The organism is Actimicrobium antarcticum, assembly GCF_039536745.1.
GTDB lineage: Bacteria > Pseudomonadota > Gammaproteobacteria > Burkholderiales > Burkholderiaceae_D > Actimicrobium > Actimicrobium antarcticum.
In genome coordinates, this window is record NZ_BAAAZE010000014.1 from 1 (window position 1) to 56,150 (window position 56,150).

Sequence of the window (56,150 nt, forward strand, 5' to 3'; positions counted from 1 at the left end):
GCTTCGCGCTAAATCTCGTATTCGTTAAAAGTAGCACTGGTCAAGACGTTGCTCGTGAGGCGCTTACGATTGCAACGGCATCCGAAGATGGAGTGTTGAGCATGGAAGCAGCCCCACGCATGGTCATCATCATCGCCGGCCCGAACGGTGCCGAAAAGACCACGTTCGCACGCGAATTTCTCCCGAGAGAAGCTGCATGTCCGGTGTTCGTCAATGCCGACCTGATCGCAGCAGGACTGGCGCCATTTGCACCGGAGACGGCCGCATTGCAAGCCGGGCGTCTGATGCTTCAGGAACTTGCGCGCCACTTCACCGCTCACACCAGTTTTGCATTTGAAACGACGCTTTCAGGTCGGGGCTATCTGCGCCAGATTAGAAAATGGCAAAAAAACTGGCTATCGCGTTAAACTTATTTCTCTGCAATTAGCCAGTGCAGAAGAAGCCATCGCTTGCGTGGCGCAAAGGGTCAAGCAAGGCGGCCATCACATCCCCGAAGACGTGATTCGTCGCCGCTTTGTCGCTGGAAAAAACAATTTTGAGCAACTCTATGCACCTGTCGTAGACGCTTGGGCTTTATATGACAATGCCGGCTCCGTACCGGCGCTCATCGACTGGAGCGAACGACCATGAACAAACAGCCCATTGAGCAAGCTCGGGATCGCGATTTGCGCCTCTCACAAGTCGCCCTGCAACGCGCAGCGCATCGTGCACATGACCTGGCAAAAACGACTGGCACAACGATCGTCGTCAGCCATGACGGCGTCATCGAACACCTCAATCCCGAGCCCAGGGAAGATACGACTCAAAAATAAACACGATGATTGAATATCCTTGTGTCGGCGGTTCGATTCCGCCCCGGGCCACGAATAAAATCAAGGGCTTAGCTTCTGCCAGGTCCTTTTTTCCTTACTACAATTCTCCTTTATTTCTACAGATAGCCGCACGCCCACAGCGTTTGGATCGTCCACATGCCAACGCGGCATGTAACGGGTATCTGGCAAAACACTACGCTTTTTAAGCATTGGAGCGTAGCCATGCGCTGCACCCCAAGGACGCCTTGACTACGAATTACTACGCCGCAGGCACCTCTGGTCATCGCATAACGACCATTACGCGCAACCGTAAGTTCATCGCGTACACAAATCACAAATTCAACGCGAGGACACCATGTCTAAGCAAACGCTGAATAAAGCCGATTCCAAGAATGAAAATGGCTGATTACCCCTCCAGCAAATCTTATTCTCGAAAAAGTGGATGCAAAGCCGAAGAAACTGGGAACTGGACGACATGGTGTTTTTGAACCCTGAGCGAAAGCAGGTTGGATGACGGCTGAGGCGACAACTACCTTGCTGACACAAACCGTGAAATTAGTCATCTTCATTCTTGGATTCGACTTTATTCAGTGGTTCCTTAACAAATTTTCTCGATATTTATTTGCTCATCAATCTGCCATAAAGAAGCGTGGCAAAGTCTCTGTTTGTGGCAACAAACATATGCACAAAAATTTCCTCCCCTTTTATCTGATAAATGACTGTAGTTTTCCCTACCAGACGTTGGCGGTAATGAACAAGACCAATCGCTTCAATTTCTTCAGGAACGAATCCAGCCAGAGGCATATCGGCTATTTGCTTGAACATCGTCTTGAAGTCTGCTTCAACGGCCTTCCAGACCTGATCGCCGAATGTTCTTTTCTCATAACCGCGTATTTCACGATAGTCATCCTTGGCATAAGCGAGGACCTGGAGTTTGTAGCTCATTACTGATTTTCCTTGTCCATCTCAGCAAAGAAAGAATCGGCATCCTGGAACTTACCTTCTTCAATTTGTTTATTACCCAGCGCGAGGATTTTTAGTAATGCCATCGTTTCCTGCTGCTTCTGGTAGCTGTCGATGCCCATGACAACCATCTTTGCTTCCCCATTCTGCGTAATGATCAACGGGTCGCGGTGATTCTCGCTGAAATCCCTGGCAATCTCAGCCGCGTTTGCTTTCAGGAATGAGATGGGTTTGATTTGTTCGGAAAGCTTCATGATCGATCCTGATCGGTGATTGGAACCAGGTCCAACTATAGTCAGAATATGGTTCTGTCGCGAGGCGCCGCGGCTGTCCAAGCCAAATTTTCGGCGGTGGAATAATCACCTGTTCTGTGGCGCCATTTTTCCACCACCAAATTGATCCGATGAACAGCACATAACGCCAGCCATCACCAGGTGGCATTTTTGTTTCTGAAACTTGAATGCAATCTCTTTGCGGTCTCGACACACTGCCAGGGTGGTTATTACATTTCTTAAACTGCGAGTCGGCGTGCCCGCCTGGTCCAGACCGAAGCCCGACAACAAGTCCCCGGCGTGCAGGAACGGAAGTGCCAATCCATCACCGCGAATCTGCACCCAGCACCGAACAGCGTTACAACCAGACCCATTTTCAGGGACGCTCCCCTGCCGCCAGACGACGTTCAATATCCGTCAGAACCGGAGCCAGGTCCGCCACGCTATCGATCACGTAATGCGCACCTGCAGCGTCAAATGCCGGTGTCACCTTGCTGCGGATGGCAGCCAACTGCGCTGGCGTGGCGGCCTGGTATTGCGCCAGCGTCAAGCCAGCCGGGCTACCCGAGAGCGCCAAACCCACCGTCCACATACCGGCGCTCACGCCTTCGGAAATGCCCGGCAGCGTGTCATCGACCTTGACGCAATGGGCGACGTCGCCGACCTTGAGTTCGAGCACGCATTGCAGCGCCATCCAGGGACCGGGGCGCGCGCCGGCGGCCAGGTCGTCGGCGCACACGGTGCAATCCGGGCGGTAGCCTTTGGCTGCAGCTTCCACCATTAGCCGGTCCATGACCTGGCGCGGATAGCCGGTGGTCGAGCCGATTTTCAGACCCTGCTGGCGTAGTGCTGCCACGGTGTCCTGCGCGCCCGGAATGAGGTCGCTGTGCGCGCCCACGCGCGCCACTTGCAGGGGCAAAAAAGTGCGGTAAATGTGGTCGATATCGTCGTGGCCCATGGGCTTGCCAAACTGGGCTTGCCAGCGCGCGCCGATCACCGGGTCGTTGCCCAGGGCTTCAATGTGCTGCCACTTGCCAAGACCCATGGGGCCACGTGCGTCGTCGAGCGTCAACGTGAAATCGAAGGCAGCAGCGAAGGCATCGACAAAAATCTGCGTGGGAGCGAACGAACCAAAATCGACGATGGTGCCGGCCCAGTCAAAAATTACGGCTTCGAGCATGTGTTTCATGTGAGTGTGTTCCATGTAGTGGTTCAAATTAACCGGTGGATTTGGTGGCACGCGCATGGGCGCAGGCCTGGAGAAAAGCGGGATCAAAAGGGTCGATCTGCAAAGCGCGCGCCGGATCGAGGCGGCGGGCATCCACAAACGGCGTGTCGCCGCAAATCAGCTCGGCGATCAGTCGCCCGACCCCGGCGGAATAGGTGATGCCCGATCCGTTGCAACCGCTCGCCACCAGCAAACCGCTGATGCTGTCGCTGGCGCCCACAATGGGTTGCCCGTCCGGCGTGTAATTGCTCGGACCGGTGATGTAGTGCGCAATGCCCAGCCGTTCCAGCGCAGGAAAGTAGCGGCAAAGGGGCGCGAACGCCTGCGCCAGATTGTCCCAGCCGTCCGGGTCGGCCATGTCATAGACAAAGCCTTGCAGGTTCTCGGGCAAGTCTTGCGGAGACACCACGACGGGCGCGCTTTCACGCACGCCGAACAGCAGTGCACCCACTTCCGGTCGGGCATAGGCACGGATGTCGCTCATGAACACGATGGGGCCGCCGGGGTTCAGTTCTGGCGCGCGCCCGGTGATCCAGTACTGGCTGCGCACGGGAGCCATGGGCAACGGCAAGCTGAGCGGGACGCTGAGCAAATTACTCCAGGCGCCGGCAGCGTTCACCACCGTGCGCGCAGGCAGCACGGTACCGTCTTCAAGCGCGACACCGGTCACTGCACCTGACAGGTGCCGGATGTGCGCCACACGGGTATCGACTCGCAGCCGGACGCCCATCTGCTGAGCACCGCGCAAGTAGGCGCTGGACAGCAAGTAGGGGTCCACGACGCACTCATCCGGAAAGTATGTCGCCACATCAAACGCCGCGGGAGCCAGCCAGGGCGACCGGGCCAGCACCTGTGCCTGGTCCAGCCACTGCCCCCGGATGCCTGCCGCCGTGCACGTAGCCAGCATCTGCGCCAGCGCCGGTTGCTGAGCCAGCGGTCCGATATGCAGCGCACCGACGCGGTGGCAGCCGACGTCTTCACTAAAACCGGTCTTGAGCAGCTTGATGGCGGCCAGTGTTTCACCCGCCAGCGCTTGCAGGACCGGGTCGGCGCGCACCTGCGTGACCAGGCCCGCCGCCCGACTGGTGGCGCCACTGGCCGGAGGCTGTCGATCCACAATCAGCACCCGCCGCCCCAGGCCCCGGCGCCCCAGAGACCAGGCAATGGCCGCGCCAAAAATCCCGCAGCCAATGATCAGAATATCGCGATGCATGGTGTACTCCTGCTGGCTCAGACGACCGCCATTGCGTCCGTTGCACCCCTTGCACCCATGACGCCCATCGCGGCCAGCGTCGCTGCGATGGCGTCCACCACATGCACCAGATCCTGCGGCGTGAGGGCACCGATGCAACCGACCCGGAAGGTCTCGATCCGGGTGAGTTTGCCGGGGTAGAGGATGAAGCCGCGTTCGCGTACGCCCTGATAAAAAGTCTGAAAGTCGTAGGCCGCGTGCTGTGGCGCATGGAACGTGACGATGATGGGCGCCTGGAACTGAGCGGCCACATACGGGAGCAAACCCAGCCGCGCCATGCCTTGTGTCAGGGCCGCGCAATTGGCACGGTAACGCGCACCGCGCACGGCCTGACCGCCCTCTTCCTGGTATTGGGCCAGCGCTTCGTGCAGCGCCACCACCACATGCGTGGGCGGAGTAAAGCGCCACTGCGTGGTCTTCTGCATGTAGATCCACTGGTCATGCAAGTCCATCGCCAGCGAATGGCTGTTGCCGGCACTGGCGGCCAGCTTGTCGCGCGCCGCAATCACAAAGCCGATGCCCGGCACGCCTTCGAGGCACTTGCCGGAGGCGGCAATCAGGGCGTCAAACGGCATGGTGCGCACGTCGATCTCAATCGCTGCGAACGAACTCATGGCGTCGATGATCAGGCCACGCTGCTGGCGCGCGACGGCAGCGGCGATCTCCGGTAGCGGATTCAGGATGCCGGTGCCGGTTTCGCAATGAACCAGCGCCACGTGGCTGATGTCCGGGTCGGCCATCAGTGCGGACTCGATTGCCAGCGGATCAAACGGGCAGTTCTCGGCGGTAGGCAACTCCACGGCCTCGCGCCCGAGAATTTTTAGAATTTTCAGGATGCGCGCGCAGTACGCGCCATTGTTGGGCACCAGTACCTTGGCACCACGTGGCACCAGCGTGCCCAGCGCCGCTTCGACCGAGAACGTGCCCGAGCCTTGCAAAGGGACACAGACATGCGTCTCAGCGCCGTGGACGATGTCTACCAGTTGCCGGCACACCTCGGCGGTGATGTGATTGAAGGCGGCGTCCCATGAACCCCAGTCATGCAGCATGGCCTGCTTGGTGCGCAGACTGGTGGTCAGCGGGCCGGGGGTCAGCAAGAGCGGGTCGCGGTCTATGGCATGCATGGTGTGATTCCTTGAAAGTTAACGGGTGAGCTGGCGCCAGGCCTGGTGGCGGCGCAGCAGAAAGTGGGTGGCGACGGAATACAGGACGCTCACCGAAATGGTGGTCAGCACGATCAGCGTGGCCATCGCGGCGGCAGGTCCCAGGTCGCCGGATTCATCCAGATGCAGGATGGAGACTGATGCCGGCATGTTCCCCGGCGCGTACAGGAACACCAGCGCCGACACCGTGGTCATGGCGTTGATGAACAGGTAGCGCGCAATCTCCAGCACGGTGGGCAGACAGATCGGCAACGTCACACGCCAAAAAGTCGTCGCCTGCGACACCCGCAGCGAGGCCGATACCGATTCGAATTCACGGTCGATGCTTTTCAGGGCGGTCAGTGCGCTCAGGTGGCAGGACGTGTAGTAATGCACGACATTGGCCAGCACCATGATGGCCAGCGTCTGGTACAGGCCGTTGAGCGGATTGCCGGGAGCATTGAAAAACAGGATGTAGCCGATGCCCAGCACCAGCCCCGGCACGCCCATCGGCAAGGTGGCAAGGATGCGAATCAGCGGTCGCAGCCAGCCCGGTCCGGTGTGGGTTTTTTCGACCAGGTACGCGGTCACAAAAATGAAGGGGGTTCCGACCAGCGCCGTCAGTGCGCCGATGGTCAAACTGTTGAGGTAGGCGTCGAGTACCCCGGCCTCGGCCAGACCGTACAGGTAATGGTTCAGCGTCAGTTCCAGGTTGTAGGGCCAAAAGCGCACCACGGAGGTATAAGCCGCCATGCCCAGCATGGCCAGCATGACGGTGCCGATCACGCCGCAATACACCAGCAAGGCCAGATCGCGGCGCAGATCAGGCCGTGGCACATACGGTACGGCGCGCGCACTGAGACTGGCGTGCTGCTTGCGCTGTATGGTCCAGTCGGCGGCAAACGCCAGCAACACCGGCGCCAGTAGCAGCAAGGCCACCACAGCGCCACGCCCGAAGTTGTGCATGCCCACCACCTGAATGTAGATTTCCACCGCCAGAACAGGGAAGTTACCCCCGATCACTTTGGGTATGCCAAATTCGCTCACCGAATACGAGAACACGACCAGCGCTGCGCTGATCAATCCGTACTTTGCACCGGGCAAGGTGATGGTCCTGAACTTGCGCCAGCGTGATGCCCCCAGCGCGTCGGCGGCCTCATACAGACGGCCATCGGTAGTGGCCAGCGCCACCACCAGCAACATCAGGGCATGCGGAAAACTGGCGTACACCGTGGCCATGGTGATGCCTATCGGGCCATATACCGAGTGCTCGCCCAGCCAGCTTTTCAGGACGCCCTGCGTGCCAAACCATTGAATGAAGGCAATCGCACCCACCAGCGACGGCCCGGCCAGCGCCGACAAACCGACAATGCGCCACGCGCCGGTCAACGGCAGACACGCGCGTTGCAGGGCGTAGGCATAGACAAACGCCAGCGGCACCGTGATCAGTGTCACCAGCGTCGCCACCCACAGGGTGTTCCAGGTTGCCGTGGCGACACCCGGCGTATTGGCAAAGTCGACAAACCGCAACAAACTCCAATGCCCCTGGTCGTCCAGCACGCTACCGATCAGTAACGTGCACAGCGGCGCCAGCATGAAAACGCACAATGCCAGCGCACTCAGGAGCAGCAATCCGGCAGGCCAGCTGACTACCCCGTTGCGCGGGGAACTCGCCATATTCATGTGGATGACGTCATCGGGCGCAGACGTTCGGCAGGAATACTGACGCGCAGCAGCGCACCCGGATGGATGGAACTCCCCTCCAGATAGTTACTGGAAAATTGTGCCACCAGCGGTTTGCGCTGATCCATGTCGGTATCGAGCGTGACGAGGTAACTTGAGCCCATGAATTCAGACTTGCTCACCGTGGCAGTGAAGCTGTTTTCGGGTGTGTCGGTGATGGCGTGCAGGCCGATGTCTTCCGGGCGGACATAAAAGCGCGGGGCAGCAACGTCCACGGCGGCACTGGCACAGCGCAAGCGCACCTTGCCGAACAAAAAGTTACCCTGCGCCTGCGACGTGGCCTCCAGCAGATTGCCCCGGCCGATGAAGTCCGCCACAAAATCATTGCAGGGCGCGCGGTAAATCTCCTGCGGGGTTCCGATCTGCTGAATGCGGCCACTGTTCATGACGACAATGCGATCGGCCATCGACAGCGCTTCTTCCTGGTCGTGCGTCACCATCAGCGTGGTGATGCCGAGTCTGGATTGCAGTTGCCTGATTTCAGAACGCAGACGCACACGCTCGATGGCGTCCAGCGCCGACAACGGTTCATCAAGCAGCAACAGGTGCGGTGATGTGGCCAGTGCGCGCGCCAGGGCCACACGCTGCTGTTGCCCCCCGGACAACTGGGTGGGATATTTTTGCTCGCACCCGGGCAAACCGACCAGGTCCAGCATGTCGGCCACGCGCTGTAGCGCCCCCACCGCTCCCGCCACGCCGATCTTGCGACGACTGTTGAGGCCGTAGGCGATGTTGTCAGCCACGCTCAGGTTGGGAAACAGAGCGTAGGACTGAAACACGATCCCGTAATCCCGCTGCGCCGGCGACGCATGCGAGATGTCGTGACCCGCATGCATGATCTCGCCACTGTCCTGGCGCTCCAGCCCGGCAATGGTGCGCAATAACGTGGTTTTGCCGCAGCCGGACGGCCCCAGCAACACCACGAACTCGCCCTGCGCGACGCTCAGATCGATACGATCGAGTGCGGTGAAGCTCCCAAAACGCTTACTTAGTTGCTTAATTTCAAGATGCGCCATGGCAGATCATCCTTTCCAATGCTTCGCAGGACAAAAAGTGCCGTTACTTCTTCGGCTCGGACTTGGTCGAATAGCGCTTTTGCCATTCAGCCAGCACCGTCGCGCGCTGTTTGCCAATTTTTTCGAAATCGTTTTTGACCAGGCGCTGCTCGTAATCGGCGGGCACATATTTCAACCGGGTGGTGATGCCAGGCCATGCCACCACGGCAAAGTTCTTGGCATATAACGCATTGGCTTCGCGGCTGGAGGCCCAGTCCGCCAGCTGCTTGGCAGCATCGAGTTGTGGTGTGCCCTTGACGATGGCGAACGACTCGATATCCCAGCCCAGCCCCTCTTTCGGAAAGATGATGTCGATCGGTGCGCCCTTGGCGCGTATCGTGTTGGCGCGATATTCAAACGAAATACCGACCGGAAACTCGCCATTGCCCGCCATCACACAGGGCTTGGAGCCCGAATGCGTGTAGACCGCCACGTTCTCATGCAGCTTGTCCATGTAAGCCCAACCGCCTTTTTCACCAAACATTTGCAACCAGGCGGTCACGTCCAGAAAACCGGTGCCCGATGAGTTCGGGTTGGGCATGACGATCTTGCCCTTGAACTCGGGGCGCAACAGGTCATTCCAGCTGTCAATACGCGGTAGGCCTTGTTTTTGGAGTTCCACCAGGTTGTAGCAAATGGCGGCGCCCCACACATTCATGCCGACCCAGGCGGGTGGATTGGATACCGCACGAAAGCGCGGATTGAGCGACTTCAGGTGCGCTGGCGCATAGGGTTGCAACATGCCTTCTTGCTCGAACACCACCATGCTGGTGGCCGCAACACCCATGACCATGTCGGCCACGGGCTTGCTTTTTTCTGCCAGCAACTTGGCGGTGATGATGCCGGTGGAGTCGCGCGTCCACTTGATCTCGATATCGGGATGGGTCTTGTTGAAAGACTCCTGATACGCCTTCAATTGATCGGTCTCCAATGCGGTGTACACATTGAGTACCGTCTTCTGGGCCAGCGCCGGCATGGCGGTGGCGAGGGCCAGACTGGCAGCAGCAAGACTGCGAACAAGACGATTGAATTGCATTGTGGTTCTCCGGAAAATGGATGGTTGGAACGGTGCAGGCTCGTCGTTTCTATGAAGTCGACGCGTCAGCTTCATAGAATTTTGGCAAGCTTAACGAGGTAATGTGACAAGTTGTTGACAATATACAAAATGGATTCTTGCCCTATACTGCAGCCACTGCCAACAAGGAAAAGCCCATGCAAAGCGCACTATCTCCCCCACTTTCAGGCAGCGTGCTGTCCCTGGTGCAAAGCACGTCGCTCACCCGTCTGGTAGCCGATTCCGTTGAGGAACTCATTCTCTCGGGCGAACTGGCAGCGGGTGCCAAACTCAACGAAGTGGCGCTGGCGGAACGCTTTGGCGTCTCGCGCGGTCCTTTGCGTGAAGCGTTCCGACTGCTCGAAGAAGCCGGGCTGATCGACCAGAAAAAAAACCGCGGTGCCTTTGTGCGCGTTATCGAGTTGCGTGAGGCCGCCGAGCTGTACGAAGTGCGCGCCGGGCTGGATGCCACCGCCGGGCGTTTGCTGGCCGAGCGTATCGACGACACGCAATTGCGTACCCTGCGCCAACTTACCGATCAAATGACATCGGTCGACGACAATGACGTCGAGCAATTCCATAGTCTGAATCTGGCCTTTCACGACCAGATCATCGCGATGACAGGCAACCGGACGCTGACCGACGCCTACCGCAAACTGGCCAAGCTGCTGGTGCTGTTTCGCAAGCGCAACTTGCTGACTCCCATGGCGATCCCGTACTTTGCCCAGGAGCACAGCGCCATTGTGGATATGCTGGAACAGCGTGATGCCCGTGGCTGCGCCGAGGCGCTGTATGCCCACGCACAGGGCGGGCGTCAACGCATGCTGCGTGATGGCGAACTGGCTGGAGCGGCAGGCGTGGAAGGGATGGCACATGGCGGCTGACTTCGACCGGGCAGAGGGCGATGTCAACCTCGGCGACCGTCGCCAGGCGTGGCAAGCCGCCCATCTGGACGACACCACCCGCGCGTTGCTGGAGGAAGACCAGCGCTGGTTCCTGCACCAGTCCATGTCCACGCCCTGTCTCAATGCCCTGACCGGTGCCCGGGGTGCGTGGCTCACGGATGTCGCCGGGCGACGCATTCTGGATTTTCATGGCAACAGCCTGCACCAGATCGGCTATGGCCACCCCAAGGTCATGGCCGCGCTGCGCGACACGCTCGAGCAACTGCCCTTTAGCCCGCGCCGCTACACCAACCGTCCCGCCATCGATCTGGCGCGCCGCCTGTGCATGGCGGCACCGATCGAGAACGCCAAATTGCTGTTTGCTCCCGGCGGCTCGGCGGCCATCGGCATGGCGCTCAAACTGGCCCGCCTGGTGACGGGACGCTTCAAGACGATCTCGATGTGGGATTCCTTTCACGGCGCGTCGCTGGATGCCATCTCCATAGGCGGTGAAGCCGTGTTCCGCCGGGGCATTGGGCCCTTGCTGCCGGGCACCGAGCACGTCCCGCCCTGCGATCCGCGCAACTGTGTATTTGGCTGCGCGGGCCAATGCGCATTGCGCTGCGTGGACTACATCGAGTACTGCCTGAAAAAGGAAGGCGATGTAGCGGCCGTGATTGTGGAAACGGTGCGCTGCACCGACGTCCAGGTGCCGCCGCCGGACTACTACCAACGACTGCGTGACATCTGCCACCGCCACGGCACCCTGCTGATTCTGGACGAAATCCCCATCGCACTAGGACGCACAGGCCATCTGTTTGCTGTCGAGCGCTACGGGATCGAGCCCGACATGCTGGTCATCGGCAAAGGCCTGGGCGGCGCCAGCATGCCGCTGGCCGCCCTGATTGCGCGTGCCGACTTTGACGTGGGACAGCATATTTCTCTGGGTCACTACACCCATGAGAAAAACCCGATGGCCTGCGCCGCCGGGCTGGCCGTGCTGGACGTGATAGACGAAGAACAATTGCTGGCTCGCAGCCAGCGGCTGGGCCAGCAGGTGGTAGCCCGGTTGCGACAACTGGCGACGACCTTGCCCGCCATTGCCGAAGTGCGCGGTGCAGGCCTGCTGGTGGGTATCGAACTCTGCAGCATCGGCACCCGCGACGCCGCCGACCTGGCGGAAGCCGTACTGTATCGCTGCCTGAGTGCGGGTTTGTCGTTCAAAGTGGGGCAAGGCAATGTGCTGGTCCTGTCGCCGCCCTTGAATATCGAGGAAGACGACCTGTGGTGGGCCATCGACCAGATCGCCAGCGCACTGCATGCTGAATGCGCCGCCTGATAGCAATGCATTGCGTGTCAAAGTCACCGCTGCCATTCTGGCTGCGGCACTGTTACACGCCAGCTGGAACGCCCTGATCAAAGGCGCAGGTGACACAGGTTTGTACACCTTGCTGCATGCCTGTAGCGGCGTGATCGGTCTGATTGGCTTGCTGATTACGGGGCTGCCGGCCAGCGAAAGCTGGCCTTATGCCGCAATGTCCGCGCAGCTGCACACCGTCTGTATTGCAGGCTCGATGCGGGCCTACGAAGGCGGGAAACTGGCGGTCAGTTATGTGCTGATGCGGGGCCTGCTACCGCTGCTCATTGGGTTGGTCATGATGCGGCTTTGACGCGCCGGGGGTAGACCCTACCAGGCGCTTACGCGAAATTGGCCCCTTGCATTCAAGTCGCTTTGCACGGGCTGGCTGGGCCACACAGCAGCTCGACTTTTCACAGCGACACAGGCATTTAACGCCAGGGCCAGGGCTAGCTTCGGCATTGATGACTCAAACTTGATTTCAAGCCGTCAGCCACGCTGGTTCCAGATTGGCGCCTCCGGAGATTACGCCATCCTCGCCTCAGCTTTGGTCAGACTTCCGGCGAATGAATTCCGAAGGTCGCAGCCCGCCCACTCCTGCACGCAACCACCAGCAGTCCTCCCGCCCCGCATCAAAAAACTTTCCTAAAGTCACTATCCGGTCATATTAAAACAATAACATCCAGCCCGTTCCAGAGCCGCAGATGCGCCTTCCACCGACACACCAACCATTCCTGAAAATGAGACCCACTCTTCCGCTCGTGCGCACCAGACTCTCGCAGATCATCTCTCTCGCCCTGCTTTCCCTCGCTGTCGGACCGGAGGCCTACGCCGCCGATGCCGTTGACCTGGGCAGCGTCAACGTGAGCGCTGCAGCGGGTGCCTATCGGCCAAAAGAAGCCGCCAAGGGAACCGCTTCGGCCATTGCTCCGACGCAGTCGAGCTTGCTGGCGACGCAGCCGCAATCGGTCATCACGCGCGAATTCATCGAGAAATCGGTGGCGCCGACCGGCGACTACAGCGCCATCGTCAATATCGCACCCAGCCTGTCCGGTACCGCTGCCAACGGACCTGGCTTGAGCGAAACGAAGACCACGATGCGCGGCTTCAAGGATGACCAGTACAACATCACGTTCGACGGCATTCCTTGGGGCGACACGAATAATCCGGCCCATCACTCGACCTCGTTTTTCCCGGCGTCCGTGATCGGTGGCGCGGTCGTCGAGCGCGGTCCGGGCAATGCCAGCAATCTGGGCTTTGCCACCTTCGGCGGCACCATCAATCTGTTCTCGAAAAAACCGGCGCAGGAAATGGGCTACGGCTTTACCACCTCGTTCGGCACCTGGAATACCCGTCTGTATTCGGCCTATTACGAAAGTGGTCGCCTCCAAAATGCTGGCGACGCGACGGTCCAACTCAACTACAACCATTTGCAATCCGATGGCTATTTGACCGGCAACACCATCAAGAGCGACAACTACACCGTCAAGGTACAAAAGCCGCTGGGCGATGCCACGCTGCTGACCGCCTTTGCCTCGTTCAACGACATCAAGTACACGCAAAACGATAACGGCAATGGCCCGACGCTGGCGCAGTCGGCACAGTTCGGCAAGAACTACAGCCTCAACGACGACCCGACCAGCTTCAATTACACCGGCTTCAATTACACGACCAAGAAGACCGACTTCGCCTATCTTCGCCTGCAAAGCAGCTGGGGTGCGGGCTGGAATACCGACAATTCGCTGTACACGTATGCGTACGATAACCAGACGATTTCATCGACCGACCCGACCGGCGCCACCGCGCCCGGCACCAAGATCGGCGGCGTCGGCAACAAGGATATTCCGGGCATCGACAAGCAGAATAAGTACCGCGTCTACGGCGATATGTTCAAGGCCACCAAGCAGCTCGATGCAGGTCTGGCACGCGTCGGCATCTGGCTCGAAAAATCGGATTCGGACCGTCATCAATATGATCTCGATCTGACCAAGGGCAATATTCGCGATCCGCGCGAAACCAAGCCCACGCCGTTGCAGCAACCGAGCGTGCTGTTCGATCAGCAATCCAGCGTCACGACCGCGCAACCGTTTGCCGAATTCGAGTGGGCCGCCGGTCCGGGCCTGACGGTCACGCCCGGCGTGAAGTTCGTCAACATCACGCGCTCGGTCGACGCGCTCATCAACCAGACCACGCGCCTGCCACAAAATGCATCGACCTCGTATCGCACGACGCTGCCGTTTCTGACCATCAATCAGCAGCTCACGCCGGCGCTGGCGGTGTATGCACAATACGCGAAGGGCTTCCAGATTCCTGATCTGAAATCGTTCTATATCGCCAATCCCTCCCAGAACAGTTCCGATCCGCAAAAGTCGACCAATTACCAGCTGGGCATCGTCGGCAAATCCGATCGCTTTACCTGGGATGCCGATCTGTACCAGATCGACTTCACCAACAAATACGTGTCGAACAATCTGACCGGCGCGGATGCGGCTTTTGTGAATCTGGGTGGCGTGACGTACAAGGGTATCGAGGCACAGGGGACGTATGTCATCGGTTCCGGATTCTCGGTGTATGCCAACGGCTCGGTCAATCAGGCCAAGTCGGCTGAAACCGGCCAGACCATTGCCAACGCACCGCAAATGACGGCGGCACTCGGTGGCCTGTACGGCGCGGGACCGTGGTCGGCATCGCTGATTTACAAGGTCACGGGCAGCGCGCACCAGACCGAATACGATGCGACCAAGCCGGCTGATTACGATTACTACAAGGTCCAGGCCTACAAAAATGCGGATCTCGGCGTGTCGTATTCGATCAGGAATCCGTTCCTCGGCTCGAAGTTATTGAAGCTGCAATTGAATGTGTTCAACCTGCTGGACAAGCAGGACATTACGTCGATCACTGCCGGCAAGACCAGGCCGTTCGACCAATACCTGTACCAGGTACCGCGCAGCATGCAGATCTCGGCAAAGGCAGATTTCTGAGCCGGTAACGGATGGGCCCATGGTGTAAAAATTCGATCCGCGGCCTGCGGATCGAATCACTTTAAACGATCAAGAAACAACCAAGAAACAACCAAGAAACGAGCAAGATACATCCATGAATATTTCCAAGCTGATTGCACTGGCCAACGATTCCGGCGGCACGCTGTATCTGATGTGCCTGTTGCTGCTGGTCGCGCTGACCGTGATTATCGAACGCAGCCGTTACGTCCTGAGCATGCAACAAGGTGGTGAAGCGCTGATGAACCTGTTGCGTGACCACGTCGCGCTGCACAGTGAACCGGCGCGCGCCTTGCTGGTCAAATTCGCCAACCTGCCACACGCCCGCATGTTCCACGCTGCCACGCTGGAACCGGCAGGCGCCCCGCGCGAGGCGGCTTCGGGCCACCTTGAAGAAGTCCTGATGCATGAAGTTCCGCTGCTCGACCGCTCGCTGTGGATGCTCGATACGGTCATCACGCTGGCCCCGCTGCTCGGTCTGTTCGGCACCATCATCGGCATGTTCAATGCGTTCTCGGTATTGGGCGATGCACAGAACGGCGCCAGCCAGATCACCGGTGGCATTGCCGAGGCGCTCATCGCCACCGCATCGGGATTACTGATCGCGATGATCGGACTGATTTTTTTCAACTGGCTCAATACGCGCATCCGGGTCATCGTGCATCAGCTCGAGACCATCAAGATCATGTTACTCAACCGCGCGCCCGTGGCCGACGAGCACGCCGTTGCCGCACGTTTGAGGACGGCCTGAGCATGCGCTATTTCGAGGTACGCAAGGCCCGCATCGAGATCATTCCGATGATCGACATCATGCTGTTCCTGCTGGTGTTTTTTGCGATGCTGACCCTGAAAATGATTCCGACCAGTGGTCAGGTATCGAAGCTGCCAACCAGTTCGACCGCGACCGCGATCCCCTCACCCAAGCTGCTGATTGAAATCCGCGACGGCGGTGCCTTGTTTGCCGAGGGCGCGTCGGTGACTGCTGCCGCGATCACGTCGCTGGTAAGGTCGCGCGACGCCGCCAACCTGGCCGTCACCATCGCCGGCAGCGACCAGGCGTCGTTGCAGAATGTGATGAACGTGATCGACGCGGTGCGCAAGGGCGGTGCAACGCAGGTCGGCCTGGCTGCGCGCAAGTCGGGCGGGTAACGCAGCCGTGAGCATCGTCAATCCACTGTCGCTGGACGCGTTCCATACGCCCGGAGGAGCCTTGCGAACGCCGTACCTGCGCCGCAAAACACGTGGCTGGCAATCCTTCGGCATCGCGCTGGCCATCGAATCGCTGACAATTGCAGGCGTCATCGGCTGGTTCGCACTGCACCCCGCGATGCCGGTGCTGCACGTGGTGCCAATCACAATCAAGGCGTTGACAGTGTCCGAGCCAACACCGACACCCGTCGCACCGCCACTGCCACTGCCAGCACCATCCAAACCGCTTCCGCCACCGCCACCGCCACCGCTGCCAGTATCTGCGCCGCGCTCGAAAGCCCCTGCGCCTGCCCGGCCCGAGGCTGCGCCGCAAACCGTCGCACCTGTCGAAGCAGCGCCCAAGGTCAGTGTCCCCACCGCATTCAGTGCGCCCGTGCCAGTGGCGCCGCCGCTTGCTCCGGCTGCGGTCGCAGCGATACCGAGCGGACCATCGGCCGACTACATCGCCAGGGTCAAGGCCGCGGTACAGGCGGCCGTCATCTACCCGTCCGCCGCCCTGTCGCTGGAGTTTCGCGGCCGGGCCCGGGTCGCTTTCACGCTGCGCGATGGCATACCATCGGAGGCGCGCATCGTCACCGGCAGTGGCATGGGCCTGATTGATCGCGCTGCACTGCAGTCGATTCAGGCCGCAGCCTATCCGCCGCCACCGCCGTCTGCGCAAGGCAGGGAAGACAGCTACCAGGTGTGGGTCGAATTCAATTTTTGAGAGTGATGAACATGCAAAATCGAATCAGGAACGCGTCACTACCCGTGGGCTGCGTGGCGCTGGTCAGTCTGCTGACTGCCTGCGCGCCAACGCTGCAGCGTAACGAGTCGGCAGCATCGCCGCAAGACGCCATACAGGCCGCCTTCGTGGTGCAGGCCGACAACGGCAACGCTATTGCGCGTGTCGTGACGGTGGCCGCGAGTTGCCCCATGATCGACATCGATGGCCGGGCCCGAGCGATGCAAGTGCGCGCCGCCGCCGCGCTGCTGCCATCCCGCAGCGGTGGCAAGCAAGCCGATAACAAGGCTGTGGCGTTTCCGGTTCTGACCTGCGAAACCACATTGCCGCGCGGCGCAAATACCCTGCAGGTCGGTCAGCATGCATTGCGTGCGCCGCGTGACACCATCAATCACATCGTGATCATCGCCGATACCGGTTGCCGCATGAAGCAGTCGGATAACGCATTCCAGGATTGCAACGACCCGAAAAAATGGCCGTTCGCGCAAATCGCCCGCAGCGCTGCCGCGCTGCAGCCCGACCTCGTGCTCCATATCGGCGATATCCACTATCGCGAAAGTCCCTGCCCCACCACGCGCACCGGATGCGCCGGCAGTCCGTGGGGTTATGGTTTCGATACCTGGAACGCCGACCTGTTTCAACCTGCCCAACCCTTGCTGGCTGCAGCGCCGTGGCTGTTTGTACGCGGCAATCACGAATCCTGCGCGCGCGCGGGCCAGGGCTGGTTCCGCTTCGTCGATACTCAGCCGTGGACTGCGGCGCGCTCCTGCGACGATCCGGCGTTCGATGACGGGGCTGACTACAGCGATCCGTTCTCCGTGCGCATCGACCCGGCCCTGCAACTGATCGTATTCGACTCGTCGAAAGCGGGCAGCAAGGCCTACGCACCGACCGATGCATCGTATAAAAAATATCTCGCGAACATGCAGCAGGCCGACCGCTTGTCCCGGCAGGCACCGCACAACTTTTTTATCAATCACCATCCGGTTCTGGGTTTCAGTCCAACCAGAAATCCGGCAGAGGTCAAGCCCGGCAACGGGAGCCTGCAATCAGTGATGGCTGCGAGTCATCCCGGCCGACTTTTTCCGGCGGCTGTCGATGTCGCCATGCATGGCCATGTTCACTTGTTCGAGGCAATCAGTTTCAGCAGCGATCATCCGGCCACTTTTGTCATGGGCAATGCCGGTTCGGCATCGGAAGGCGGCTTCGGTGAGCACTTGCCTGTCGGCGCGCAGGCAGCACCTGGCGCGGTGCCGGACGTGTTCCTGTCACGCCCGGAATTCGGCTTTGCCAGTCTTGACCGTGTCGGCGCCGGCTGGGTGCTGACGGAACGCGATGTCGATGGACGCGCCTTGATCCGATGCGATGTCGAGGGATCGAAAACGCGCTGTAAAAAAGTACAGGGTGGCAGTCACTGACGAGTTGCTAAGGAAATGACCGCGAATGTGATCGCGGACGACATGGCGAGTGAACCGCAGCTACCACATCAAATCATCCGGAATCTGGAACGCCGCATACGGGTCGTCCGCATCCATCTCGGTGCTGGTTTTGTTCACCCGCACCACAAGCGCGGCGTCGCGCTCGGCGATCTTGTCGGCGATGACCCTGGGCACCAGTTCGGGAGCGCTGCCCTGGCAGACAATCACCAGCCGGCCAGCCACAAGATGCGCATGGACTGCGGCCGAGACGTAGAGACGCTCAACCTTGTTGGCGTGGGTAAAGTTGTAGGCGATATCGCCAGCCCCTTTGCTCTGGCGATTCTGTTGCACCATCTGCGCAATTTGCGCCGTGATTGCCTTTTGGGTAGCGGCAGCGTCGCGCTGGGCATTGAGTTCGCGCGCCCGCTCGGCATTCTTGCGCTGTGTTTCCAGTGCCGCCAGGCGCGCTTCATCGACACTTTGCGTGCCGGTCCGGCGCTCGACTTTTTTCTGCTTGTTCTTGTCCTGGTTGGCCAGTTTGGCTTTATTTTTATCGACCAGACCTGCCTTCAAAAACTGCTCTTGCAAAGAGGCCATGTGTACTGCTCCGTAGTGACGTATCAAGGAATCGCCAGCCCCGATGGCAGAGCCGGCAGTGGAAGGGCATGAGGATAGCGAACACGCTGGCGCTTCAGAGCAGCGACAATACAACAACGTCGCAAGCACGGTAATCCATAGCGCTACTCATAAAAAAAGGCCCAGGATGATTGGGCCTTTTTATCACACAGTGTCGGTACTGAACGGCAAGGCGTCTCTCTCGGAGTGACCATGCCTGCTTACCTGTCTTGTCAGACACCCGTCTTCAATTTGACGACCCGTGCAGGACGGTCCGACTCGGCTTCTGCAGGTTGCCGTCCCTTTTGGGCGAGCAGCTTGATGAAATCCTGCACGATCTGCCGGTGATGCATGTCCAGGGCCATGAAATCTGCGATCAGTTTGGATTGCGCTGATTCTGATGCACCAGACGCCTGAGGCGAAACGATCGCTGCATTTTCTTCCGGACCGCCAAAACGTAACCACTCTGCAGTCACTCCTAGCCAATTCGACAACGCACGAAGCTTATCCTGTGTCGGAATTGATTCCCCGACTAGCCATTTGCGGGCGGCATGTACGGTGATCGGACTGCCGGAAAACCGGAAATTGAATTCTCTGGATAGATACGTCGGATGGTTTGCTGCGTGGTTCGCGTTGCGCAAAGCCAGTTGCAGTCGAGCACTAAAAGCAGTCCGTTCAGTTGAGGTTTTCATATTAAGTTTGACTCCGAAAAGATTGAAATCACCAACAAGTTCTTGGAGGAATCGCCATTTTCAATCTCATTATTGACGTTCTGTACACGCTGGACATGCTGGATAATCGTCGAAAAATGTTATTTTTTTCCCTGAAGCAAATATACAGCATGCGCAAATAAAAAAACATTTGGTTCCATCATAAAAACCAATAATTCAGAAAAGAAAAGCATTGAAACCGTTATTTATCGACAAATTTTCTCAGATATACCTATTTTTTTGTGATTTTTTAATTATTATTTTTAAATATGTCAAATTACGTTAATTTGACATATCAGAGATATGGCCCCTCACGGCTACCGCTATCAGTTTAACTCTCCATACATGCCCTCGTTTCCCTGAGCAATACGGCGAACGGATTATCAGAACCGGCATAACGAACGAGGCCACGACACTTTTCATCGTGCTCAAAAAATGCCAAAAAGAAATTTTTGCGTATTACTATGAGTAGCAGATGCTATGTCTTTGTCGATGCAGTGTGGCAATTTCCCCTTTAGTCGACGACGCCCCCATCGACCACGCTCGCCATCTGCCAGAATGTTAATTCTCAATGTGAACAATTGTTAAAGTAAAACGAAAAAAGCCCGGCGATTAACATTAGTTGGTAAATTGACGTCAACCAATTAACCCCCGTTTTCGAGACCGACTCATGAGAATTGCCGTACTTGACGATGACCGCACCCAGACTGATCTGGTATGCCAGGTTCTGACCGCCTCGGGTCATTCTTGCCATCCTTTCCAGAGCGGAAAAGAGATGCTGAACCAGCTCCGTCGTGAAAGTTTCGACATGTTGATCATTGACTGGCAGGTGCCGGATCTGAGCGGCGCTGACGTACTGCTGTGGGCACGCGAGAAATTGCCACCTGTACTGCCAGTGCTTTTCATGACCAGTCGTTCGGGTGAAGACGATATCGTTGCAGGACTGGCCGCGGGCGCCGACGATTACATGATCAAACCGATCCGTCGCGGTGAGCTGGTGGCACGCGTACAGGCCTTGTTGCGACGGGCTTATCCGACCCAGAACACGATCGAACAGATTCAGTTCAGCCAGTATATTTTTGAGCCGCGCACCGGACGCCTGCTTGCCAATGGCGAATTGATCGAACTGACACAAAAAGAATTCGATCTGGCGCTGCTGCTGTTCCGCAATCTGGGACGACCCCTGTCACGGGCCTACATTCTGGAAGCGGTCTGGTCGCGTGATGTCGAGATTCCGTCACGCACGATGGATACCCATGTATCGCGTGTCCGTACCAAGTTAAAATTGCGCCCGGAACATGGTTTCCGCTTGGCACCAGTTTATAGTTACGGCTATCGGCTGGAACAAGTCGCCAGCTAGTACCGACCAGCATCCCTGCGCAGACAGGTTTCAATGCGATGCGGAACTAGCGCCCACACTGCATTGAAAAGGACACATGCGCGCCACTATCGTTCGCTGGATTCGAACCGGGTCACTGACTGCACTCGCTTTCTGCGCGACGCTACTGCTTGCTTTGCCACCTGCATTTTCGGCTGAGGACAGCGACAGCTTGCTCGTCTCGGCGTCCAGCATTACCTACACGACCCGCCGCGGCGATACGCTGTCATCGATCGCGACCCGGTTCACCAATGCCACCGGCAACTGGAATGTACTTGGCAAACTCAATAACATCAGCAAAGACACCAGCATTCCCGTCGGCACGCCCATCCTGATTCCAGCCAGCCTGCTGATCGATGAACCCAGCCAGGCGCAGGTGCTCGCTGTGTCCGGCAATGTCAGCGCCATGGGTGCCGACAACCGGCCTGTGGCGCTAAAAATTGGTAGTGTCATCACCGAAGGAATGCAACTCGATACTGCGACCAACAGCTTCCTGACCATCGGCCTGTCCGACGCGTCAAAGCTGTCGATCCCATCCGGCAGTCGTGTGCGAATGGCCAAGTTGCGCATGGCGCGCTACACCCGTAGTCCGCGCACCGAAATCGCCATCCTGCGTGGCAGTATCGAATCACAGGTCACGCCTCTGACACCGAATATGGGCCGGTTCGAGATCCGTTCACCGCTGGCCATGGCCGGTGTGCGCGGCACCCATTTCCGGGTACGGATTCTTCCCAATGGCACGACTGGCAACGAGCTGTTGAGCGGTACGGTCGAGGTGGAACGCCATGTGCCCGGCGATGGAATACTGCTGCAAAAAGGTCAGGGTAACGTCGTCACGGCTGTCGCCGTCGGTGCGCCTGTGGGTTTGCTGGCAGCACCCCAACTGGCTGACCAGGCCTATTTGCAACCAGCTGCGATGGCCAATTTCAGCGTCACGCCGCTGGCCGGAGCGGCCGGCTACCACCTGCAAATCGGCACCGATGCAGAGGGTCTGAACCTGCTGGCAGAAACCCGATCGGCCAGCACCAATATCCCCATCAACGGCATCCGCGAAGGCAATTATTTTGTGCGCGTCTCCGCGATCGATCGGCTCGGACTGGAAGGGTATGCACGCATGGTGCCGGTCAACCTCAGCCTGCGCCAGTCCGAGGCCAGGATCGCGGCGCCCAGCCCGCCAGTCATCGAAAGCAGCGATAGCAAACAGTTCCAGCTCACGTGGCGCAGCCCGTCACCCGCCGCGGGATTCCGAATTCAGGTCGGACGCGATGCCGATTTCAGCTGGCTGCAGTTCAATGCCACCACCGTAAAACCGGAATTAACGTTACCGCGACCGCCCTTCGGCACCTATTTTGCGCGGGTCCAAATCCAGAATGCCGATGGCAGTACCGGCCCTTTCTCGGCAACGCAGGGCTTTGTCGTGACCGATCAGTGGATCATCCATGAGGGCAATCCGATCGCTGCCCAACTTGGCCGGACGCGCTGACGCGCCCCCTTTTTGTGCCGATCCGTACTGTCCTCCTCTACTCGCAGCGAGTCGCTGCATTAAAGAACTTTTTTGCGCTACGCGAATGGCTGACCCTGCTGCTGGTCATGCTGCTGCTGGCCGCAGGACTGGGCTGGCAAAACGGCTTGGGCCGCATCGATCAAACCCTCTACGACAAGCTGATGTCCGCCAGCGGAAAGCCGGCCCGGGATGACATCATTATTATCGGCATCGATGATTACAGTTTGTCCGAACTGGGACGCTGGCCCTGGCCACGTCAATTGCATGCACGGCTGATCGACCGGCTCGGCGCGGCAAACCCGCGTGCGATCGGGCTCGACGTCATCCTGTCGGAACCGGAACAGGCACCACGGCTCGGCGATGCGGCCCTGCAAGCGGCACTGGCACGCAACGCAAAAGTGGTATTGCCAGTCGTCATGAGCAATACCCTGACCGGCCATCATGCATCGCTACCCATTCCTGACCTGGCTGGCGCCGCCCACAAGCTAGGCCATATTGCGTTAAACATCGACAACGATGGCGTCCTGCGCCGTGTGAATTTGCTGGAGCAGGACGGCGCACGATGGTGGCCCCATTTTTCGTCGCAGGTAGGGGGCGACGGCCTGCCGCAGCAACGCATACCGGCACAATCGGGCCGCGGCGAACCTGTCCTGATTTCGTATGCCGGCGGCAGCGGACATTTCAGAACGGTGCCGTACGTCGCTGTTCTGCGCGGCGAAGTCCCGGCTGAATTTTTCACCAACAAATACGTGATGGTTGGCGCGACCGCGGTCGGCATGACAGATACCTATCCGACCCCCGTCTCCGGACAGTCCGGTGGCATGGCCGGCATTGAAATCAACGCGAATATTCTGGCAAGCCTGCTCGATGGCACCTCGCTCAGCGCTGCCCGGCCCTGGCAGACTGCGCTGTTTAGCAGCCTCCCGGTATTGCTTGCGATGCTGTGCTATTTCCTGTTCTCGCCACGGGCGGCGTTGCTGGCGACCGCAGCGCTGATCATCAACAGCCTCGGCCTGTCGCTGATCGCGTTTCAATACGGCTTATGGATACCGCCCGCCGCCGCCTGCATAGTCCTGATACTGGTGTATCCGCTCTGGAGCTGGCGGCGCCTGGACGCCGCGATCAGTTATCTCGGCCAGGAATTCAGCCGGCTCGATAGCGAACCGCATTTGCTGCCCGAGATCAAGGACAACGGCGTACGCAGTGCAGACATTCTCGAACGTCGCATCAACGCAATGAAAAACGCCTCGCGCCGAGTGCGTGACTTGCGCCAGTTTGTCTCGGACAGCCTTGACAGCCTGCCCGATGCAACACTGGTGACGACAGTCGACGGGTATGTGTTGTTAGCGAATAAACACGCGGTCGACTATTTCGCCAGTGTCGGCTTCAAAAAAGTCAATGGCGCGCTGCTGCCTTATCTGTTTTTGACGCCGGGACTGTCACCGCCACACGCTCTCGACCCGTCCATCGACAGCCCGTTCAACTGGTGGGACTTGCTTGACCCTGAACGCGCCTCGACCTTCGGCGACGGCGTCGACTTTCGGGACAAATCCGGTATGGAACTGCTGGTGCGCAGCGCGCCGTGCCGCTCGAACGACAATGTGCTGACTGGCTGGATCGTCAGCCTGGTGAACATCTCGCCGATACGCTCGGCCGAACACAGCCGTGACGAAACGCTGCGCTTCCTGTCCCACGACATGCGTACGCCGCAAGCATCGATCCTTGCGCTGCTGGAATTGCAAGCCAATCCGGCATCGGCCCTGCCACAAACCGAGTTGTTTGCGCGCATCGACCGGGCCTGTCGCAAAACCCTGGGTCTGGCCGACAACTTTGTCCAGCTTGCCCGTGCCGAGTCGCATGAATACCGCTTTGAAGAAGTCGATTTCCATGACATCGTGTTTGACGCCACCGATGAAATGTGGACGCTGGCGAACAGCAAAAAAATTACCATCCGCACCGAAATCACCAGCGAGTCGTTTCCGGTGCGGGTTGACCGCGGGCTAATGACACGCGCGCTGGCGAACCTGCTATCGAACGCGATCAACTACAGCCCGGAGGGCACCACGATCGTGTGCGCGATGACGGCACGGCAAGGCCTGTCCGGCAGCCGGATCGCCTGCACCATCACGGACCAGGGCTATGGCATCGCCGCGGAAGACCAGATCAAGTTGTTCCAGCGCTTCCAGCGCGTCGACCTGCCCAACCAGCCACGCCATGACGGCATCGGACTCGGACTGGTTTTTGTCAAAACCGTCATCGAACGGCATCACGGAGAAATTTCGTTTACCAGCAAAGTGGGCATCGGTACGACATTCACGGTCGACCTGCCTGTTGTCGCCGAACACCCCCGGCCGGATGAAGGCGATCAGCAGTTATAATGACACCCTGAAAAGCAAGTCTGGCACACCCCTATCATGCAACTGCTCGCGCTCGGCCTCAATCACACTACTGCTCCGCTGTCACTGCGCGAGAAGGTCGCCTTTCCGGCGGACCAGATCGGACAAGCAGTGGTGGCAGCGCGCGCGTGGTTCGGCGAAAGTGCCGGCGATATCCGCACCGGTGATGAAGCCGCCATCCTCTCGACCTGCAACCGCACCGAACTGTATGCGGCCAGCGACCTGCCTGGCGGCGCCGAAGCAGTGCTCGATTCCACCGCCCATTTTCTGGCCAGTTATCACAAGCTCCCGTACGCCGAACTGCGCCCGTATCTGTACGCGTTGCCACAGGGCGAAGCAGTACGGCATGCATTTCGGGTGGCTTCCGGGCTGGATTCGATGGTGCTGGGCGAACCACAAATTCTCGGGCAGATGAAAGACGCCGTGCGTCAGGCCGATGCGGCCGGCGGACTCGGCACGTATCTGCACCAGATGTTCCAGCGTACTTTTTCGGTCGCCAAGGAAGTCCGCAGCACCACCGAGATCGGCGCGCACAGCGTCTCGATGGCAGCGGCTGCGGTACGGTTGTCGCAACGGATTTTCGACAGCATCAGCGAGCAGCATGTGCTGTTCATCGGTGCCGGAGAAATGATTGAATTGTGTGCAACCCATTTCGCTGCACACCATCCGAAGTCGATCACGATTGCCAACCGCACGCTGGAACGCGGCGAAGCACTGGCACAGCGATTCAACGGCAAGTCACTGCGACTGGCCGAACTGTCGGACCAGCTGGCGAACTTCGATATCGTGATTTCATGCACGGCCTCGGCTTTGCCGATCATCGGCCTGGGCCTGGTCGAACGTGCCATCAAGGCCCGCCGTCACAAGCCGATGTTCATGGTCGACCTGGCGGTACCGCGCGATATCGAACATGAAGTCGCACGGCTCGACGACATCTTTTTGTACACGGTCGATGACCTCGGCGCAGTGGTCCAGACCGGTGTCGATAGCCGTCAGGCCGCCGTGGCGCAAGCCGAAGCCATCATCGATACGCGCGTGCAATCCTTCATGCACTGGGTCGACCACCGGGCGATGGTGCCCGTGATCCAGGAATTGCACGAGTCCAGCGAAGCATTGCGGCTGCATGAACTCGAGCGCGCCCGCAAACTGCTGGCCCGTGGCGAAGACATCGACGTGGTACTGGAAGCCCTGTCGCGCGGGCTGACTGCCAAGTTCCTGCATGGCCCGCAACAGGCGCTCAACAATGCCCACGGCGACGAGCGCGCCCGCCTGGCGGCGCTGCTGCCGCAACTGTTCCGCACCCGCCGCTAGCGAGCTTCGCGCCTGACTTTCCGTCTTTGCTGCTTCTTGCGCTGCTTCTTGCGCTACACCCCGCCCGCGCCACACGATTTCCAGGAATATCCATGAAACCATCAATGCTCGTCAAACTTGACCAGCTCGCTGACCGGCTGGCTGAACTCAATGAGTTGCTGACTCAGGAAAATCTCGCGTCCGACATGGACAACTACCGCAAGCTCACGCGCGAACATGCCGAGCTCGGCCCGCTGGTGGCGCTGTACGGTGCCTTCCGCGACGCCGAGGCCGACATCACGACCGCGCACGAGATGCTGTCGGACCCCGACATGAAAGATTTCGCCCAGGAAGAAATTACCGCTGCCAAAACCCGCATGGAGCATATCGAAGCCGACCTGCAAACCATGCTGCTGCCCAAAGATCCGAACGACGAACGCAACCTGTTCCTGGAGATACGCGCCGGCACCGGTGGCGATGAATCGGCGCTGTTTGCCGGCGACCTGCTGCGCATGTACACGCGCTACGCCGAACGCAATCGCTGGCAAGTCGAGATGGTGTCGGAATCCGCCTCGGATGTCGGCGGTTACAAGGAAGTCATCGTGCGACTGATCGGTAACGGTGCGTATTCGCGCATGAAGTTCGAATCCGGCGGCCATCGCGTGCAGCGGGTGCCTACCACCGAAACCCAGGGCCGCATCCACACCTCGGCCTGCACGGTCGCGGTGATGCCCGAAGTCGATGAAGTCAGCGATGTCGACATCAACCCGTCTGACCTGCGTATCGATACCTATCGCGCTTCCGGCGCCGGTGGCCAGCACATCAACAAGACCGATTCGGCGGTGCGCATTACCCATTTGCCGACCGGTATCGTGGTCGAATGCCAGGACGACCGTAGCCAGCACAAGAACAAGGCGTCGGCGCTGAAAGTGCTGGCCGCCAGGATCAAGGATGCGCAGGTGCGCGAGCAGCAATCGAAAGAAGCCGCTACCCGCAAATCACTGATCGGCTCGGGCGACCGCAGTGAACGGATACGCACCTATAATTTCCCGCAGGGGCGCATGACCGACCACCGTATCAACCTGACCCTGTACAAGCTCGACTTCATCATGGATGGTGATCTCGGCGACCTGACCGGCGCGCTGGCGGCAGAACACCAGGCCGATTTGCTGGCGGCATTGGGTGACGAGAGCTGATGCTTACCCATGATTTATCGTCATCAGGCGATCCTTTTTCCATCGATTTTTTTACCCCGGCGACTCCATGAAAACTTCCAAACCTGTCCTGTTCTGCGTTGCAGTGGTCTGCCTCACCTTGCTGGGTGTTGCCCTGTACCTGCAAATTGTCGAGCGCATGCAACCCTGCCCGCTCTGCATCATCCAGCGTTATGCGTTTGCTGCGATCGCCCTGATCTGCCTGGTGTTCACAGTCCTGCCGCGCGGCACGACCGCGACAGGCGCGGGATTCGGCATGCTGGCATCGCTGGCGGGTGCCGGGACGGCTGGCTGGCACCTGTGGGTCAAGGCGCATCCCGAAGTTTCCTGCGGTATCGATCCGCTGGAAACCTCGCTCAATACTTTCGGACCGGCCAACTGGCTGCCGCTGGTCTTCAAGGCCGACGGATTCTGCACCACGCCCTACGCGCCCATCCTCGGATTGTCGATCCCGCAGTGGTCGCTGGTCTGGTTCCTGCTGTTGGCGCTGGTACTGGGTTGGGTCGCCTTCAAGCGCCGTCGCTAGGATGAGCGCCCCTGCAGCCATCGTCAGCGGCGACACCATCGAGTCGGTGCTGCGGCAACCTGCTCCGGAATTGTCGGAGCGCCGCATCCTGCTCGGTCACGCGCTCGACCTGACGCGCATCCAGCTCATTACCGCGTCGGAACGCGTGTTGACCGTTGCCGAGGCCGAACGGGTAGCAGACCTGTTTGCGCGCCGCATTGCCGGTGAACCGATTGCGTATCTGGTGGGAGTCAGGGAATTTTATGGATTGCGCTTTGACGTCACGCCAGCCGTACTGATCCCGCGGCCCGATACCGAACTGCTGGTGGAACTGGCGATCGATCGCCTGCCGCGCCAGGGCCGCGTGCTGGATATGGGCACCGGTTCGGGTGCGATCGCGGTCGCACTCGGCCATTCTCGACGCGATGCCTCGGTCAGCGCGATCGATCTGAGTGACGCAGCGCTGCAAGTCGCACGCCGCAATGCCGCACACCATGCGGTGCAGGTGCAGTTGCTGCGCAGCGACTGGTACGCAGCGCTGACCGACCAGCGCTTCGAGATGATTGTTGCCAATCCACCCTACATCGTCGACGGCGACCATCACCTGAGCGAAGGCGACCTGCGTTTCGAACCGATCGACGCGCTGACCGACCACGCAGATGGACTGAGCGCGCTGCGACAGATCATCAGTGGCGCTCCGGCATTCCTGGAAGCCCACGGCTGGCTGCTCATGGAGCATGGTTACGACCAGGCCAGTGCCGTGCGTGGCTTGCTCGAAGCCGGCCACTTCGCCGAGGTGCAGAGCTGGCAGGACCTGTCCGGAATCGAACGCGTCAGTGGCGGCAAGCGGCCGCTCGACGCTTGATCACAGCCCCTTTTTTACCCATCTGGTCGACGCGCACGGGTATCATCCGACGCTTGCATCCAACGCCTGATTTTCACTTCTTTCATTACGCCATGCTGCCTTCCATCGAACAACGTCTTGCCCTCGAACTAGTTGCCCGTCCAGCCCAAGTGGCTGCCGCCATTGCTCTGCTGGATGAAGGCGCAACGGTGCCCTTCATTGCACGTTACCGCAAGGAGGCCACCGGCGGCCTCGATGATATCCAGTTGCGCTTGCTGGAAGAACGCCTGCGTTACCTGCGCGAACTCGAAGCCCGCCGCAGTGCGATCATCAGTGCCATTGAAGAGCAAAACAAGATGACGCCGGCCCTGCTCGACCAGATTCTGCACGCCGAAGACAAGACCCGGCTGGAAGATCTCTACCTGCCCTACAAACTCAAGCGTCGCACCAAGGCGCAGATCGCCGCCGAAGCCGGATTGACAGCGCTGGCCGACGCCTTGCTGGCCGACCCGCAACTGCATCCGGAAGACACGGCCGCAGCGTATCTGAAGCCAGCCTTCGCCACCGATAGCGGTGACAATCCGGGCGTACCCGATACCAAGGCCGCGCTCGACGGCGCACGACAAATCCTCATGGAGCGCTTTGCGGAAGACGCGACATTGCTGCAGGCGCTGCGCGAATACCTGACCGAGCACGGCATCGTCGAATCGACAGTGGTGGACGGGCAGCAGGATGCCGGTGCCAAGTTCTCGGACTATTTTGATTATTCGGAAACGCTGGGCACGATTCCGTCGCACCGTGCGCTGGCGCTGTTCCGTGGCCGCCGCGAAGAAATCCTGCAGGTCGCGCTGCGTCTCGATACCGAAGCCGAAAAACCGAAATGGGATGCGCCGCATAATCCGTGCGAAAGCCGCATCGCCGCCCGCTTTGGCATACGCAATCAGAGCCGGCCAGCCGACAAATGGCTGGCCGATACGGTGCGCTGGAGCTGGCGCGTGAAGATTTTCATGCATCTCGATACCGAACTGATGACCAGTCTGCGCGAGCGGGCCGAAGTCGAGGCCATCAATGTCTTTGCCCGCAACCTGAAAGCCTTGTTGCTGGCGGCGCCAGCCGGGCAGCATGCGACGATGGGGCTCGATCCGGGCTTGCGTACTGGCGTCAAGGTGGCCGTGGTCGATGCCACCGGCAAGGTGGTCGATACCAGCACGATTTATCCGCATCAACCGCGCAATGACTGGGATGGGTCGCTGCATACGCTGGCGCAACTGGCGGAAAAGCACAAGGTCACGCTGATCTCGATCGGCAACGGCACCGCCTCGCGCGAAACCGACAAGCTGGCGCAGGACCTGATCAAGCTGCGCCCTGAATTGAAGATGACCAAGATTGTGGTGTCTGAAGCCGGTGCCTCGGTGTATTCGGCCTCCGAATTTGCCTCGCGTGAATTGCCGGATATGGATGTATCGATCCGCGGAGCGGTCTCGATCGCCCGCCGTCTGCAAGATCCGCTCGCCGAGCTGGTCAAGATTGATCCCAAGTCGATCGGCGTCGGCCAGTACCAGCATGATGTCGGTCAGACCCAGCTGGCGCGCTCGCTCGATGCCGTGGTGGAGGATTGCGTCAATGCCGTGGGGGTCGATGTGAACACCGCGTCGGCACCGCTGCTGGCACGCGTATCGGGTCTCAGCAGCAGCGTGGCGCAGAGCATCGTCACTTACCGCGATCTGAAAGGCGCGTTCACCTCACGAGCAGGCTTGCGCGACGTGCCGCGTCTTGGCGACAAGACATTCGAGCAGGCGGCAGGTTTCTTGCGCGTGATGGATAGCGACAATCCGCTGGATGCCTCGGCAGTCCATCCGGAGTCGTACGCGCTGGTGGAAAAAATCCTGGCCGACATCCAGAAGGATGTGAAGAGCGTGATCGGCGACGAGCGGCTGCTGAAATCATTGAATCCGGCGCGCTATGCGGATGACAAGTTCGGCGTACCGACCATCACCGACATCCTGCGGGAACTGGAAAAACCGGGCCGCGATCCGCGTCCGGAATTCACCACCGCGACGTTCAAGGAGGGTGTTGAAGAACTGCGCGACCTGCGTCCGGACATGATTTTGGAAGGCGTGGTGACCAACGTCGCCGCGTTCGGAGCGTTTGTTGATATCGGCGTGCATCAGGATGGGCTGGTGCATATTTCGGCGCTATCGACGACGTTCGTGAAAGACCCGCATACCGTGGTGAAGGCTGGCCAGGTGGTGCGTGTGAAAGTGCTGGAAATCGACGAAAAACGCAAACGCATTGCACTCACCATGCGGCTGACGGACAGCGCGCCAGTACCCGGTGCGAAAGTCGAGCAGCGCGGCGACCGCAATGATGCGAAGCGACTCTCCCAGCACCAGAACAGTCAGCAGCATCAGAGCGGCCAGCAGCGCCAGCCGGACGCGAACAACGCGATGGCTGCCGCCTTTGCCAAATTAAAATCCTGAAGACCGATAGACCCAATGCAGGGGCAAGCAGAAGCCACTGCTTTTTCCTATAATAACCAACCAAACTAGTGAGGTAATCATGAGCGACGTAAAGACCTGGATTCAAGAAACCGTGACACAAAACCCGGTGGTGCTGTTCATGAAAGGCACTGCGCAGTTTCCGCAATGCGGCTTTTCGGGCCGCGCGATCCAGTTGCTGAAATCAAGCGGTGTCGAAAACATCGTGACGATCAACGTACTGGATGATGCCGACGTCCGTCAGGGCATCAAGGATTATTCGAACTGGCCAACCGTGCCGCAACTGTATGTCAAAGGCGAATTCGTCGGCGGCACTGACATCATGAACGAGATGTTCGAGTCCGGCGAACTGCAAACACTGCTGAAGGCCTGAGATGCCAGGGTCGGCCAGTGCACCGGCAGCGCGCCGGCTGATCATCGCGATTACCGGCGCCACTGGTGCGATCTATGGCGTGCGCCTATTGCAGGTGTTGCGCGAGATCGGGGATATCGAGACGCATCTGATGGTCTCGGAGGCCGGCGTATTGAACCTGTACCAGGAACTCGACATGGACCGCAAGCAGGTCGGCTTGCTGGCTGACGTGGTGCACAACGTGCGAGACGTGGGTGCGTCGATTGCCAGCGGGTCGTTCCAGTCGGCCGGCATGATCGTGGCGCCTTGCTCGATGAAGACGCTTGCGTCGGTCGCGTTGGGCATGTCGGATAACCTGATTACCCGCGCCGCCGATGTGGTGCTGAAAGAGCGTCGGCGCCTGGTGCTGATGGTGCGGGAAACGCCGTTCAATCTGGCCCACCTGCGCAACATGACCTCGGTGACCGAAATGGGTGGCATCATTTTTCCGCCATTACCGGGTTTTTACCAGCGACCGGTGACCATTGCAGAGATGGTTGACCACACGGTCGGGCGGGTGCTGGACATGTTTGATGTTGAACATCAACTGACACCGAGGTGGAGCGGTTTGAAGCCGAACAACTAGCGGTTGGCAAGTTCACTGTATCTGCAGGACGTTAACGGAAAAAGCCCGTGATCTTTGGATCACGGGCTTTTTACTTGGTGCCGATTGCAGGACTTGAACCCGCCACCCCATGATTACAAATCAATGGGATACCGTCTTTATTAATATTAAGAAACTTTAGAAATTCTTGATTTAAATATGTAAAAACATTATTAATCATAGACTTAATCGTATTTTTACAATTCGTTGACGTTGACTGATGTTGCTCTATATACTCCAAATCGGAGTACATGACGGGTACACAGCGGGTACATGAATTACAGTACAAGGGATTAAGACTATGGCGAAGGTAAAGTTCACGGCCGGGCGGATTGCAGATTTCACTCATGAACAAGGCAAAAAAAGCCCTTCTTTTCTGTGGGATAGCATTGCACCAGGCTTAGGGTTGCGGGCAACGCCTGCCGGCGCAAAGTCCTACATCTTTCAATCCAAGCTGGACGGCCAAGTCATTCGCATCACGATCGGTGCACCTGACACGTGGACCATCGACAAAGCCCAGGCAGAAGCCCGTCGCCTGAAGGTCATCATTGATGGGGGCCAGGATCCCCGCCAAGTGAAAGCCGATGGATTGGCCTCCAAGCAAGCCGACCGTGACGCCAAGGAAGCAATCGCCACTGCATTGAAGGCCCGCCAGGCAAGCGAGTCGATAACGCTGGGCGACGTATGGCCCGTCTATGTGGCTGAACGCTCGCCAAATTGGTCCGTCCACCATAACGAAGCACACGCACGGATCATTCAAGCTGGTGGCGAGAACTGGAAGCGCGGGAAGAAAATCACCGAGCCGGGGCCGCTAGCATCACTGGCTGGTGTGCGGCTGGTTGATTTGACGATGCCGCGCATCGAAGCGTGGGCAAAGGTTGAAGCGATTTCCCGACCATCCAGCGGCCGCCTCGCTATGCGATTGCTCAAAGCCTGCTTGAACTGGGGTGCTGCCCATGCAGATTACGCCGCCATGACCACGACCAACGCAGCAAAGAGCACCAAGGCCCGCGAGAGCCTGGGCAAAGCCAAGGTGAAAAACGACGTGTTACAGCGTGAACAACTGGCCGCGTGGTTCGCCGCCGTTCGTCAAACCCGAAACCCGGTCATCGGCGCATACCTTCAATGCCTGCTGCTGACGGGTGCCCGCCGCGAGGAGCTGGCCGCCCTGCGCTGGACCGATGTGGATTTTCAGTGGAACAGCCTGAAACTGAACGACAAGGTGGAAGAATTCCGCATGGTGCCGATGACGCCCTATGTGGCGCACTTGCTGGCCGCCCTGCCCCGTCGCAATGAATGGGTATTCTCAAGCCCGGCATCCAGGGATGGAAATCTGTCCGAGCCGCGCTACGCACACAACCAAGCCACCGTTTCAGCTGGCCTGCCGCACCTGTCATTGCATGGCCTGCGCCGATCGTTCGCTAGTCTGTGCGAGTGGACCGAAACCCCTGCCGGTATTGCGGCGCAAATCCAAGGGCATGCGCCGCAAGGTGTGCGGGAACAAAATTATATCCGCCGACCGCTCGACCTGCTGCGCATGTGGCACGTCAAGATTGAAGGCTGGATGCTGGAACAAGCCGGAATCGAATTCGTGACGGTCACGCCGGGATTGCGGGCTGTGATTTAAACCGCCTTGAATATTCATATCTGTAACGTATAATTCACAAATCCCATGTACGAAATAACGGACTACCTGACGGAAACCGGACGCGACCCATTGAAGGAATGGCTGGCCAGCCTCGCCGACCGCCAAGCAAGGGCTCGTGTGCTGGTGAGAATACAGCGGATGGCTGCCGGAAACTTCGGTGACTACAAGCCGATTTCCGACGGCGTGTATGAACTGCGAATCGATTATGGGCCAGGCTACCGCGTGTACTACGCTAGAGCTGGCGCGAAAGTGCTGCTGTTGTTAATTGGGGGCGACAAGCGTAAGCAACAGGCCGACATTCATACGGCGCTGGCATATTGGAACGACTGGAATCGGAGAAATGCATCATGACAAAAGCAAGCAGGCCGCACGATGACGCAGTGGTGGAACTGCTGCGCGAAGATCCTGCGTTCGCGGATGAATACTTGGCTGCTGCTTTAGACGAGGCTGACCAAGAAGGGGGCCGTAAAGCACTGCTAGCAGCCCTGCGTCAAGTGGCGGAAGCGCAAGGCATGGCCGCCGTTGCCGAACGAGCAGGGATCCCTCGTGAAAGCTTGTATCGGGCGCTGTCGGGAGGGGGCAACCCAACCATCAAGACACTGCTGGCAGTGCTACATGGAGTAGGGTTGAAATTGGCCGTGCATCGAATCACGCCTATATGAACGATCAAAAATACACAGAATCAAACACAGTTTTTTGCAATACCGCCGCCTGACGTTATCAGGCAAAGCGGCGAAACATGGTGTCTCACCACCATGCCCGCCTAACCATCATCACTAAATGGAGTAGTAAAAATGGCTGATAACAATTCTAACCAAATCACTTCTGCAGACACAATCGACGAAATCGAATCTTTGTTGTCGCAAGCTGACGGAACTTTGGCGTTACTCGGCACAGGCGACCCGTCGCATGTTTCGAAGGAAAATATTTGGGATGCTATCGCTGGCGTGCGAAGACTCTTGGCGCAAGTGGGGCCGCTGACCGCTACTTTTGCAAAATGAATATTTAATTTCCTGAATTACAGCAACCCGCCTCAGAGCGGGTTTTTTTCGTCTAAAAGTTTCACAAATGAAAAGGTCGAATAACTCTGCATCACTTACCTTGATCGAGGTCGCCAATCCCGCACTACCGCAGGAAAGCGATTTAATTCAACGAGGTAAAGCATGGCAACCAATCAGAATATCCCACCAGCATTGGCGGCAATTTCGCAAGGGCGCGATCACCTGGTAACGAGCGAGTTTGCGCTAGCAACTGGCCGTAAGGCGCAAACCGTGAGAAAGAATTATTGCCAGACCGGGCATTGTCTCGGCCTTGTCCCGTTGAAGATCGGTGGCCTCCTTCTCTGGCCCGTTTCAGGAATTGCGGCGCTGTTGATGGGTGGTGCGCGATGAAAAAAGCTCCCACGGCCGGAGGCGGTGGAAGCTGTCTTCGCACTAGAACCGTTGGCGCGGTTCAAAGTGCGGTTTCTAAAACACTGGATTTCTTCTTCAATATTACCTTTTTTATCTTGGTTTTGTTTAATTTTATTGGCTCTTTCTGGCTCGTTACCGGCGGCGGTGCAGCATGAGCACCCTTGCCAGCACAGCGCTGAGATATGCAGAACTCGGGTTTCCAATATTCCCGCTTCAAAAAAACTCAAAGGCACCCCTGCGTGGCTCCCAGGGCTTTAAAGATGCATCGAACGATCCGGCCCGGGCACAGGCAGTATGGGGCGCGCATCCAGAATATAACATCGGCCTTCGTACCGGTTTCGAGCGCAACGGAAAAGTTTTAATAGCTATTGATGTGGATCCTCGCAACGGCGGCGATGACACATTGGAGAAGCTGATCGCAGTGCATGGCCATCTGCCTGATACTGCAATGGCCCTCACCGGCGGCGGCGGACATCACTTTCTTTTCTGGGCGCCACTAGGTATCGAGTGGCCATCAACGCTTGGCACCGGTATAGATATCAAGGGCCGGGGCGGATATGTTGTTGCGGCGCCGTCGGTTCATCCGAACGGTACGTCGTACGAATGGGAGGCTTCCAGCGATCTCCTTGAGGGCCAGGCTATAGCTGACATGCCGCGCTGGGTAATCGATGGGCACTCGATGGATGCTCGCCGCCAAGATACCGTGTCGACCAAATCGACGCCAGCACGGGCTATCGAAGTTCCACCGGAAACGGTGCGGGACTTGCGCAGCGCCTTGCTTTCCATGCGTGCCGATGATCGCGCCCTATGGGTTGACGTTGGCCATGCGCTCAAGGAGCTTGGCGAAGTCGGCCGGGGCTTGTTTATGGAGTGGGCGGCAACTTCGGCAAAATTCAATCCTCGTGATGCGGCCGACAAATGGGATAGCTTCAATCCAGAGCACACCGGTTACAAGGCGGTGTTCGCAAAGGCGCAGTCGGCCGGCTGGGTCAATCCGACAAAAGGAAAGCTGAATCTCCCTGTGCCTGCCGATCGCCCTAACGAGTTTCGATTGCTATCTGGCGCAGAACTTTGCGCCTTACCGCCCATGCGCTGGATGCTGCGCGGGGTGTTGCCGCTGGAAGGCTTGGCGGCGTTGTACGGCCCTTCAGGCTCCGGTAAATCATTCCTCATTTTGGATATTGCCGCTGCCATTGCTGGCGGCGACAGTGCCTGGTTTGGTCGGCGGGTAACGCAATGTCCGGTAACTTACTGCGCGCTTGAAGGTGAGGCCGGTATGGGCAAGCGCATTCACGCCTGGAGCCTACACCATAAGAAGCCTGTACCTGATTCACTGAAATTCGTTATTCAGTCAGTGGACCTGATGGGTGGCGGGGATGTCGCCGAACTGGCATCGGCTATCCACACTGAAGGTGGAAACGGTGGCCTCGTCATTCTCGACACCCTGAATCGCGCTGCTCCTGGAGCTGATGAGAATAGTTCCGTCGATATGGGTTTGCTGATTGCTGCTTCTAAGCGATTGCAGGGACTAACCGGCGGGCTGGTCTTACTTGTACATCACACCGGGAAAGACACCACCAAGGGTTTGCGCGGGCATTCCAGCCTGTATGCCGCGCTTGATGCAGCGATTGAGGTCAACCGTAACGACTCACGGCGGGAATGGTTGGTCGCCAAAAGTAAGGACGATGAAACAGGGGCCGCCCACGGCTTCAAGCTGGAAATCGTACCGCTAGGTTTTGATGATGCCGGCGATGAAGTCACGTCGTGCGCAATCTGTCCCGACGAGGTCCTGAAAGCTATCCAGCGAGTGAAGTTGCCAGCCAAGGGCAATCAGAAGATCGCACTGGATACCTTGGGTGAGCCGTTGCGCAAGTCTGCACACTTCGGCAAGGAAGGATCCCCGGCAGGCCATCCATGCATTCGGCTGGATGGCGCCATTGAGCTTGTTGCCGAACACATGATCTGCGACAGCAGGCACAAAACAACCCGTGCTCGCGAATCATTGAGGTCCCTAGTTGCCAGCGGAATTTACGGTGCGAAAGGGGATTGGTTATGGCGCGTTTGAAAAATTCAAAAACCACAATCCAGCCTACTTTCCCCGGCATTTCGGTCTTGCCCGAATCCGCCCGGTTATGTATACCCGGGCAGGGCATTTCGGGCGTATCTGGACGAGACCGAAACGGCCCTATTTCGGGTAATTCGGGCATTTCGGGCAATTCAAAATTAACGACGAACCCGCATGCAGCTTGCGATGCGCGGCTTCAAGGAATAGAAATGAACCAAATCAACAACTTTCACGATCTGGGAAAAATTGGCCCGGTTGGAAAAACTGCAATTCGGGTATTTTCGGTGTCGCACAAGGCAGCCGGAACCCTGCTTGCCAATTATGAAAAACTGCACGGCGCATACAGTCTGCGACAAGCTGAATCGCTGCGTCATGCAACATACCGAGATGCATCAAGGCTAGACGGTTGCGATCTTATCGAGGGTTTACTTTGGATTTTGCCCAAAGCAAGCGAAAGGGCCGCCGTGCTGGTCAATACGTCAAAGGAAGCACTGCCATGCAATGAGGCAGCGCAATGCTTCTGGCTTGGACTTAATGGTCTTGTTGGTGATTCTGGTGAGCCTATCGTGCTGAAAGTTGGGGCAAACACGCGAGTTTGGGTACCGAAGGCATAAATACCCGTTCGAACGCCGGTGCTGGACTGGCCGGCGGGTTATTCCCGCAAACCTTCCTCTGCCTAATTTTTAGGCACCTGAACCCATGGCAACAATCGAGAATGCATTTCGAATTTCCCTTTACGAGATTCAGCGGTATGCGGCTGTTCATGGTGGTCGGGGGATTGTCGTCCGATGCGGCGAAAAAATGGCCTTGGTGGACCTGATGCCGGAATTGATGACGGTCAAGAGCGCCGGGAAGACCTGGAGCGTTCCGATTGTGAAGTATCAGTGCCGGGAGGGACTAGTTCGGAGTCTCATGGTCAAGCCTTGCGCACATGAGGGAAATTGCACTGCCTTATACCTGGCCGCTGGAGAGTTGCAGTGCCGCCAATGTGCCGGCCTCATTCATAGATCGAACAGCGGGCATGAGAAGCAGCGCATCGAGGCCAAAAGGTGCAAGCTGCTTCAGCGTCTTGGCTTGAAGCCTTGGCAAATTCCAGAAAGCCGGCCGGCCAGAATGTGGCGCCGGACTTACCTGGCGATTTTGAATGAGCTTGCTGGGTTGGCGAGGTAGTGCCCGGACCTAATCAGTCTCATTTCCCGGATCCATCGGTACGGGTTTCGCCTTGAGGGCCAAACGTCGATCCCGATGCTGCTGAATCACTTGTGCTCGCTTCGCTGGCGGTAGTTTGGCCAGTGCTTCCGCTGCTTTCATTATTTTGGCCCGATCGGCCGGACTGGTTGTCATTTAGGTGAACTCTCCACAACGAGACTAAGAGCCATGCAAGCACCACATAGTGACTCGGAATTTTTGCCCCATATCCGAAGCTTCGTTCATGCCGTCCCCTGCATTAATGCATCGATACGTCGGCCACATTACGATGCTCGTTACGAGTAGTGCGGTGATGGCTAGGACAAGCGCGGCGGCAACTACATGGGCCTTTAAGATTTCCTTCATGGCGTCTCTCTCGTAGGGACTGAATTCGCTTACTTTGCGGAGCGAATCAAGTTGCTTAATGAATTGGCGGCAATGTGTAGGCGTGGGTAATGGTCGAACTGGTGGCCCAAATAACAGGTAATAAAATTACAAGAAATACAAGTCGAAATTGAACACCGTGCAAAAGTAGATCACGGAAAAAATAGTTGCAAACAAAAGCGTATTGGATTGGAAGTCTTCACGATATGCAACATAGGGCTGTTCAGCCAAACCAGATGATATTTGTCGCTCACTCGGACGAGTCGGCATTGCGAACGAAGCGAGGTACGGGCCAAATACCGCGTAACCAAAAAGTGTAAAAGTCTTAATCAATACCGGCTCTATGCAGGATGTGCAGTGAATCCGGCTTTCCCAGAACCATCCGTTGAGAACTGGTGTGAAAATATAAACCACGATCGCGATCGTCCAAGCGAGACGGCGCCCGTACTTTATCCAATTTGTACGATTGCTCACCTGTGCCTCGGGATTGGCTTTTGCTGTGTCATCGGTCTTTTGCTGCGCCTTCAAGGCCAAACGCCGAGCGCCCTCCTCCTGGATTATTTGCGCCCGCTTCGACGGTGGCAACTTGGCCAAGGCTCTCGCCAACTTGATTGCCCCCCTCAGAACTTCCGGTTTGATATTCATTTTTGAATTTCCCCTGGTGCTACAGGCTTTCGATCAGACTTTGCAGGCTCTGTTCTTCCATCTGATCCAACAGGTCCAGTTTCAGGGCTTCCGACTTCAGCGGCCCCTCCTTCGACCACTGGATCCGTGACAGCATTGCTTGCATCGAGTCCGACCACATCAGGGCTTCCGGCCACGCTTTCGCTGACTGGTTTCGTGCTATCAGTGCCATTTCCGGAAAGTGTTCCTCCGACATTTCCAGCGCCTGCCTTGCGCCCACTGGTCCCGCTTCCTGAAACAGCTTTGCCACCTTTGACTCCATCAGCGACTGGTGCTGGCCGGGGGTTATTGGCCACGACGCTTCCACTGCCAGTAGTGCTTGCAGTTCCTCGGGTACCGTCCTTGGCGCCCAAACCTTTTTCATATCGTCCATACACTTTGGCCCATGTGATTTCGACTGGCGCGAGAGTGTCCAGACGGAAATAATAGTAGTCCCGTTATTAATTATCTAAAAGACAATTTAATAATTAGTTGGAAATGAAGATCGACCACTTCGGTGACGACGATGAATCAGGCCGCTGAACCCAACGATGTCGCGCTCCCCCTACCGAACTAGGCCTTTCAGCAACGAAAAAAAACCTCAATCAATCCCTATCAACAGGGCAAGCCCTACTGATTGGAGAAAATACCAGTCGAAAATCTATCAATGAACTTGATTTTTTATTTGATAATGCATATTATCAATGGAAGCTAAGAGCACACTGATAATTTGAAAGGTTTGAAATGGCAAACTACGGATACGCGAGAACATCAACCCTGGACCAGCAATACGGGTTTGAGGATCAGATTGCAGTGCTCGAAAAGGCGGGCTGCGACATTGTATTTTCAGAGCAGGTATCAGCGACGGACATGGCGGCGCGCAAGGAATGGGCGGCAATGATGGCGGGCTTGAAAGCGGGCGACATCGTCACAATCACGAAAATCGATCGTGCTGCAAGGTCGATCAGTGACATGGTGGGCATTACGAAGGCGCTCAAGGATATCGGCGCATCGATCCGTATATTGGACATGAACATCGACACGAACACGCCAACAGGGGCGCTTATGCTGAACATCTTCAGTAGCGTCGCGCAGTTTGAGAAAGACATGATGCTGCAGAGGCAACGCATCGGCATCGAGGCTGCCAAGGCAAAAGACAAAGCTTTACCGCTTGCTGAGCGCACTTACAGAGGAGCCAAACCCACTGCCCGTGCAAAGGCTGATTCTGTTCTGGATCTTCTCGCCGGCGGCAAAAGGACGAAGGAAGAAGTCGCGAAGGAGTTGGGAATCGGCGTGGCCAGCGTTTACCGGATCATCAAGGCAGCAAAAGCCAATCCAGCGCCACAAGCCTAACTCAGACAGACAAAACCCACCAAGCCAACCCATGCGGAGCTTGGCGGGCCTCTAGTGCGTCCACGACCCCTCAAACGACGACGAATACGATTTACGCATTCATGCTCAGGTATCGGCGTAAGCCACACAGGAGATGAGCATGGGATTCGATCTGAGCAGCGTTGTTGCGGGATACAAGGGATATAAGGCCGCAGATCAGTATGCGCGCGATGAAACTTTCCTTCAGGCGCAACGTGACTATATGCAGGCAGACATGGCCGAGCGGACTGCCGGTGCGCCATCCCGCGCCAAAGCGCAAGAGTTCAACGACGCCAAAATTAATTCCGGTATGGGACTGCTGCCACAGCAAACTGCCAATGCGCAGGGTGCATTGGACGCACAAGCCGCCGATCAGGCTTTTGCCAGTGAGCGCAGGCCGGGATTGCAGGATACGGCGGTGATGGGCGATGCGACTGCCCGAACCAATGCGCGAACTGCTGACACCAATGCACAAACTGCCGGACTTGAATCCGCGGCGAACTACAAGTTTGCGCCAATCCGGATCCGGACCGCTTTAACAAACGGCATCCTAGATACAAATACGGCGCGCGTACACTCGATGGCCGCGATCGGCCAAGCACTGGTTGGCAACGATATTGAGGGCGCAAAGAGCATTGCGCATGACCTGGCCGATAACACCGATCTGTTTCCCGGCCTCAAAGGAAAACGGATTGGCAGTCTCACGTCCGGCGCCGATGCCAACGGCCAAAAGGTCGTCAACATGCTTGCCGAAGATGGATCAACCATGGGGCAGATTCCGTTTGCGGCATTTGCAGGGGCAATGCGGCAGACTCAGTCAAAACCTGACCTGAAGGAAGTCAAAGACGGGCATTCGTTGGTATCAGTTGGCCGCGATGGTGCCGCAACAGAGGTGTATCGGAACCAGGGCGACCCGGTTGCCAAGGCGGCGGCCAACCAGACCAGCTTGCAAAAAAATGCCGCCTACATTCAGAAAGTCTATGGCCTGACCGAGAAAGAGGCGCTGGCGCAGGCGCAGACCGGATCGCGCGAGGATCGGTTCACCACCGTCAACCGCCAAATGTCAAAAAATCAGATGTATCAGTCGCAGACAGACCCGGCCAAGCGCGCCGCCATGCGCAAGCCCTATGAAGACGAATACGATGCAGTCTACAAGAACGGTCCACAGACAGCCAGCGCACAAGCTCCTGCCGCTGTGCCGGCCAATGTCCTGAAGTTGTTCGACGGTCCGGGCCTCTAAACCAAGCAGCAAGCGCGCCGGTAGGTGACATCGAATAGCCTGGTGTAAAGCAACCTGATGCCCTTAAATGGCTTCAGGGGTTATGCATGAAAGCATTAGACAGCACTGATACCCACCGTGCCCGGATTGCCGGCCACATCAACGCAGCCCCGGGACTGCTTAAAGCCATCGACATAAGCAATGCTGTCGGCATCGGCTACAAGACCACGGTCGACGCACTCAATAACCTACTGCAAACTGGTCGAGTAGTCCGGCATGGTGCGAAGAGCGGCACGCGCTGGAGTCGCGCAATAATTCCAGCGGACGAAGCCCCATTGCGAGTAGAGGACTTCTGGCACGGCCAAAGGGTAGCCCCCACCCCGGGGGGGAGTGCCGCGAGCCGGTACCTGCCCAGCAAGACACCCCATATCGGTCAGACCCTCAAACATTGGGGAATAATGCATGAAAATTCCTAAATTTTTTTCGGCGGTAATTTGGGGGAAATATTTCCCCTCGCGCCAATCCCAACAGGCTAATCGAAAGTCTCGCTGAAGGGCCGGTTCATCAGGTTGGTCCACGAGCGTTCAACTTCCCGACAGGATCGACAGCACATTACCTGCTTGTGCTTCGGATAGTCCGGCGAGTAGAAGCAACCGCCACTGATCGTCAGGAACGAATTGGGGAACAGGCCTGTACGGGCATCCTCAAAGTTACGGCCAGCGGCATGCACGCCATAGAGAATTTCGGCGGGTTCGGAAACGAGTGTTACCTGATGCAAGGCGCAGAGCGTGGTTTCGGGCATGGCGGTATCGGTGTCGGGCGTCGCATCAGGATTGATGACTGAACGATCCTCTCACAACCAGGCGCATACGAAAATACCGTGCTCGACTTGCGAGTGTGGACTGACCGCGAATGGTTGCCCAATTTGGGGTACACAATGGGTACACAGCGCGAAATCCAGACCAGAAAAACAAAACGGGCTACAAGCCGAAACTTGTAACCCGTTGAATCTACTGAGTATTTCTGGTGCCGATTGCAGGACTTGAACCCGCCACCCCATGATTACAAATCATGTGCTCTACCAGATGAGCTAAATCGGCGAAACTTGGACAGCGCGTATTGTACTTGATTATTTAATGCGCGTGAGCGTTGGACGACCACCTTTTTTAGGCGGCTCCGGATCATCGTCGGGAGTGCTACCGCTTCCCTGGTCGAGCTGGCCGGACGGTACCGAGGTGAGCGTTGGTGCACTGCTCGATGGCATTTCAGTCACAGATCCAACCGCATCGTTGCCATCAGATCCATCGACGATCTCATTATCACGCGCAGGAAAGCGCGAGACTTCAAACGCCATTCCCTGACCGTTTTCACGCGCATAGATCGCAATGACGTTTTCGACCGGCACCGAAATATCCCTTGATACGCCACCAAAACGGGCACTGAAACGCACCACGTCGTTGTCCATTTTCAGCGCACTCGTCGCATCGAAGCTGATGTTCAGAACGATTTCGCCGTTCTTGACAAACTGCATCGGAACGCGGGTCTGCCCGTCGACCAGGACAGCGAGGTACGGGGTAAAACCATTGTCGGTGCACCATTCATAAATGGCACGTAACAAATAAGGCTTGGTGGAAGTTTCGGACATGAGACTCGGGCAAAAGCTTTTTTTGGGGGGATTGAACAAGAAAACTGTTGGCTGCACACTCTGCCTGATGGTTGAACCGGGATACGATTAAACGAATAGCAAAGTGCGCAGTAGCTTGTTGTCGTTGATCACCCGATCAACGACGCATTACTTTCTCAGAAGGTGTCAGCGCCTCGATGTAAGCCGGCCGGGAGAACATGCGCTCGGCATATTTCATCAGTGGCGCAGCGGTCTTCGACAGTTCGATACCGTAGTGATCCAGGCGCCACAACAATGGTGCAATCGCCACATCAAGCATGGAAAACTCATCACCCAGCATGTACTTGTTTTTCAGGAACAGCGGTGCGAGCGTGGTCAGACGGTCACGAATTTCATTACGTGCCTTTTCCTGCAGCTTTTCGGAGCCTTTGGATTTATCGTTCTCGAGCACATGTACGTGAACGAACAATTCTTTTTCAAAATTGAACAGCATCAGACGCGCACGCGCACGCATCAGCGGATCTGCCGGCATCAATTGCGGATGCGGGAAGCGCTCATCGATGTATTCATTGATGATATTCGACTCGTACAGGATCAGGTCGCGCTCAACCAGAATAGGCACCTGGCCGTACGGGTTCATCGTCGAAATATCTTCCGGCTTGTTGAACAGGTCGACGTCGCGCACTTCAAAGTCCATGCCTTTTTCAAACAGGACGAGGCGGCAACGTTGGGAAAATGGGCAAGTGGTGCCCGAATAGAGAACCATCATTTTGTAGTTCCTTAGAAACAAAGGGGTGAGACGATGGACGGCTCACCCCGGTAAACATGCCCGCAACGTGCGGGCAAGATAACTTATTTCACTTCTTTCCAGAATGAGGCATTCAGGCGCCAGACGATCACGCCGAAAATGCTCATGAAAATCAGGACGATCACGCCAAGACGACGACGCTGGTTTTGCGCAGGCTCACCCATCCAGTTCATGAAACCAACCAGGTCGCCGATGGCTTCGTCGTATTGCAGCGACGTCATCGTGCCCGGCTTAACCTGGGTAAATCCAACGAACTTATGCGTGACTTTGCCTTCTTCGTGCGGATCTTTCTCCTCTGCATACTTCGGTACCCGTGTTCCTTGCAACTCCCACAAAATGTGCGGCATCGCCACGTTCGGGTAGATCAGATTGTTCCAGCCTGTCGGCCGGCTTTCATCCTTGTAGAAGGTCCGCAAGTAGGTATACAAATAGTCGGAGCCCGAACCACCATCGGACGCCTTGGCACGGGCAATGACCGACAAATCCGGTGGAGGAACACCGAACCATTCCTTGGCATCCTTGGGTGACATCGATACCTTCATCAGATCACCAACTTTGTCATTCGCAAACAGCAGGTTGGCCTTGATCTGATCTTCGCTCAGACCAATGTCACGCATCCTGTTGTAACGCATTGATGCTGCAGAATGGCAGTTCAAGCAGTAGTTAACAAACAGCTTGGCGCCATTTTGCAACGAACTCAGGTTGTTGGAATGGTCTGGCGCGCGGTCCAGCTTCGGACCGCCCTCGTTTGCCAAAGCCAGTGCAGGCAGGAACGCCAGCGCCACTATCATTTTTTTCAACAGTTTCATTCTCGATCCCTTGGCGACTTAGTGCGGGTGAAACGTGACACGTTTCGGCACGGGCTTGAATTTTCCGGCAGCGCTCCACCATGGCATCAACAAGAAGAAGCCGAAGTAGATGACTGTGCAGATCTGTGCAACGAAGGTACGGCCATCAGTTGGTGGCAATATACCCAGGTAGCCCAGAACGAGGAACGAGACACCGAACAAGACATAAACATACTTGTGCCAGGTCGGGCGATAACGGATCGACCGCACTTCCGAATGATCCAGCCAAGGCATACCGGCGAGGATCATTACTGACGCGCCCATCAGGACGACACCGAAAAATTTCGCATCGAGCACGAACATGCTGGCAATCGCCACCAGGCCTATGACCGCCGCCGCCAATTTAGCCATACCGCTAAATTTGGACTTCAGGATCAGCAGTGCGACGTACCCAGCAACACCGGCCATCAACGCATACATGAACTGCGAGGTTGTGGCACGCAATACCGAGTAGAACGGCGTGAAGTACCAGACTGGTGCGATGTGCGCTGGCGTTTTGAGCGAGTCAGCAGGAAGGAAGTTGTTGTACTCAAGGAAGTAACCACCCATTTCCGGCGCAAAGAAGATAACGGCACTGAAAATCGTCAGGAAAATCACCACGCCGAACAGGTCATGGACCGAATAGTAAGGATGGGAAGGAATCGCATCAAGCGGATGGCCATCTGGTCCCAGCGTGTCCTTGACTTCAATACCATCAGGATTGTTCGAACCCACTTCGTGCAATGCGATCAAGTGAGAAACAACCAGTCCCAGCAGTACCAGCGGAATGGCAATCACGTGGAATGCAAAGAAGCGATTCAGCGTGGCATCCGACACAACGTAGTCACCGCGAATCCACAACGACAGATCCGGACCGATGAAGGGAATCGCACCAAACAGGTTAACGATCACTTGTGCGCCCCAATAGGACATTTGGCCCCAAGGCAACAAGTAGCCCATGAACGCTTCGCCCATCAGACACAGGAAAATTGCGACACCGAACAGCCAGATCAATTCGCGTGGTTTGCGGTATGAGCCGTACAGCAGAGCGCGCGTCATGTGCAGGTAAATGATGATGAAAAACGCCGATGCACCCGTGGAATGCATGTAGCGCACCAGCCAACCCCAAGGCACATCACGCATGATGTATTCAACCGAAGCGAATGCCAGATTGGCGTCCGGCTTGTAATGCATGACCAGGAAAATACCGGTCACGATCTGCATTACCAGAACCAGCATTGCCAGCGAACCGAAGATGTAGAACCAGTTAAAGTTTTTTGGCGCGTAGTACTGGCCCCACTGGTCGTTCCAGAGCTTGGTCAGCGGAAACCGGGAGTCAACCCAGTTCAGGGCCTTGTCAGCCATCGGCGCGTTGGCCGGAAGCTTCTTTTCATGAAATGCCATGATTACGCCTCACCTTTCTCGTCTTTGCCGATAACGATCTTGCCATCGCCAAGGAACATGTGACGCGGCACTTGCAGATTGTCAGGAGCAGGTTTGTTCTTGTACACACGCCCGGCGAGGTCGAATGTCGAACCGTGGCATGGGCACAGGAATCCGCCTTGCCAGTCGTCGGGCAGAGAGGCTTGCGGTCCGGGCTTGAACTTTGTACCTGGAGAGCAACCCAGGTGGGAACAAATTCCTACGGCAACCAGAATATCCGGTTTGATCGACCGGTATTCATTGCGTGCGTATTCCGGTGTCAGATCGTCCTTGTTGCGTTCCGAATGCGGGTCCGCCAATTCGGCATCGGTTTTCTTATCTTTTAGCGACGCCATCATTTCTGGCGACCTCTTCAGAATCCATACCGGTTTACCGCGCCATTCCACGGTTTTCATTTCACCGGGAACTAGCCCCGCTATGTCCACTTCCACCGACGCCCCAGCGGCTTTTGCCCGCTCGGATGGTGCAAATGTCGACACCAGTGCGCCTGCCACTGACAATCCTGCTACTCCGCCTGCCGCGCACGTGGCGACGAGCAAGCCACGTCGACCGGAATCGACCTGCTTTTCGTTACTCATACCAACCCCAATCAGTCAAAATGCGAATTCCGTTCGAAACTTCTAGCAACCTTAGATTATATCGGAGGCCACGATCCTTTTAAAGCAATTACATCCGTTTCGGCATTTTAACGGAGTTTTAAAGCTTGCTCCTGCAGTCCCGTTCCACCGACATTTCGCACAATGCGGTACCGAGCGCACAAACAAATTCAGACGATAATTTAATACCAAGCCTAGTTACCTCAAATCGCCTCCTGAAAACCCGCGTGACGCAGGCATTATGACGACGGTACAATTAAAAATAATGACAACTTATCAGGGAATAAAACATGGGGATGATGCAAGAATTCAAGACTTTCGCTGTCAAAGGCAACGTGATGGACTTGGCAGTCGGTGTCATCATTGGCGCTGCCTTCGGCAAGATCGTTGATTCGGTGGTGCAGGACCTGATCATGCCGATTGTCAGCACCATTTTTGGCGGCCTTGATTTTGCTAATTATTACATTCCGCTCAAGGGTCAAGGAATGCAGCTATCATTGCTCGAAGCGAAAAAAGCCGGAGCGGTTTTTGCATATGGAAATTTCCTGACCATCATGCTGAATTTCCTGATTCTGGCATTCATTATTTTTCAGATGGTACGACTAGTGAACGCGGCGCGTCGTAAAGAACCTGCAGTCGCGCCGGCTCCTGCGGTCACGCCGGAAGACATTGTCCTTCTGCGAGAAATCCGCGACGCGCTTCGCAAGCAATCTTCCTGACCTGTTTTAACGCACCCCGCGGCCGCTCTTCATCGACTGACGATTGAAGCGCGGACCTGGCGTCCTTTCCTTTCATCCACCACACCTCATTCCCTTACATTTAATTTATGCAACGTCTCTGGCTCTTGTTTGCCCAAACCGCTACTGTTGGGCTCGCGCTCTGGTTTATCGTCATTACGCTCAAGCCTGATTGGGTAGGCAATATTCCTGGCATGTCGCATCAGGTGCAGCTGGGTTCATCTGCTGTCGCGCTAAAAGAAACGCCACCTACCTCCGCGCCGGCAACGCAGGGATCATTCCGGGACGCGGCGCGGCTTGCGATGCCCTCGGTGGTGAATATCTACACGACCAAGGGCGCGGGGCAGGCACGTAATCCAATGCTGGACGACCCGTTTTTCCGCAAGTTTTTTGGTGACCGTCCTGATCCGGAAGAAAAGCAGTTCAGTCTGGGTTCTGGCGTGGTGGTAAGTTCGCAAGGCTACATTCTGACCAATAATCATGTGGTCGAGGCGGCCGATGAAATCGAAGTCGCTTTTGCCGATGGTCGCAAGGCAGCTGCAAAACTGGTGGGCACGGACCCGGAAACCGATCTTGCCGTCATCAAGGTCAACCTGCAAAACCTGCCTGCGATCACGCTGGGGCACATTGAACATGCGATGGTCGGGGACGCGGTACTGGCGATCGGCAATCCGTTCGGTGTGGGCCAGACCGTCACCATGGGTATCATTTCCGCGCTCGGTCGCAACCACCTCAATATCAATACCTTTGAAAATTTCATCCAGACCGACGCCGCCATTAATCCGGGCAATTCCGGTGGGGCGCTGATCGATGCGAACGGGAATTTGCTAGGAATAAATACCGCGATCTATTCACGCTCCGGAGGCTCGCTTGGCATCGGTTTTGCGATTCCGGTCAGCACGGTAAAAACCGTGATGGAATCGATCATCAAATCGGGGGCGGTCGTGCGCGGCTGGATCGGTGTTGAGCCACAGGACATCACACCTGAACTGGCGGAGAGCTTTGGATTAGGTCGAAAATCCGGCGCCATCATTGCCGGCGTGCAAAAAAACGGGCCGGCTGACCGCGCCGGCATGCGTCCCGGCGATATCCTGATCGCCGTGGAAGGCAAACCGGTTACCGACACCACCGAAATGCTCAATCTGATCGCGCAACTGGTGCCGGGCATCAAGGCAAAGATGACCGTGCAGCGCAAATCTCAAGAGACCACGCTGGATGTCACCATCGGCAAGCGCCCCAAACAGCAGTCACAGCCAATTGAACGCGAATAGGCGCCCATGCATCTGCGCGATCTGACCCAGTTCCTGGCAGAACTCTCCGAGAACAACAACCGTCCCTGGTTCATCATGAACAAGCCGCGCTACGATATCTTGCGCGCGGAATTCCTGGATCTGGTGACGACACTGATCGCGGATATGGCGCGTGTCGATCCGCTATTGGCCGATTGCAATCCTAAAAAAGCGCTGTTCCGCATCAATCGCGACATGCGTTTTTCGCACGTCAAGATCCCATACAAGACGACGTTTTCCGCCGCCATTATTCCAAATGGTCTAAAAAAGCCCAGCGATGGCGGTGGTCCCTCGTATTATTTTCAGATCGATGCCTATGGCACCCTGCTGGTAGCTGGCGGGGAATACATGCCGCCGGCGGACCGCCTGCGGTTGATTCGGCACCATGTGATTGATGATGCTGCCGGGTTTCACAAAATGCTGAAAAACAAGGCATTCAGGAAGCGATTTGGCGGCTTGCAGCAGGAAGGCAAACTGACCCGACCACCGAAGGGATTCGACGCTGCGGAGCCGCAGATCGAGATGATCAAACTGAAGAATTTCATTGCCTGGACAGAGACAAAACTCGATATCAACGCACCCGAACTGCTTGAGCGGGAACTGGCGCAGACATTCAAGGATGTACTGCCACTTGTTCAGTGGCTACGCCAGGCATAGACCGAAGCGAGCGCAATCCTCGCGCTTGCAACTTCCTTCAAATCAATCTATCGCGTTTCCGGCGAATCCTCTGGTGCCTGCGTCATTCGCACGAACATTGGCGCCACCAGTAATCCAATCTCGAACAAGACACACAGAGGCACTGCCAGCAACAACTGACTCATGATGTCGGGAGGGGTTACGACCGCTGCCAGAACAAAGGCACCGACGATCACATACGGTCGCACCTCGCGCAGCTTGGCTACCGAGACCAATCCCATCCGCACCAGCACGATGACGACGATCGGCACTTCAAACGTCAGGCCGAATGCGATGAACATCGTCATCACGAAGCCGAAATACGCATCGATATCCGGCGCCACCGAAATCGACTTCGGCGCGAAATTGTTCACGAAGCGAAACACCACGCCAAAGACCAGGAAATAACAGAACGCCACGCCAACGAAAAACAGCACTGACGACGACACCACGAGTGGCGCAATCAACTTTTTTTCGTGGGCATACAAGCCGGGGGCAATGAAAGCCCAGAGTTGATACAGCACCCAGGGCAGCGCGATCATGAACGCCGACAGCAACGTCACCTTGACCGGAATCAGGAAAGGCGTGATGACGCCCGTAGCGATCATCTTGCTACCAGCCGGCAGCGCCACCATCATCGGATACGCCAGCCAGTCATAAATCTGACCGGCCCATGGCATCAGGCAGAGGAACACGACCACGACGGCAATCGACGCCTTCAGGACGCGATTGCGCAGTTCAATCAGGTGCGAAATAAAGGTGTCTTGCACCCCTTCCGACAGTGGTTCTGTATTCATGTGATGGTGCCGGGGACAGAGAGTTTCAAAGTACAGGTGCGACCATGGCCGCACGGATAGTTACCGACCGCCGCCATCAGTGAAAAAAGCCGTTGCCGGAGCCGCTCGCGGGACGGAATTTTGCGACCCGCGCAGCGCCCGAGATAACGCGCGACTTGCGCCCGCTCTGGTGCTTGAACCAACCGGGCAAGGCCGAGTTGCGTGCCAGCTTTTTCTTGCGGAAATTTTTTACCTTGACCGCGACCTGGTCGGGCGTCGGCGTATCGCGCAGCGCGTTGTCTTCCTGCGTGGTGGTGCCATTCCAGGCAGCGTGCATCGAGCTTTCGGCTTCCTGCATGCTGTCGGAAATGCTTTTACCGACATCGCTGGCAGCTTCCTGCACATCCTTGTGCATCTTCCGCAGTTCATCAAGCTCGATTTCGCGGCTGACTTCGGATTTGATTTGCGTCATGTAGCGCTGGGCGCGACCATACAGCGTGCCAGCCATACGTGCTACGCGCGGCAGTTTTTCCGGGCCGATGACGATTAGTGCAACCACGCCTATCAGCGCAATCTTGGTAAGACCGAGATCAATCATGTCGGGGACTCAAAGTGAATCGATACGGTTGCGCAGCCTATACGCAACCGGTCGCATCAGCCTTTTGTCTTCTCTTTCGCCTCAACGTCGATGGTGCCCTTGTCGCTGCTCTGGGCTGCTTTTGCGGCCTTCTCGGCGGCATCATCCTCGCCTTTCACGCCATCCTTGAAACCCTTGACGGCCTTGCCCAGATCGCCGCCCATGCTGCCAATTTTCTTGGTACCGAAGACCAGCATCACGATCACCAGAACGATCAACCAATGCCAAATGCTAAATGAACCCATTACAGTTTCTCCTTGCCATTACAAATGAAATACGGTGAGTTGACAGATATTGCTAGCGTTGTCCGCGCCACGGCTGCGGGCCACCGAGTACGTGCAGGTGCAAATGGTACACCTCCTGACCGCCGTCCGGGCCGGTGTTAAAAACGGTCTTGAAACCGCCCTTGGTGCCTGTTGCCGAATCATTCACGTAACCACAACCCTGCTCGGCCGCCAGCTTTGGTGCCAGCAACATCATCTTGCCCAGCACTGCCGCGTGCGCATCCGTGCAATCGGCCAGCGTGGCCACGTGCTGCTTCGGGACGATCAGAAAATGCACTGGCGCTGCGGGGTGGATGTCCTTGAACGCAAGCACATCGTCGTCCTCGTAAATGACTGTCGAGGGAATCTGTTTCGCCGTGATCTTGCAAAAAATACAGTCGCTCATGCTGCTCCCAGGGGGTGATGGTACGTTGCGGCAACGCGCAACCTGTGACGAAATCAATCGCCGTTTTTTTCACGCTCGATCAGTTTGCGATTGGCCTTTTCTTCCAGCCCGGACAGGCCTTCGCGTCGCGCCAGTTCATCCAGTACCTGTTGCGGAGTGAGGTCGAACTGCGCCAGCAGGATCAGCGTATGGAACCACAGGTCGGCGCATTCGTAGAGCACTTTACTGGTGTCACCATCGACCCGTGCATCCTTGGCAGCCATCACGGTTTCCGTGGCTTCTTCGCCGATTTTTTTCAGGATGGCGTCGTCACCTTTGGAAAACAGCCGGGCAACATAGGATTGCGCCGGGTCGCCACCATTGGCAGGCTTGCGACTTTCGATGACTGCGGCGATGCGCTGGAGAGTTGTACTCATGATGTGCTGCTGCGTTCGCGCGCAAACGCAGTCGAAACCTTTAATGAAGAAAAAGAGGAACGCCGCTGAGATGGCGCCACTTGTTCGCGGGTTATTCGTCCACCGCCGTTACTTGTAGATCGTGGCCGGATCGACCAGGACGGGATCAACACTGTTCCAGTCACCGTCCCCCACCACGCCTTCGAATTTCTGGAAGAAGCACGAATGCCGCCCGGTATGACAGGCAATTTCACCGGCCTGTTCGACCCGCAACAAGACCACATCTTCGTCGCAATCGAGCCGTATCTCATGGACCTTCTGGATATGTCCGGACTCCTCGCCCTTGTGCCACAACTTCTTGCGCGAGCGACTCCAGTACACCGCTTCGCCCGACTCGACCGTACGCTCCAGCGCATCACGGTTCATCCAGGCAAACATCAGCACATCGTTCGAGCCGACCTCCTGGGCAATCACCGGCACCAGACCGTATTCGTCCCACTTGACCTTGTTCAGCCACTTCGCCTTGATACTCATGACAATCTCATTGGAATCTGTTGCGCCGCCATGAATTGCTTGGCTTCCGCAATCGTATGGTGGCCGTAATGGAAAATGCTGGCCGCCAGCACCGCATCGGCCTTGCCGATCCGGATGCCATCGACCAGATCCTGCAAACCGCCCACGCCTCCGGATGCTACCACCGGAATGTTGACGGCATCCGAGACCGCTGCCGTCAGTGCCAGGTCAAAACCGCTGCGGGTGCCGTCGCGGTCCATGCTGGTCAGCAGCAGTTCACCGGCACCGAATTCGGCCATCTTGCGGGCCCATTCGATGACGTCCAGGCCGGTCGGCTTGCGTCCGCCGTGGGTAAAGACTTCCCACTTGTTGTCGCCGGTACGCTTGGCATCGATCGCGACCACGATGCATTGCGAACCGTACTTGTGGGCGGCATCAAACACGAGTTGCGGATTGCTGATTGCAGACGAATTGATGCTGACCTTGTCGGCGCCGGCATTAAGCAGGCGGCGCACGTCTTCGACCACCCGCACGCCACCACCCACGGTCAGCGGAATGAATACCTTCGATGCCACCGCTTCGATGATATGGAGGATCAGATCACGTGCATCCGAGGTCGCCGTGATGTCGAGAAAGGTAATCTCGTCGGCGCCCTGATCGTCGTAGCGCTGGGCGATTTCAACCGGGTCACCCGCGTCGCGCAGCTCCAGGAAATTGATGCCCTTGACCACGCGACCAGCGGTCACGTCGAGGCAGGGAATGATGCGTTTTGCCAGCGTCATGGGGTGTCGATGATCGATTGCTGATAGTCGGCATCGAGCTGGTCGGCGCGCTCCTGCGCCAAGCGCAGGTCGAGCGTGCCTTCGTAGATCGACCGGCCGCAGATCACGCCTTCGATGCCTTCGCTCTGCACCGCACATAGTGCTTCGACATCCGTGATGTTGTGCACGCCACCGGAGGCAATGACCGGAATCGTCATGCTCTGGGCCAGCCGTACGGTGGCTTCCATGTTGATGCCGCCCATCATGCCGTCGCGGCCGATGTCGGTATAGACGATGGCTTCGCAACCGTAGTCTTCGAATTTTTTTGCCAGATCGATGACTTCGTGGCCGGTCAGCTTGCTCCAGCCATCGGTGGCAACCTTGCCATCACGGGCATCGAGGCCGACGATGATCTGACCTGGGAACGCGCTGCAGGCGTCTTGCAGGAAGCCGGGATTCTTGACCGCGGCGGTGCCGATGATGATGTAGCTCAGGCCGCCATCGAGATAGCGTTCGATGGTGTCGAGGTCACGGATACCGCCACCCAGCTGGACCGGGATTTCATCGATGCCGTTGGCTGCGGCGTAGTCGCGCACAGCCTTGATGATGGCCTTGACCGCGGCTTCGTTTTTTGGCCTGCCGGCGAAGGCACCATTGAGGTCGACCAGATGCAGGCGACGCGCGCCTTGCTGCAGCCAGTGGAGCGCCATCGCGCCCGGGTCTTCGGAGAATACGGTGGCCTGATCCATGTCACCTTGTTTCAGGCGAACACAATGACCGTCTTTGAGATCGATAGCGGGAATGAGCAACATGGCGGGCGGTTAAATTTTGTAGTGATTAAGTGGATGAAAAGCGATCAGGTCGACCGCGGTCAGGGATTCCAGTGCACGAAATTCTTGTAGAGCTGCAAGCCGGCCGATGCACTTTTTTCAGGATGAAACTGGGTCGCAAAAATATTGTCCCGCGCAACGGCGCAGGCAAACGGTGCACCGTACAGGGTTTCGCCGGCGATGTGTGCCGCGTTGTCCGGTTGCGCATAATAACTGTGCACGAAATAGAAATAGGTCTGGTCGGGAATGCCTTCCCAGAGCGGATGAGACATGGCTTGCCGCACGCGGTTCCAGCCCATCTGCGGCACCTTGAAACGCGAGCCGTCTTCCTGCAACTGGCCATCGAGCTGGAACTTGACGACCTTGCCTGGCAGCAGGCCGAGGCCCGGCGTATCGCCCTCTTCGCTCCAGTCAAACAGCAACTGCTCGCCGACGCAGACACCCAGCAGAGGCTTGGTACGTACCGCGTCGAGCAGCGCCTGCTGCAAACCGGACTCGCGCAGGCAGCGCATGCAATCGGGAATCGCGCCCTGCCCCGGCAAGACCAGACGATCCGCTGCGGCAATGACGTCGACATCACCCGAGATCCGGACATCGGCTTCAGGAGCCACATGGCGCAGGGCCTGCGCTACCGAGCGCAGGTTGCCCATACCGTAATCGACTACGACAATTTTGTTCATGCTTGACGATCAGACGTCGATAAAAGAAAACCGGCCACTTACAGCGATCCTTTGGTCGACGGTATCGTGCCCGCGGAGCGCGGGTCGCGCTCGGCAGCCATGCGCAAGGCGCGGCCAAAAGCCTTGAACACTGTTTCACATTGGTGATGCGCATTGTCACCAAACAGATTGTCGATATGCAGCGATACCAATGCATGGTTGACGAATCCCTGGAAAAACTCATGCACCAGATCGACATCGAACGCACCGATCATGGCGCGGGTAAACACCACACGGAATTCCAGTCCCGGACGGCCGGAACAGTCGATCACGACACGCGACAGCGCTTCATCGAGCGGTACATACGCGTGACCGTAGCGGCGCACGCCCTTCTTGTCGCCGATCGCTTGCGCGAAGGCCTGGCCTAGCGTGATGCCGACGTCTTCCACCGTGTGATGTGCGTCGATGTGCAGGTCACCATCGCAGTGAATGTCGAGGTCGATCAGGCCGTGACGCGCGATCTGGTCCAGCATGTGGTCGAGGAACGGCACGCCCGTATTGAGCTTCTGTATACCGGTGCCGTCGAGGTTGATCGCGACACGGATTTTGGTTTCGTTGGTATTGCGTATAACGGCGGCGGTGCGCTGGAATTCAGGTGCGGTTGGCATGTTACGGTCCGGAGGTCGGTAAAAGGGAGGCGGTAAGCGCGGCAAGAAACAGGGCATTTTCTTCCGGCGTGCTGACGGTAATCCGTAAGCAATCTTCCAGCAGAGAATGCATTTTACCCACATTTTTCACCAGTACTTTGCGCGCCAGCAGATCGGCAAAAACCGCATCGGCCGTTTTGCCCTCCGCGCGAATCCGGATCAGCAGAAAATTTGCCGAGGACGGGAACACGTG

Annotated in this window: 62 protein-coding genes, 1 tRNA gene and 1 pseudogene (1 of these 64 running past the window's edge); 34 read left to right on the top strand and 30 right to left on the bottom strand. The window is 57.4% G+C overall.

Going from position 1 to position 56,150, the window contains the following annotated elements; translation table 11 throughout:
• On the top strand, positions 1-407 hold a 407-nt coding region (locus ABD720_RS16680), incomplete at its 5' end, for an ATPase (RefSeq protein WP_486303574.1).
• A 351-nt stretch (positions 408-758) separates the two neighbouring features.
• A pseudogene (locus ABD720_RS16685) lies at positions 759-863 on the top strand.
• Between the two features lie 567 nt (positions 864-1,430).
• Here ABD720_RS16685 and ABD720_RS16690 read toward each other — a convergent pair.
• From ABD720_RS16690 to ABD720_RS16725, 8 genes are all read right to left on the bottom strand, one after another.
• Positions 1,431-1,757, bottom strand: coding sequence for a type II toxin-antitoxin system RelE/ParE family toxin (locus ABD720_RS16690; RefSeq protein ID WP_344764990.1), 327 nt, complete (start codon positions 1,755-1,757; stop codon positions 1,431-1,433).
• Positions 1,757-2,029 carry a type II toxin-antitoxin system Phd/YefM family antitoxin gene (locus ABD720_RS16695; protein ID WP_344764992.1) on the bottom strand — a complete coding sequence of 91 codons (273 nt, stop codon included), beginning with the start codon at positions 2,027-2,029 and terminating at the stop codon, positions 1,757-1,759. Before ABD720_RS16695 ends, ABD720_RS16690 begins: the two co-directional genes overlap by 1 nt.
• Before the next feature lie 394 nt (positions 2,030-2,423).
• Positions 2,424-3,236, bottom strand: coding sequence for a phosphonoacetaldehyde hydrolase (gene phnX, locus ABD720_RS16700; protein WP_344764995.1), 813 nt, complete (start codon positions 3,234-3,236; stop codon positions 2,424-2,426).
• A gap of 28 nt (positions 3,237-3,264) precedes the next feature.
• Entirely contained in the window at positions 3,265-4,488 is a 1,224-nt protein-coding gene (locus ABD720_RS16705) for an NAD(P)/FAD-dependent oxidoreductase (RefSeq protein WP_344764997.1), read from the bottom strand.
• Between the two features lie 17 nt (positions 4,489-4,505).
• A complete protein-coding gene (locus ABD720_RS16710) occupies positions 4,506-5,651 on the bottom strand; it encodes a 2-aminoethylphosphonate--pyruvate transaminase (RefSeq protein WP_344764999.1) in 1,146 nt (381 codons plus the stop codon).
• Positions 5,652-5,669: 18 nt separating this feature from the next.
• A complete protein-coding gene (locus tag ABD720_RS16715) occupies positions 5,670-7,352 on the bottom strand; it encodes a putative 2-aminoethylphosphonate ABC transporter permease subunit (protein WP_344765001.1) in 1,683 nt (560 codons plus the stop codon).
• A complete protein-coding gene (locus ABD720_RS16720; RefSeq protein WP_344765002.1) occupies positions 7,349-8,428 on the bottom strand; it encodes a putative 2-aminoethylphosphonate ABC transporter ATP-binding protein in 1,080 nt (359 codons plus the stop codon). Before ABD720_RS16720 ends, ABD720_RS16715 begins: the two co-directional genes overlap by 4 nt.
• A 43-nt stretch (positions 8,429-8,471) precedes the next feature.
• Positions 8,472-9,503 (bottom strand): putative 2-aminoethylphosphonate ABC transporter substrate-binding protein, encoded by a 1,032-nt coding sequence (locus ABD720_RS16725; protein WP_344765003.1) that lies wholly within the window; start codon positions 9,501-9,503, stop codon positions 8,472-8,474.
• A 176-nt stretch (positions 9,504-9,679) separates the two neighbouring features.
• Between ABD720_RS16725 and ABD720_RS16730 the strand changes: the two genes are divergently transcribed.
• The 8 genes from ABD720_RS16730 to ABD720_RS16765 all read left to right on the top strand — a co-directional run bounded on the left by ABD720_RS16730 (position 9,680) and on the right by ABD720_RS16765 (position 18,112).
• On the top strand, positions 9,680-10,405 hold the full coding sequence (locus ABD720_RS16730; protein WP_344765005.1) for an FCD domain-containing protein: 726 nt from the start codon (positions 9,680-9,682) through the stop codon (positions 10,403-10,405).
• Positions 10,353-11,744, top strand: a complete 1,392-nt coding sequence (gene pbfA / locus ABD720_RS16735; RefSeq protein ID WP_344765007.1) for a (R)-1-hydroxy-2-aminoethylphosphonate ammonia-lyase — start codon at positions 10,353-10,355, stop codon at positions 11,742-11,744. The genes ABD720_RS16730 and pbfA overlap by 53 nt, the downstream gene beginning before the upstream one ends.
• Complete coding sequence (locus tag ABD720_RS16740; protein ID WP_344765009.1) at positions 11,725-12,075, top strand: hypothetical protein; 351 nt, start codon at positions 11,725-11,727, stop codon at positions 12,073-12,075. The genes pbfA and ABD720_RS16740 overlap by 20 nt, the downstream gene beginning before the upstream one ends.
• Positions 12,076-12,502: 427 nt before the next feature.
• On the top strand, positions 12,503-14,743 hold the full coding sequence (locus tag ABD720_RS16745; protein WP_344765010.1) for a TonB-dependent receptor: 2,241 nt from the start codon (positions 12,503-12,505) through the stop codon (positions 14,741-14,743).
• A 115-nt stretch (positions 14,744-14,858) separates the two neighbouring features.
• Positions 14,859-15,512, top strand: coding sequence for a MotA/TolQ/ExbB proton channel family protein (locus ABD720_RS16750; protein ID WP_344765012.1), 654 nt, complete (start codon positions 14,859-14,861; stop codon positions 15,510-15,512).
• Positions 15,513-15,514: 2 nt separating this feature from the next.
• Positions 15,515-15,910, top strand: a complete 396-nt coding sequence (locus tag ABD720_RS16755; protein WP_344765014.1) for an ExbD/TolR family protein — start codon at positions 15,515-15,517, stop codon at positions 15,908-15,910.
• 7 nt (positions 15,911-15,917) lie between these two features.
• Positions 15,918-16,676, top strand: a complete 759-nt coding sequence (locus ABD720_RS16760; RefSeq protein ID WP_344765016.1) for a TonB family protein — start codon at positions 15,918-15,920, stop codon at positions 16,674-16,676.
• 11 nt (positions 16,677-16,687) lie between these two features.
• Complete coding sequence (locus tag ABD720_RS16765; protein ID WP_344765018.1) at positions 16,688-18,112, top strand: metallophosphoesterase family protein; 1,425 nt, start codon at positions 16,688-16,690, stop codon at positions 18,110-18,112.
• 60 nt (positions 18,113-18,172) lie between these two features.
• Here ABD720_RS16765 and ABD720_RS16770 read toward each other — a convergent pair whose 3' ends face one another.
• Both ABD720_RS16770 and ABD720_RS16775 read right to left on the bottom strand, forming a co-directional pair.
• Entirely contained in the window at positions 18,173-18,709 is a 537-nt protein-coding gene (locus tag ABD720_RS16770) for a DUF2058 domain-containing protein (RefSeq protein WP_344765019.1), read from the bottom strand.
• A 251-nt stretch (positions 18,710-18,960) separates the two neighbouring features.
• A complete protein-coding gene (locus ABD720_RS16775) occupies positions 18,961-19,092 on the bottom strand; it encodes a hypothetical protein (protein ID WP_344765021.1) in 132 nt (43 codons plus the stop codon).
• A gap of 1,015 nt (positions 19,093-20,107) precedes the next feature.
• On the opposite strand from ABD720_RS16775, the gene ABD720_RS16780 reads away from it, so the two are divergent.
• The 19 genes from ABD720_RS16780 to ABD720_RS16870 all read left to right on the top strand — a co-directional run bounded on the left by ABD720_RS16780 (position 20,108) and on the right by ABD720_RS16870 (position 38,356).
• Positions 20,108-20,797 carry a response regulator transcription factor gene (locus tag ABD720_RS16780; RefSeq protein ID WP_344765023.1) on the top strand — a complete coding sequence of 230 codons (690 nt, stop codon included), beginning with the start codon at positions 20,108-20,110 and terminating at the stop codon, positions 20,795-20,797.
• 76 nt (positions 20,798-20,873) lie between these two features.
• Positions 20,874-22,298, top strand: a complete 1,425-nt coding sequence (locus ABD720_RS16785) for a FecR domain-containing protein (RefSeq protein ID WP_344765025.1) — start codon at positions 20,874-20,876, stop codon at positions 22,296-22,298.
• 14 nt (positions 22,299-22,312) lie between these two features.
• The gene (locus tag ABD720_RS16790) at positions 22,313-24,697 is read left to right on the top strand and encodes a CHASE2 domain-containing protein (protein ID WP_344765027.1); all 2,385 of its coding nucleotides are present in this window, start codon (positions 22,313-22,315) and stop codon (positions 24,695-24,697) included.
• A 36-nt stretch (positions 24,698-24,733) separates the two neighbouring features.
• Complete coding sequence (gene hemA / locus ABD720_RS16795) at positions 24,734-26,026, top strand: glutamyl-tRNA reductase (protein WP_344765030.1); 1,293 nt, start codon at positions 24,734-24,736, stop codon at positions 26,024-26,026.
• A gap of 92 nt (positions 26,027-26,118) precedes the next feature.
• Positions 26,119-27,201 (top strand): peptide chain release factor 1, encoded by a 1,083-nt coding sequence (gene prfA / locus ABD720_RS16800; protein WP_344765032.1) that lies wholly within the window; start codon positions 26,119-26,121, stop codon positions 27,199-27,201.
• 67 nt (positions 27,202-27,268) lie between these two features.
• The gene (locus tag ABD720_RS16805) at positions 27,269-27,745 is read left to right on the top strand and encodes a disulfide bond formation protein B (protein ID WP_344765034.1); all 477 of its coding nucleotides are present in this window, start codon (positions 27,269-27,271) and stop codon (positions 27,743-27,745) included.
• A 1-nt stretch (position 27,746) separates the two neighbouring features.
• Positions 27,747-28,589, top strand: a complete 843-nt coding sequence (prmC, locus tag ABD720_RS16810) for a peptide chain release factor N(5)-glutamine methyltransferase (protein ID WP_344765036.1) — start codon at positions 27,747-27,749, stop codon at positions 28,587-28,589.
• Positions 28,590-28,681: 92 nt separating this feature from the next.
• Positions 28,682-31,048: a Tex family protein gene (locus ABD720_RS16815; RefSeq protein WP_344765038.1), complete on the top strand. Its 2,367-nt coding sequence runs from the start codon at positions 28,682-28,684 to the stop codon at positions 31,046-31,048.
• A gap of 79 nt (positions 31,049-31,127) precedes the next feature.
• Positions 31,128-31,439, top strand: a complete 312-nt coding sequence (gene grxD / locus ABD720_RS16820; RefSeq protein WP_009665479.1) for a Grx4 family monothiol glutaredoxin — start codon at positions 31,128-31,130, stop codon at positions 31,437-31,439.
• Position 31,440: 1 nt separating this feature from the next.
• On the top strand, positions 31,441-32,043 hold the full coding sequence (locus tag ABD720_RS16825; protein WP_344765044.1) for a UbiX family flavin prenyltransferase: 603 nt from the start codon (positions 31,441-31,443) through the stop codon (positions 32,041-32,043).
• Between the two features lie 319 nt (positions 32,044-32,362).
• The gene (locus ABD720_RS16830; protein WP_344765046.1) at positions 32,363-33,688 is read left to right on the top strand and encodes a tyrosine-type recombinase/integrase; all 1,326 of its coding nucleotides are present in this window, start codon (positions 32,363-32,365) and stop codon (positions 33,686-33,688) included.
• A gap of 45 nt (positions 33,689-33,733) precedes the next feature.
• Positions 33,734-34,060 carry a type II toxin-antitoxin system RelE/ParE family toxin gene (locus tag ABD720_RS16835; RefSeq protein WP_344765048.1) on the top strand — a complete coding sequence of 109 codons (327 nt, stop codon included), beginning with the start codon at positions 33,734-33,736 and terminating at the stop codon, positions 34,058-34,060.
• Complete coding sequence (locus ABD720_RS16840) at positions 34,057-34,371, top strand: addiction module antidote protein (RefSeq protein ID WP_344765051.1); 315 nt, start codon at positions 34,057-34,059, stop codon at positions 34,369-34,371. The genes ABD720_RS16835 and ABD720_RS16840 overlap by 4 nt, the downstream gene beginning before the upstream one ends.
• 132 nt (positions 34,372-34,503) lie before the next feature.
• On the top strand, positions 34,504-34,710 hold the full coding sequence (locus ABD720_RS16845) for a hypothetical protein (protein WP_344765053.1): 207 nt from the start codon (positions 34,504-34,506) through the stop codon (positions 34,708-34,710).
• Between the two features lie 162 nt (positions 34,711-34,872).
• Positions 34,873-35,100 carry a hypothetical protein gene (locus ABD720_RS16850; protein ID WP_344765055.1) on the top strand — a complete coding sequence of 76 codons (228 nt, stop codon included), beginning with the start codon at positions 34,873-34,875 and terminating at the stop codon, positions 35,098-35,100.
• Positions 35,097-35,276: a hypothetical protein gene (locus ABD720_RS16855; protein ID WP_344765057.1), complete on the top strand. Its 180-nt coding sequence runs from the start codon at positions 35,097-35,099 to the stop codon at positions 35,274-35,276. The genes ABD720_RS16850 and ABD720_RS16855 overlap by 4 nt, the downstream gene beginning before the upstream one ends.
• On the top strand, positions 35,273-37,186 hold the full coding sequence (locus ABD720_RS16860) for a bifunctional DNA primase/polymerase (protein WP_344765059.1): 1,914 nt from the start codon (positions 35,273-35,275) through the stop codon (positions 37,184-37,186). Before ABD720_RS16855 ends, ABD720_RS16860 begins: the two co-directional genes overlap by 4 nt.
• The gene (locus ABD720_RS16865; protein ID WP_344765061.1) at positions 37,174-37,800 is read left to right on the top strand and encodes a hypothetical protein; all 627 of its coding nucleotides are present in this window, start codon (positions 37,174-37,176) and stop codon (positions 37,798-37,800) included. Before ABD720_RS16860 ends, ABD720_RS16865 begins: the two co-directional genes overlap by 13 nt.
• Before the next feature lie 85 nt (positions 37,801-37,885).
• A complete protein-coding gene (locus ABD720_RS16870; protein ID WP_344765063.1) occupies positions 37,886-38,356 on the top strand; it encodes a hypothetical protein in 471 nt (156 codons plus the stop codon).
• Positions 38,357-38,866: 510 nt separating this feature from the next.
• On the opposite strand, the gene ABD720_RS16875 is transcribed toward ABD720_RS16870, so the two are convergent.
• Positions 38,867-39,403, bottom strand: coding sequence for a hypothetical protein (locus tag ABD720_RS16875; protein ID WP_344765065.1), 537 nt, complete (start codon positions 39,401-39,403; stop codon positions 38,867-38,869).
• 19 nt (positions 39,404-39,422) lie between these two features.
• Positions 39,423-39,815, bottom strand: a complete 393-nt coding sequence (locus ABD720_RS16880; protein ID WP_344765067.1) for a hypothetical protein — start codon at positions 39,813-39,815, stop codon at positions 39,423-39,425.
• Between the two features lie 350 nt (positions 39,816-40,165).
• Here ABD720_RS16880 and ABD720_RS16885 point away from each other — a divergent pair, with 350 nt between their 5' ends.
• Both ABD720_RS16885 and ABD720_RS16890 read left to right on the top strand, forming a co-directional pair.
• Entirely contained in the window at positions 40,166-40,774 is a 609-nt protein-coding gene (locus ABD720_RS16885; protein WP_344765069.1) for a recombinase family protein, read from the top strand.
• Between the two features lie 139 nt (positions 40,775-40,913).
• Positions 40,914-42,032: a hypothetical protein gene (locus ABD720_RS16890; RefSeq protein ID WP_344765071.1), complete on the top strand. Its 1,119-nt coding sequence runs from the start codon at positions 40,914-40,916 to the stop codon at positions 42,030-42,032.
• 511 nt (positions 42,033-42,543) lie between these two features.
• Here the strand turns inward: ABD720_RS16890 and ABD720_RS16895 are convergent.
• The 7 genes from ABD720_RS16895 to petA form a co-directional block, all read right to left on the bottom strand.
• Positions 42,544-42,813 carry a hypothetical protein gene (locus tag ABD720_RS16895; RefSeq protein ID WP_344765073.1) on the bottom strand — a complete coding sequence of 90 codons (270 nt, stop codon included), beginning with the start codon at positions 42,811-42,813 and terminating at the stop codon, positions 42,544-42,546.
• Positions 42,814-43,035: 222 nt separating this feature from the next.
• Positions 43,036-43,111, bottom strand: a tRNA-Thr gene (locus tag ABD720_RS16900).
• A gap of 29 nt (positions 43,112-43,140) precedes the next feature.
• Positions 43,141-43,656 (bottom strand): ClpXP protease specificity-enhancing factor, encoded by a 516-nt coding sequence (locus tag ABD720_RS16905; protein WP_344765075.1) that lies wholly within the window; start codon positions 43,654-43,656, stop codon positions 43,141-43,143.
• Between the two features lie 136 nt (positions 43,657-43,792).
• Positions 43,793-44,404: a glutathione S-transferase N-terminal domain-containing protein gene (locus ABD720_RS16910; protein ID WP_344765077.1), complete on the bottom strand. Its 612-nt coding sequence runs from the start codon at positions 44,402-44,404 to the stop codon at positions 43,793-43,795.
• An 83-nt stretch (positions 44,405-44,487) separates the two neighbouring features.
• Positions 44,488-45,252 (bottom strand): cytochrome c1, encoded by a 765-nt coding sequence (locus ABD720_RS16915; RefSeq protein WP_344765079.1) that lies wholly within the window; start codon positions 45,250-45,252, stop codon positions 44,488-44,490.
• Between the two features lie 18 nt (positions 45,253-45,270).
• Positions 45,271-46,677 (bottom strand): cytochrome b, encoded by a 1,407-nt coding sequence (locus ABD720_RS16920; protein WP_344765506.1) that lies wholly within the window; start codon positions 46,675-46,677, stop codon positions 45,271-45,273.
• The gene (gene petA, locus ABD720_RS16925; RefSeq protein WP_344765081.1) at positions 46,677-47,291 is read right to left on the bottom strand and encodes a ubiquinol-cytochrome c reductase iron-sulfur subunit; all 615 of its coding nucleotides are present in this window, start codon (positions 47,289-47,291) and stop codon (positions 46,677-46,679) included. The genes ABD720_RS16920 and petA overlap by 1 nt, the downstream gene beginning before the upstream one ends.
• Before the next feature lie 308 nt (positions 47,292-47,599).
• Between petA and mscL the strand changes: the two genes are divergently transcribed.
• The 3 genes from mscL to ABD720_RS16940 all read left to right on the top strand — a co-directional run bounded on the left by mscL (position 47,600) and on the right by ABD720_RS16940 (position 49,992).
• Complete coding sequence (mscL, locus tag ABD720_RS16930; protein ID WP_344765083.1) at positions 47,600-48,028, top strand: large conductance mechanosensitive channel protein MscL; 429 nt, start codon at positions 47,600-47,602, stop codon at positions 48,026-48,028.
• 107 nt (positions 48,029-48,135) lie between these two features.
• Positions 48,136-49,317, top strand: coding sequence for a Do family serine endopeptidase (locus ABD720_RS16935; RefSeq protein ID WP_344765085.1), 1,182 nt, complete (start codon positions 48,136-48,138; stop codon positions 49,315-49,317).
• A 6-nt stretch (positions 49,318-49,323) separates the two neighbouring features.
• The gene (locus tag ABD720_RS16940; protein WP_344765087.1) at positions 49,324-49,992 is read left to right on the top strand and encodes a DUF2461 domain-containing protein; all 669 of its coding nucleotides are present in this window, start codon (positions 49,324-49,326) and stop codon (positions 49,990-49,992) included.
• A 47-nt stretch (positions 49,993-50,039) separates the two neighbouring features.
• On the opposite strand, the gene tatC is transcribed toward ABD720_RS16940, so the two are convergent.
• The 11 genes from tatC to hisC all read right to left on the bottom strand — a co-directional run.
• On the bottom strand, positions 50,040-50,807 hold the full coding sequence (gene tatC, locus ABD720_RS16945; RefSeq protein WP_344765089.1) for a twin-arginine translocase subunit TatC: 768 nt from the start codon (positions 50,805-50,807) through the stop codon (positions 50,040-50,042).
• 76 nt (positions 50,808-50,883) lie between these two features.
• Complete coding sequence (tatB, locus tag ABD720_RS16950) at positions 50,884-51,384, bottom strand: Sec-independent protein translocase protein TatB (RefSeq protein ID WP_344765091.1); 501 nt, start codon at positions 51,382-51,384, stop codon at positions 50,884-50,886.
• 56 nt (positions 51,385-51,440) lie between these two features.
• A complete protein-coding gene (gene tatA, locus ABD720_RS16955) occupies positions 51,441-51,668 on the bottom strand; it encodes a Sec-independent protein translocase subunit TatA (protein ID WP_344765093.1) in 228 nt (75 codons plus the stop codon).
• A 52-nt stretch (positions 51,669-51,720) separates the two neighbouring features.
• Positions 51,721-52,092: a histidine triad nucleotide-binding protein gene (locus tag ABD720_RS16960; RefSeq protein ID WP_344765095.1), complete on the bottom strand. Its 372-nt coding sequence runs from the start codon at positions 52,090-52,092 to the stop codon at positions 51,721-51,723.
• Between the two features lie 53 nt (positions 52,093-52,145).
• A complete protein-coding gene (locus ABD720_RS16965; protein ID WP_344765097.1) occupies positions 52,146-52,508 on the bottom strand; it encodes a phosphoribosyl-ATP diphosphatase in 363 nt (120 codons plus the stop codon).
• Between the two features lie 108 nt (positions 52,509-52,616).
• A complete protein-coding gene (gene hisI, locus ABD720_RS16970) occupies positions 52,617-53,021 on the bottom strand; it encodes a phosphoribosyl-AMP cyclohydrolase (RefSeq protein ID WP_344765100.1) in 405 nt (134 codons plus the stop codon).
• Positions 53,018-53,782, bottom strand: coding sequence for an imidazole glycerol phosphate synthase subunit HisF (gene hisF, locus ABD720_RS16975; protein ID WP_344765102.1), 765 nt, complete (start codon positions 53,780-53,782; stop codon positions 53,018-53,020). The genes hisI and hisF overlap by 4 nt, the downstream gene beginning before the upstream one ends.
• On the bottom strand, positions 53,779-54,573 hold the full coding sequence (gene hisA, locus ABD720_RS16980; protein ID WP_344765104.1) for a 1-(5-phosphoribosyl)-5-[(5-phosphoribosylamino)methylideneamino]imidazole-4-carboxamide isomerase: 795 nt from the start codon (positions 54,571-54,573) through the stop codon (positions 53,779-53,781). Before hisA ends, hisF begins: the two co-directional genes overlap by 4 nt.
• A gap of 59 nt (positions 54,574-54,632) precedes the next feature.
• Positions 54,633-55,271, bottom strand: coding sequence for an imidazole glycerol phosphate synthase subunit HisH (gene hisH / locus ABD720_RS16985; RefSeq protein ID WP_344765106.1), 639 nt, complete (start codon positions 55,269-55,271; stop codon positions 54,633-54,635).
• A 38-nt stretch (positions 55,272-55,309) separates the two neighbouring features.
• Positions 55,310-55,918, bottom strand: coding sequence for an imidazoleglycerol-phosphate dehydratase HisB (gene hisB, locus ABD720_RS16990; RefSeq protein WP_344765108.1), 609 nt, complete (start codon positions 55,916-55,918; stop codon positions 55,310-55,312).
• 1 nt (position 55,919) lies between these two features.
• Positions 55,920-56,150, bottom strand: partial view of a histidinol-phosphate transaminase gene (gene hisC / locus ABD720_RS16995; RefSeq protein WP_344765110.1) — the 3' portion only. 870 nt of this gene lie beyond the right edge of the window; the window shows 231 of its 1,101 coding nt (coding positions 871-1,101); its start codon lies off the right edge, out of view; it ends in the stop codon at positions 55,920-55,922.

Bases quoted from the DNA above. Each gene is read 5' to 3' on its own strand.
- ABD720_RS16690 (WP_344764990.1), bottom strand. From the start codon at position 1,757: ATGAGCTACAAACTCCAGGTCCTCGCTTATGCCAAGGATGACTATCGT.
- ABD720_RS16695 (WP_344764992.1), bottom strand. From the start codon at position 2,029: ATGAAGCTTTCCGAACAAATCAAACCCATCTCATTCCTGAAAGCAAAC.
- phnX (WP_344764995.1), bottom strand. From the start codon at position 3,236: ATGAAACACATGCTCGAAGCCGTAATTTTTGACTGGGCCGGCACCATC.
- ABD720_RS16705 (WP_344764997.1), bottom strand. From the start codon at position 4,488: ATGCATCGCGATATTCTGATCATTGGCTGCGGGATTTTTGGCGCGGCC.
- ABD720_RS16710 (WP_344764999.1), bottom strand. From the start codon at position 5,651: ATGCATGCCATAGACCGCGACCCGCTCTTGCTGACCCCCGGCCCGCTG.
- ABD720_RS16715 (WP_344765001.1), bottom strand. From the start codon at position 7,352: ATGAATATGGCGAGTTCCCCGCGCAACGGGGTAGTCAGCTGGCCTGCC.
- ABD720_RS16720 (WP_344765002.1), bottom strand. From the start codon at position 8,428: ATGGCGCATCTTGAAATTAAGCAACTAAGTAAGCGTTTTGGGAGCTTC.
- ABD720_RS16725 (WP_344765003.1), bottom strand. From the start codon at position 9,503: ATGCAATTCAATCGTCTTGTTCGCAGTCTTGCTGCTGCCAGTCTGGCC.
- ABD720_RS16730 (WP_344765005.1), top strand. From the start codon at position 9,680: ATGCAAAGCGCACTATCTCCCCCACTTTCAGGCAGCGTGCTGTCCCTG.
- pbfA (WP_344765007.1), top strand. From the start codon at position 10,353: ATGGCGAACTGGCTGGAGCGGCAGGCGTGGAAGGGATGGCACATGGCG.
- ABD720_RS16740 (WP_344765009.1), top strand. From the start codon at position 11,725: ATGCTGAATGCGCCGCCTGATAGCAATGCATTGCGTGTCAAAGTCACC.
- ABD720_RS16745 (WP_344765010.1), top strand. From the start codon at position 12,503: ATGAGACCCACTCTTCCGCTCGTGCGCACCAGACTCTCGCAGATCATC.
- ABD720_RS16750 (WP_344765012.1), top strand. From the start codon at position 14,859: ATGAATATTTCCAAGCTGATTGCACTGGCCAACGATTCCGGCGGCACG.
- ABD720_RS16755 (WP_344765014.1), top strand. From the start codon at position 15,515: ATGCGCTATTTCGAGGTACGCAAGGCCCGCATCGAGATCATTCCGATG.
- ABD720_RS16765 (WP_344765018.1), top strand. From the start codon at position 16,688: ATGCAAAATCGAATCAGGAACGCGTCACTACCCGTGGGCTGCGTGGCG.
- ABD720_RS16770 (WP_344765019.1), bottom strand. From the start codon at position 18,709: ATGGCCTCTTTGCAAGAGCAGTTTTTGAAGGCAGGTCTGGTCGATAAA.
- ABD720_RS16775 (WP_344765021.1), bottom strand. From the start codon at position 19,092: ATGGCCCTGGACATGCATCACCGGCAGATCGTGCAGGATTTCATCAAG.
- ABD720_RS16780 (WP_344765023.1), top strand. From the start codon at position 20,108: ATGAGAATTGCCGTACTTGACGATGACCGCACCCAGACTGATCTGGTA.
- ABD720_RS16785 (WP_344765025.1), top strand. From the start codon at position 20,874: ATGCGCGCCACTATCGTTCGCTGGATTCGAACCGGGTCACTGACTGCA.
- hemA (WP_344765030.1), top strand. From the start codon at position 24,734: ATGCAACTGCTCGCGCTCGGCCTCAATCACACTACTGCTCCGCTGTCA.
- prfA (WP_344765032.1), top strand. From the start codon at position 26,119: ATGAAACCATCAATGCTCGTCAAACTTGACCAGCTCGCTGACCGGCTG.
- ABD720_RS16805 (WP_344765034.1), top strand. From the start codon at position 27,269: ATGAAAACTTCCAAACCTGTCCTGTTCTGCGTTGCAGTGGTCTGCCTC.
- prmC (WP_344765036.1), top strand. From the start codon at position 27,747: ATGAGCGCCCCTGCAGCCATCGTCAGCGGCGACACCATCGAGTCGGTG.
- ABD720_RS16815 (WP_344765038.1), top strand. From the start codon at position 28,682: ATGCTGCCTTCCATCGAACAACGTCTTGCCCTCGAACTAGTTGCCCGT.
- grxD (WP_009665479.1), top strand. From the start codon at position 31,128: ATGAGCGACGTAAAGACCTGGATTCAAGAAACCGTGACACAAAACCCG.
- ABD720_RS16825 (WP_344765044.1), top strand. From the start codon at position 31,441: ATGCCAGGGTCGGCCAGTGCACCGGCAGCGCGCCGGCTGATCATCGCG.
- ABD720_RS16830 (WP_344765046.1), top strand. From the start codon at position 32,363: ATGGCGAAGGTAAAGTTCACGGCCGGGCGGATTGCAGATTTCACTCAT.
- ABD720_RS16835 (WP_344765048.1), top strand. From the start codon at position 33,734: ATGTACGAAATAACGGACTACCTGACGGAAACCGGACGCGACCCATTG.
- ABD720_RS16840 (WP_344765051.1), top strand. From the start codon at position 34,057: ATGACAAAAGCAAGCAGGCCGCACGATGACGCAGTGGTGGAACTGCTG.
- ABD720_RS16845 (WP_344765053.1), top strand. From the start codon at position 34,504: ATGGCTGATAACAATTCTAACCAAATCACTTCTGCAGACACAATCGAC.
- ABD720_RS16850 (WP_344765055.1), top strand. From the start codon at position 34,873: ATGGCAACCAATCAGAATATCCCACCAGCATTGGCGGCAATTTCGCAA.
- ABD720_RS16855 (WP_344765057.1), top strand. From the start codon at position 35,097: ATGAAAAAAGCTCCCACGGCCGGAGGCGGTGGAAGCTGTCTTCGCACT.
- ABD720_RS16860 (WP_344765059.1), top strand. From the start codon at position 35,273: ATGAGCACCCTTGCCAGCACAGCGCTGAGATATGCAGAACTCGGGTTT.
- ABD720_RS16865 (WP_344765061.1), top strand. From the start codon at position 37,174: ATGGCGCGTTTGAAAAATTCAAAAACCACAATCCAGCCTACTTTCCCC.
- ABD720_RS16870 (WP_344765063.1), top strand. From the start codon at position 37,886: ATGGCAACAATCGAGAATGCATTTCGAATTTCCCTTTACGAGATTCAG.
- ABD720_RS16875 (WP_344765065.1), bottom strand. From the start codon at position 39,403: ATGAATATCAAACCGGAAGTTCTGAGGGGGGCAATCAAGTTGGCGAGA.
- ABD720_RS16880 (WP_344765067.1), bottom strand. From the start codon at position 39,815: ATGGACGATATGAAAAAGGTTTGGGCGCCAAGGACGGTACCCGAGGAA.
- ABD720_RS16885 (WP_344765069.1), top strand. From the start codon at position 40,166: ATGGCAAACTACGGATACGCGAGAACATCAACCCTGGACCAGCAATAC.
- ABD720_RS16890 (WP_344765071.1), top strand. From the start codon at position 40,914: ATGGGATTCGATCTGAGCAGCGTTGTTGCGGGATACAAGGGATATAAG.
- ABD720_RS16895 (WP_344765073.1), bottom strand. From the start codon at position 42,813: ATGCCCGAAACCACGCTCTGCGCCTTGCATCAGGTAACACTCGTTTCC.
- ABD720_RS16905 (WP_344765075.1), bottom strand. From the start codon at position 43,656: ATGTCCGAAACTTCCACCAAGCCTTATTTGTTACGTGCCATTTATGAA.
- ABD720_RS16910 (WP_344765077.1), bottom strand. From the start codon at position 44,404: ATGATGGTTCTCTATTCGGGCACCACTTGCCCATTTTCCCAACGTTGC.
- ABD720_RS16915 (WP_344765079.1), bottom strand. From the start codon at position 45,252: ATGAAACTGTTGAAAAAAATGATAGTGGCGCTGGCGTTCCTGCCTGCA.
- petA (WP_344765081.1), bottom strand. From the start codon at position 47,291: ATGAGTAACGAAAAGCAGGTCGATTCCGGTCGACGTGGCTTGCTCGTC.
- mscL (WP_344765083.1), top strand. From the start codon at position 47,600: ATGGGGATGATGCAAGAATTCAAGACTTTCGCTGTCAAAGGCAACGTG.
- ABD720_RS16935 (WP_344765085.1), top strand. From the start codon at position 48,136: ATGCAACGTCTCTGGCTCTTGTTTGCCCAAACCGCTACTGTTGGGCTC.
- ABD720_RS16940 (WP_344765087.1), top strand. From the start codon at position 49,324: ATGCATCTGCGCGATCTGACCCAGTTCCTGGCAGAACTCTCCGAGAAC.
- tatC (WP_344765089.1), bottom strand. From the start codon at position 50,807: ATGAATACAGAACCACTGTCGGAAGGGGTGCAAGACACCTTTATTTCG.
- tatB (WP_344765091.1), bottom strand. From the start codon at position 51,384: ATGATTGATCTCGGTCTTACCAAGATTGCGCTGATAGGCGTGGTTGCA.
- tatA (WP_344765093.1), bottom strand. From the start codon at position 51,668: ATGGGTTCATTTAGCATTTGGCATTGGTTGATCGTTCTGGTGATCGTG.
- ABD720_RS16960 (WP_344765095.1), bottom strand. From the start codon at position 52,092: ATGAGCGACTGTATTTTTTGCAAGATCACGGCGAAACAGATTCCCTCG.
- ABD720_RS16965 (WP_344765097.1), bottom strand. From the start codon at position 52,508: ATGAGTACAACTCTCCAGCGCATCGCCGCAGTCATCGAAAGTCGCAAG.
- hisI (WP_344765100.1), bottom strand. From the start codon at position 53,021: ATGAGTATCAAGGCGAAGTGGCTGAACAAGGTCAAGTGGGACGAATAC.
- hisF (WP_344765102.1), bottom strand. From the start codon at position 53,782: ATGACGCTGGCAAAACGCATCATTCCCTGCCTCGACGTGACCGCTGGT.
- hisA (WP_344765104.1), bottom strand. From the start codon at position 54,573: ATGTTGCTCATTCCCGCTATCGATCTCAAAGACGGTCATTGTGTTCGC.
- hisH (WP_344765106.1), bottom strand. From the start codon at position 55,271: ATGAACAAAATTGTCGTAGTCGATTACGGTATGGGCAACCTGCGCTCG.
- hisB (WP_344765108.1), bottom strand. From the start codon at position 55,918: ATGCCAACCGCACCTGAATTCCAGCGCACCGCCGCCGTTATACGCAAT.